Origin of the sequence: Pseudanabaena sp. SR411, assembly GCF_002251945.1 — a bacterium.
In the GTDB taxonomy this organism is placed as follows: domain Bacteria; phylum Cyanobacteriota; class Cyanobacteriia; order Pseudanabaenales; family Pseudanabaenaceae; genus Pseudanabaena.
In genome coordinates this window covers 1-57,671 of the sequence record NZ_NDHW01000189.1, presented here as the reverse complement: position 1 = coordinate 57,671, position 57,671 = coordinate 1, and the positions used below count along the sequence as shown (strand labels likewise).

Sequence of the window (57,671 nt, the reverse complement as noted above, 5' to 3'; positions counted from 1 at the left end):
TCCTAGCTATCTCTTGCGTTGCTATAACTCTGCAATGCATCTCGTCTTTTGACTTCATGTTCAATAGTTAGCAAATACGAGGTAACTGCTCACCACTAAGCATACTCAAAATCCGATTAACTCCAATCTGACAACGCATAGATACAAGAGATTTACCGCGATCGCCAACCATCCCGATCGCTTGCATCTGCCCCCCAATTTCAGGAAATTTACAAGCAATCGCGATCGCTTTATCGACCTCTGATGCAGGGACAAACGCTACAAATCTACCTTCGTTTGCCACATAGAGCGGATCGAGTCCCAAAATTTCACAGACGGCTCGCACATCTTCGCGTACCCTGATCGCTGATTCTTCTAAGGTGATGTTTACATTGGCTGTACTTGCTAATTCATTCAGTGATGTTACTAAGCCGCCACGGGTTAAATCACGCATGGCATGAATTTCCACATCACCTTCTAGCCAAGCCATCACCAAATCAGCCAAAGCCATGCAATCACTCTGAATCTCTGACTCAAATTCCAACCCTTCTCTCGCTGCCATAATTGCAATCCCATGCCGACCAATATCACCATTTAAAAGAATTACATCTCCCTCTCGAATTGATTGCGGTGCAATCTCCAAATCTGTCGCGATCGCACCAATGCCTGATGTATTAATAAAAATGCCATCACCTTTACCGCGATCAACTACCTTGGTATCCCCTGTAATAATTTGGACACCTGCAACTTCCGCTGCTTGACGCATCGACTGCACCACACGCCACAGCATATCCATTGGCAGCCCTTCTTCCAAAATGAAACCTGCACTCAGATACATGGGTTTTGCCCCCATCATCGCCAAATCATTCACGGTTCCATTCACCGCCAAAGCGCCAATATCCCCCCCTGCAAAAAATAGTGGTTTCACCACGTAGGAATCAGTTGTGAAAGCTAATTTTTGGGATGATGTTTGCTGGGGGAGTAAAAAAGTAGCTGCATCCTGCTGAGCGCGATCGCCCATAGCAAAGGCTGGTGCAAATATCTCAGATATTAATTGGTGGGTTAATCTACCGCCGCCACCATGGGCTAACAAAATCTGTGGATATTGTTGGAGTGCGATCGGGCAGGATATTCTTTCTAGGGACATATTTTTTGCCAAGACAATTAGTAATACAAAAACACAAAATGGCTACGCCATTTTGTGTTTTTAAAACCCTTGCTGGGCTTGGGTTTCAATTCCCAAAAGAGAATGGCGGCGCAAAGCGCCGCCATTCTCTTTTGGGTTTTACAGCGCTTTGCGCTGTAGATATTATATTTAAAGCGTTTTCAATTGAAAGGGAATGTATTTGCCACCTAAACCTTCAACAATCGTGCGCGTATTGGCAATCAACATACCTGCATAGGTTTCAGCATCACTGCCCTTTGCGCCTAGACCATCAGCATAGAGTTCCTGTTCTGCCACCTTGACATTCGCTTCCCTAGCAACGGTGGTAATCAATTTAGGATTGATCGAAACTTCAGCAAAAATAGTCGGCACTTGACTGGATTTGATCACATTCACCAGGTCTTTAACTCTAGTTGGGGTGGGCTGTTCGTCAGTACTAATTCCATTCAAAGCACCTTCAACAGGTATCCCATAGGCTTGAGCGTAGTAACCCAGAGCATCATGGGTAGTGATCAACTTCCGTGAGCCTTCAGGAATTGTAGCAATTTGAGCCTTAATCCAAATATCGATCTGTTCTAGTTCGCTGACAAGTTTGGCAGTGTTTTTAGTATAGATTTCCGCCTGATCGGGACGTAGTGCTATCAGGCTCTTACTGATTGACTGAGCAATCTTGATACCATTTTGAGCATTATTCCAAACATGAGGATCGGCTTCCTTAGCGGCGGCTTTATCTTCTTTCTCATGATCGTGATCATCTCCATGACTATGCCCTTCTGTTGACATGAGAGGGCTAGGTACGGCGACTTCATTGACGGCTATTTTGGGGGCAGTATTAGAACTTGCTTTGATGAGTTTGATCAAGCTTGGCTCAAAGTCATAACCACCATAGATAACTAACTTGGCGGAGTCGATCGCTTTACGATCTTCAGGCTTAGGTTGATAAATATGGGGATCGGTTCCTGCCTCAATTAAACATTTGAGATTAATCGTATCCCCTGCAATTTGCCTTGCCAAACCACAGGCTACGGAGTTAGTTGCTACAACTAGGGGCAGTTCTGCAGTTTTGGCGGCTGGGGATGTAGTGGTTTGAGTTGCAGTAGGGCTACTTACGGGCTTATTAGCATCAGTAGTCATCGAGCAGGAAACAAGACTAGCCGCGATCGATATCAAAGCCGCACTAAAAGCTGAAGAAAGGCTCAAGCTTTTTTTGGTGAATAGCTTTGAGGTCAATTTTGCAGAATTTGGCACAGACATTTTTATGTTTTGTTAAAGAAAATGATAATCATTATCATAACATCTTTTAGGGTAATCAAAAATGAAATAAGTGAAGGTGGCGCATTGCGCCGCTTTTTTTTATGAACTACTAGTTGTGAGATTTAAAGCGATCGCCTCTTTAATTCGCTGAATCACAAAATCTTTCTCTAAATAAGAAAGCAAGCTTCCTGCTTTTGGCCCCCGCTCCTTATTTAGGAAAATGTAATAAACTGCGGCAAATGCACTCTTTTGAGATACTTCAATTTGCTTAGAAGTACTGAATAAAAGCGTTTGTAATTCTTCGCCTTCCCAGTTAACATCACCAGCGAGATTAGTTGCTAATGATTCAAGATAAGTAACTTGTTCGGCGGTGAGTGCTTTTGCTTTTTCAGGCATCGAGTCAAGATAAAGAACTAGTTTCTCTTCTTCATCGGCATAGTCTTGCAGCCATTTTTTGCCAACGCGGATGCGATCGCGGACTACTTCCCAGTCGCGATCGCTGAGTGGGTTCGCGCTTCTGGCGGCAATTTCAACTTCGAGATCGAGATGAGGGATTTGCAGCAGTGAAATCAGAGTGCTGAAATCAAAGGCTTGATAACCTGCAACTTGCTCATCGGTATTCAATTGCGAATAGACTAAAGGAACTAAATCCTCTAAAGCTTTTTCGTCTTTGTCTGTATCAGCCTGATATTTATCAATCAAAGTGTCGTAGTCACGGAATAAACGGGTAATTGTCTCGTAGTTCGGCGAGAAATTGATTACACTACGAGGCTGTGTCCGCAACATCAAGAAGCGTAGTAATTCGGGTGGTAAGAGATCGGCGATTTCCTTAGCGCTGGAACCGACACCTTTAGAAGAACTCATCTTGGTTCCATTCACCAAAATGAATTCGTAGGGAGCATGGGTGGGTGGATTCTTTTTGAGAACCTTGCGACAAATAGAGTTAGCCACATCGCGAGAACCACCTTTTTGGGAATGGTCTTTGCCAGCGAGTTCAATCGATACGCCGACGACTTCCCATTTAGCAACCCATTCTACTTTCCAAGGCAATTTACCATTGCCATCAAAGGGCGATACCCAGCCTGTATGACCGCAACCTTTGACATATTCCATTGCTTTAGGCTGGCAGGTGTAGAACACTTTGCCATCTTGGTAATCAGTGACAACGGTAGTTGCAATTTTGCCGCAGTTTTCGCAGATGGTTTGGAAGGGATACCAATTGGATGGGCGATCGGCTTTGCTGACTTCTTTGTAGGCTTCGCGCACCAGATGAGCGTTGTTCAAAAATAAATCAATATATTGATTCATCTTGCCTGAACGGTAGAGATCGCGTAGGTAATAGATTTCGGGGCGCACACCTAAATGCTCGAATACTTCGAGAAATTCGCCCATGAAGTATTTGGCGTAATCGGTAGCTGCTGACTCGTCAGGTGAAGGAACATTGCAGAGTGGCTGTCCTAGATAGGGCGCAAATTTGGCTTGATCTAAATAGTGGGGTACGGTGTCGAGCGCGTCATAGTCGTCAACGCCGTAGGTAAAAGTCACAGGTTTACCTGCGTGTTTGAGGGCGCGATAAATGGCATCGTGAATCACAACCCCTCGTAATGAGCCGACATGAACGCGCCCAGAGGGGGTTTTGGAATCGTTGACTATAATGCGATCGCCGCTTGCATCTGCTGCAAATTTATCCGCCCAAAACATAGTGGTAATTATCCGAAAGTCTTTCAAGAGTTAAGTTTGGCGTATGAACTTGCTGATCTAGACAATTTCGCGCCTTGTCTAGTCTAACAGGATTAAAAATTTTCTGCCCCCCATTTTTGGTAGTCCTGCAAAGGAAAGGATTTGAATGGGTATGGATAGGCTGCGCTGCGCGAAGCATATCCTCAACTTTTTAGGACTACCAAACAACTTAACTGAGAAACGCACTCTCTAGAATTACGCTTTTTTTAATTATAGAGATTGCTCACTATAGTATGATCCTCTCAGCCCACAGCGAATGATCGCGCCCAATCATAACTATGCGGATAGCCATATTTACCGAGACATTTCTGCCAAAAGTTGATGGCATCGTTACTCGTCTTAAATATACCGTTGAATATCTAGTCAAACTCGGTAATCAAGTATTGGTGTTTTCGCCCGACGGTGGACTTAAAGAATATTGTGGTGCGGAGATTTATGGAGTATCCGCCTTTGACTTCCCACTATATCCAGAACTAAAACTAGCCTTGCCGCGCCCTTCAATTGGTCATGCTCTAGAACATTTCAAACCTGATATTGTGCATATCGTTAATCCTGCAATTTTGGGAATGGCAGGACTGTACTATGCCAAATCGATGAACTATCCACTTATGGCTTCCTATCATACGCATTTACCCCAATATTTACAGCATTACGGTTTGGGCTTTTTAGAGGGTGTGATGTGGGAACTAGTCAAAAATACTCACAATCAAGCAGCTCTTAATCTTTGTACTTCAACAGCGATGATTGAAGAACTGCGATCGCATGGTGTCGAACGCCTCGATCTGTGGCAGCGTGGTGTAGATACGGTGCAGTTTCACCCCAAGTTTAAAAGTGCGGAAATGCGATCGCGCCTTACCCAAGGACATCCTGAAGACACTCTATTTCTTTATGTGGGCAGGCTTTCAGCAGAAAAGGAAATTCTGCAAATTTTGCCAGTACTCAATGCCATCCCCAATAGTCGCCTTGCCTTAGTTGGCAATGGACCCTATCGCCAAGAGTTAGAGAAAATTTTTGCAGGGACAAATACCAATTTTGTGGGTTATTTACATGGTGATGATCTTGCCTCTGCATTTGCTTCTAGCGATGCTTTTTTATTCCCATCGCGGACGGAAACTCTTGGCTTAGTCTTGCTCGAAGCGATGGCAGCAGGTTGTCCTGTGGTTGCGGCAAATTCAGGCGGTATTCCTGATATTGTCACCAACGGGATCAATGGTTATTTGTTCGAGACGAATGACAGCAATGGTTTGACTCTGGCAGCCCAAAATCTTTTGCAAAATCGCAATGAGTATATGTGCATCGAAGCACGTCTAGAAGCTGAAAAATGGGGTTGGGATGCAGCGACGCGACAGTTACAAAACTACTATAAGCAAACGATCGCAGCTTGCAAACCCGTTTTAAGTAATTAATGGCATACTCCCTCAAAAATTATTAATGCGGGCATAGCCCGCATTAATAATTTTTGAGGTTTGTTTTTAAAGAAGTATTGCGATCGCGTCCTAAAGCGGTATTCCTTCGCAGTACAATGGCGATCGCCATCATTATGTCATAAGTATAAATACTCTCTTGATTTCCCTTGAACTCGCTACCGAAATTTACCATCGCCCTTTACTTTCTCTAGTTTTTGAGGCTCAGACGATCCATCGCCAGTACCACCAAACCGATGCCGTCCAGATGTGTACGCTCTCAAACATTAAGTCAGGTCGTTGTCCTGAAGATTGTAAATATTGTCCTCAAAGCGCTCGCTATCCCACAGGAGTAGAGACTTATCCTCTATTGCCATTAGCCGAAGTGATCAGTCAAGCAGAAGAGGCAAAACAGCATGGTGCGACCAGATTTTGTATGGGGGCGGCTTGGCGCAATGCTCCTGAAGGGGAAGAGTTTGAGCGTGTGTTACAAATGGTCGAAGCCGTCGCAGGAATGGGAATGGAAGCCTGTGTAACTATGGGGATGTTGCGCCCAGAACAGGCTCAACGTCTAGCCAAAGCTGGATTAACTGCCTATAACCATAATCTTGATACTTCCGAAAGCTTCTATCCCGAAATTATTACAACTCGAACCTACCGCGATCGCCTCGAAACGATCCAGCATGTTTCAGAAGCAGGAATTCAAGTTTGTTGTGGTGGCATTGTCGGCATGGGTGAGACTGACAGCGATCGCATTGATCTTTTGCATACTCTCGCTAATCTCTCACCTCAACCAGAGTCAGTACCAATTAATGCTCTATCGGCGGTAGAAGGAACTCCCTTTGGCGATCTACCAGCGATCGATCCGCTCGTGCTAGTGCGGATGGTAGCCACCGCCAGAATCCTGATGCCTAAAGCTGTGGTAAGACTTTCCGCAGGACGCGATCGGCTCAGTGTCTCCGATCAAGCGCTCTGTTTCCTTGCAGGAGCAAATTCGATCTTCTCTAGTGAGAAATTACTCACGACAGCAAATCCAGACTGGCAAGATGATGCAGCAATGTTTGAGAGACTAGGTATCATGCCAAAAGAGTTAGTATAATTCTTTAAAGCTTGAAATTTTCATGATGAGGTGATTGGTGATTGGCTTACAAGACCGATTACCAATCACCAATTATACTGACAATATCTAGCAGCAAAGGTAAAGCTATGATCCACACTTTAGCTAAAGCAGAAAATCAATATCTCATTAAACGGGCTGTCACTTGGAAGCAGTTTAAAACCTTGCAATCCGCCTTTGATGAAATTGGTGGTGTGCGGATGGTTTATTGTGAGAGAGAACTAGAAATAATGGGTATTGGGCGGCTACATGAAATGATCTGTGCTTTGCTTGGATTGCTGCTAGGTCGGTACTTTATGCTAAAACGCATAAGGTTTGTGGCGACAGGAGCCTATACCCAAGAGTTGCAAGATGCTACAGAGTTTCAAGCCGATCTTTCTTACAATTTTGATATCGAAAAAGATATTTCCGATCTATGTATCGAGATTGTCGTCACAAGCGGTAGCACGAAAAAGTTGAGAAAATATCAATTGCTAGGAGTACCAGAAGTTTGGTTCTGGCAGAATGGCAAGATTAGCATTTATCGCTCAGAGAATAGCGGATATGTGGAAGTTAAAACTAGTGTCTGGTTACCTGATTTAGATATTGAACATTTAGAACAATGTTTGTTGATGGATTCGCAATTAGATGCTATGACCGCTTTTGAAGAAAAATATACTTAATACCAAACCACAAAATGGCGTAGCCATTTTGTGGTTTTAAAACCCTGACTGGATTTATAGCAAAGCAAGTTTTGCTTAGGACATAAAACCCAAGAATTGAGTGGCGGCGCTTCGCGCCGCCACTCAATTCTTGGGTTTTGGTTTGTACTAGTGGTCTCCAAATCCTCTTTCAAGACAAATTTGCATAATAAAAAATACTCCCTTTGGGAGCATTTTTTATTATGCAAATTCTGGTCTCCCCTGTGACATGAAATGCTTTTGTGAACTCATTTCAGGTTCTCCGTCATTAGGGACTCGCTGGATATAAGTTCCATCTGCCTTGAGATCCCAAGCTTGGCGATTGTCAGCAAGGATGATTTCGAGAATCTGCTTGAGTTCTTTAACTAGAGAGCCTTCCACAATAGGGGTAATCACCTCAACACGCGCATCAAGATTTCGTGGCATCCAGTCAGCACTGCCGATGTAGACCTCTTCTTCTCCTCCATTACTGAAGTAGAAGATGCGTGAATGTTCGAGAAAGCGCCCAATGACACTAATTACCCTGATGCGATCGCTTAAGCCCTTGACCTTGGGACGAATACAACAGATTCCCCGAATGATTAGATCAATATTCACCCCAACTTGTGAAGCCTCATATAAAGCTGAGATAATCTCAGGATCTACTAGTGAGTTCATCTTGGCAATGATATAGGAAGGATAGCCTTGCTTTTGATGTTCAATTTCGCGTTGAATTAACTTCAAAAACTTCTCTCGCATATTTACAGGAGCAACTAGCAATTTTCGATAATCACGCTGACGGGAATAACCCGTGAGATAGTTAAACAAATCCGTCAAATCTGCTCCCAAATCATCATTACAGCTAAAAATACCTAGATCACTGTAAAATCTCGCTGTTTTCGGGTTGTAATTGCCAGTACCGATATGGACATAACGCACTAGGCGATCGCCTTCTTGCCGCACCACTAGAGCCGTCTTAGTATGGGTTTTGAGGTTCTTTAACCCATAGACCACATGCACACCAGAATTCTCTAACTTCTTTGCCCAGAGAATGTTATTTGCCTCATCAAATCTTGCCTTTAGCTCAACCAATACTGCTACCTGCTTGCCATTCTCCGACGCTCTTACTAGCGCATGGACAATTGGCGAATCTCCAGAGGTTCGATATAGAGTCTGCTTAATTGCTAGAACGTCAGGATCATTCGCCGCCTCTTCGATAAATCGCTGTACTGTGGTTGTAAAGGACTGATAGGGATGATGAACCAGAAAATCACCCTCTTGAATAATTTCAAAAAAACTTTTCCCCTGCTCATATCCATCTTTCAATCGTGGGTGGGTGACCGATTTCCAAGGCTTATCTTGATGTTCTGGCATGGGCAGAAAAGCGAGCGACATCAGACCACCCAAACCAATTAGTCCAGGGATATCATATACATCAGCTTCCCTAATCCCCAATTGCTCAATTAACTCTTTACGAATTTCTGGCGGGATATCACGAGCAATTTCCATTCGCACGACTGGACCAAACTTCTGCTTGCGTAACTCTTCTTGTAAAGCCGAAATCAAGTCATCAGCTTCTTCTTCTTCGATGTCCAGTTCGGCATCACGGGTAATCCGAAATGGATAATAACTGAGAATCTCCATTCCCGGAAATAACGCATCAAGGTTATGGGCAATTACCTGTTCCAAAGGTACAAAGGTATGATCATCGGTCTCAGGGATTTTGACAAACCTTGGCAATACATTGGGTACTTTCACCCGCGCAAAGTTCTTTTCCTTCGTTTCGCGATCGCTTACAATCACGACTAAATTTAAACTCAGGTTAGAGATGTAAGGGAATGGATGGGCAGGATCGACGGCTAAAGGTGTGAGTACGGGAAATAACTTCTCTTGAAAATAGGTTTTGAGATAGCGCTGATGTTTCTTATCGATATCTTTGTAGTCTAAGAGTTTTACTCCATGACTGTGTAACTCTGGACGCAGGGTATTCTCAAAAAACTCATGTTGCATCGTGATCAATGGCACAAGCGCTTCCCGAATTACTTGCAACTGCTGTTCTGGACTCAGCCCATCATCGGAAATAATGTCCATCTGCTCCGCAAACTTTTTCTTCACCCTTGCAACTCTAACCATGAAAAACTCATCAAGGTTGGTACTAAAGATTGCGAAAAATTTAGCTCGTTCTAGTAGGGGTGTCCGCGAGTCAATGCCTTCACTTAGAACCCTTTTATTAAAGGCAACCCAGCTTAGTTCACGATTAAAAAAATACATGGAGCGATCGACGGGCTTTGCATCTCGCTTACCAATTGTCTCTGGATTCTCTGGCAAAGATTCTGAGATTTCTACCGATGCCATAGTCGTTTCGATTATGTCAACTTCTTCTGGAGAACTATCTACATCTTTCTTAACTAAATCTTTTTTTGTTCTGGTCATAGGAGCAAATCTATCATCTTGCGTAAAATCAGTTATCTACTAGATTACCGAAGTATAGGTCATTGCTATGTGAGCTTAAACACTTCTCCAAAATAACCCCAAATAAATAATCAAGGGTGATGCAAAGCATCACCCTTGATTATTTACGGATTCTCCAAGATATAGCAACACAAGAGATAGCTAGTACAAATCAAAAACCAAAAGATGAGTGGCAACGCTACGCGCCGCCACTCATCTTTTGGTTTTTATGTCCTAAGCAAAACTTACATTAATCATCAAAAAAAGAAGGTTCGCTTAGCGAACCTTCTTTAGTCTATTTACTTAAACTTGGTGAAGTCTGAGATTGTAGACTTGCCAGACGTTTATTATCGTGTTTATTAGCTAGTGCTGGAACCGCCTCTCGTAGAGTCGTTGCCAGTTGCGTCGTGGTCGAATCATAGATTTGAGTCACGATTTTAGGATAGAAACCGATACCAATAATTGGAACCAATAGACAAGCAATGATGAACACCTCACGAGGTTCAGCATCAACGAGATCTTGATGAGAAGTGAGTGCTTTATTTTCTTGACCATAGAAAATTTCGCGCAACATTGAAAGCAGATATACAGGCGTTAAGATCACACCCACTGCCATCAACAAGAGGGCAATCACTTTAAATGTGCCGCTATAAGCATCACTGGTGGCAAAACCGACAAAAATCATCACCTCGGCAACAAAACCACTCATCCCCGGTAAAGCCAAAGACGCAAGGGAGCAAGTGGTAAACATCGCAAAGATTTTTGGCATCTGCTGACCGACTCCACCCATCTCATCAAGGATCAAGGTATGCGTGCGATCGTAGGTTGCACCAACGAGGAAGAATAAGCTCGCGCCAATCAGTCCGTGGGAGATCATTTGCAACATTGCGCCACTCGTACCGAGATCGGTAAATGAAGCTAAACCGATCAGCACAAACCCCATATGCGAGATTGATGAATAGGCAATTTTGCGTTTGAGGCTGCGCTGAGCAAAAGACGTAAGCGCTGCGTAAATAATATTCACGATCCCTAAAATTACTAAGATCGGCGCAAAGTAAGCATGGGCTTCAGGTAACATGCCTGCATTCATTCGCATTAGCGCATAGCCACCCATTTTTAGCAAAATACCTGCAAGGAGCATATGCACGGGTGCGGTAGCTTCACCGTGGGCATCGGGTAGCCATGTATGCAAAGGAAAAATCGGTAACTTGACTCCGTAGGAAATCAAGAATGCACCGTAGGCTAGCAATTGGAAGGTGAGAGGATAGTTCTTATTAGCAAGAGCCGCCATATCAAAGGTGACTGTATCGCCATAGAATGCCATGGCAAGCCCAGCGACAAGGATAAAGAGTGAGCCGATCGCTGTGTAAAGAATAAACTTGGTGGCAGCATATAGTCGCTTATAGCCTCCCCAGATTGACAGTAATAGGTACACAGGAATTAGCTCTAGTTCCCATGTTAGGAAAAACAGCAGCATATCCTGTACAGCGAATACGGCAATCTGTGCGCCATACATTGAGAGCAATAAAAAATAAAATAAGCGTGGCTTCAGAGTGACGGGCCAAGCTGCCAAGGTTGCTAATGTGGTGATAAATCCAGTCAGCAAGACCAAAGGCATCGAAAGTCCATCAACGCCCACTGACCAATTTAGCCCCAGTTGCGGAACCCACGAATAACTCTCAACGAGTTGGAGGTTGGGGTTGCTGTAGTCATACTTTGTGCAGAAAGCATAGGCGATCGCCGCAAAGTCAATCAGTCCGACTACGAGCGCAAACCAACGAATGGTTTTGCCGTCACCTTTGTCTGGGACAAAGGCAACCACGAGGGACATAACTATGGGAAAGGCAATGATAAACGTGAGCCAAGGGAAGTTTTCGAGACTTAACATATTCAAAAGTAACCGTTGTAATTACCCACCCATTTTCTAGACAGTCATTTTACCTATGGTCACTTACCGACTCTGTAGTTGTTTATAGTTACTTAAACCTAGGCGATCACCATAAATTTAAGATTTCAGGCTGGGATCGTTATAGTGTAAGACTTCAAGAAATTTTTGTTGGTTTAAAATCTAGGTAAGAATTTGTGAAGGAAAGTTAACAAATAGAAACAATTATTTACATATACTTTATTTGCAAGCCCTAAGGTTTTGGGTTTCCAATTTTCTGCTAATCTCGAAAGTGAATAAATTATTTTTTTAATAGAGAGATTTTAGGCATGAAAGCACTTATACGCTTTTCTGTTTTATTAGTGGCGATCGCGTCAATTTGGACAACTGGCTTTTTAGGTTCTTTTGGCAGTAACTCTGCATTTGCCGAAGAATTACCTGCTACCAATTTTTACACACAAGATCTTAGCAAAATCGACCTGAACAACGCTAATATCAACACTTTCCGTCAAGTACGTGGTATGTATCCAACCTTAGGTCGAATCATCATTGAAAATGCGCCTTACAAATCGCTAAATGAGGTGCTAGAAATTGATGGTTTAAATGAATCACAAAAAGAACTGATCAAAGCAAATGCTGACAAGTTCACCCTTAAAAAGCCTGATGAGTCTATGGGGCGTGAGCGGATTAACAACGCTAACTACAGATTGTAAGTAAAGAGGCGCTTTGCGCCACAAATCAAAAAAAAGCAGCACTTAGTGCTGCTTTTTTTATTGTTGAAAATGTTGAAAATCATCGCGATCGCTATTGCACGGTATGTTGCTAAAATGTTACACATCGCAATAAAAAAATAAATTCAACCCAATTTTAGAAAAGTAGGTATAAATACATGGCTCTTTTCGGCTTATTTGGCAAGAAAGATAAAAAAGAGGATTCTGAAAGCACAGAATCGGCTTATTTTCTTGATGAAGATTCCGCCAAAACCTTTGGTAACATTGATTACATGCGGACACCTAAGGCTGTCAGAAAGACATTCCCAACTGTTAACGGTGTCAAAGGCGCTGAAATCACAGAAATCATATCAGCAACTGATAAAACTGAAGGCTCTGAAATTAATGTTTCTAACAGCAATGTTTCTGAATCAACTCCGCAATCTACATTTGAGCCAAAGATCAACACTCGCGTAGATTCGAGTATGGATATCTTTCTCAATATGGCAAAAGATATCAAAAAGAAATAAATCCATAAAAAAGAAGCAACGCATTGCGTTGCTTCTTTTTTATGGATTTCGGAAAACCGTCTAGATCTGATTTAGTACTAATAACCTATACACCGTAAACTATCCTAGTAAGTTGACCACATATTCAATAATTTTTAGAAGATGACGAAGCTCTCTAAAAAATCATTGAATATAGATTCAATCATGGCGTAAGGGTATTAGTATGGTGTTTAACTGGTTTCGGCGTAAGTTTGATGATGACAAAGATGCGAATAACCAATCTGTAGAGTCACCCCAAACTGAAGAAAAAACACCTGAATCTACACCTGTTGAAGATACTAGCCCGATCGCATCGCCAGCATCACAAGATTTATTAAATTGGGCAAAGGCTGCCTATGCCAATGTGCAGCAACAAGCCGAATCCTCTGAGCCAGAAATTACTGAGCCAGAAATTACTGAGCCTGAAGCTAAGGTTAGTGATTCAGAAATTACTGAACCAGAAACTACAGAGCCTGAAGTTAGAGTTAATGAGTCAGAAATTACTGAGCTTGAAGCTAAGGTTACTGAACCAGAAATTGCCGAGCCTGAAGTTCAGGTTGTTGAACCTACATTAGAAATTGTTGAATCGCAGCCCGAAATTGCTGAACCTATCGAGCCGATCGCATCTGAATCATCATTAGAATTACTAAACGCATCAACTACATTTGTCGAAACAGCGATCGCTGAACCCGTTATCTTAGAGGAAATTACTTCTGAGACTGAACCTGAGACTGTCCCTTTTTGGATGCAGTCCGAAAGCGATCGCCAAGCCCGTATTGCCGCTCTCGAAGCCACGGCGATCGTTGAGCCAGAGCCAGAAGTTAAACCTGTTGTTACTTCTAGACGCAAAGCCACCATCAAGTTTGATGATGATTTCATCTGGTCAGCCGAAGTCCTCGCCTCCCAAGGTCGTCGCCCCGAAGAAATTTCTGTTGAAGAGATCACATGGCTGAATCGGTTACGACAAGGCTTAGATAAAACTCGATTATCGTTGGTTAATCAACTAAAGGCGATCGTCGGACAAGGTCCTCTCAGTGCCGATTCTGTTGATGATATTGAGGCTTTGCTCTTACAAGCCGATGTTGGCGTTAAGGCAACCGATCAAATTATTGCCAAGCTCCAAGACAAACTCCGCAAAGAAGTTTTGCCACCAGAAGAAGCGATCGCCTATCTCAAGCAAATTTTGCGCGAGATGCTTGATGTATCAGCACAGAAAGGCGGCGAACCGATCCCTATGTTGATTCCCGAAAAGAATCAACTAAATATTTGGTTGATCACTGGCGTAAATGGTGCTGGTAAGACGACGACGATCGGTAAACTGTCGCATCTCAGTGTGAAATCTGGTTATAAAACCCTGATTGCTGCTGCCGATACTTTCCGCGCTGCTGCGGTTGAGCAGGTCAAGAGTTGGGGACAAAGATCGAATGTAGATGTAATTTGCAACCCAGCCCAAAATGCCGATCCCGCTGCCGTTGTCTTTGATGCGATTAGCGCGGCTCAAGCCAGAGGCACTGAGTTATTGCTGGTCGATACTGCTGGCCGACTGCAAAACAAGAAAAATCTGATGGAAGAACTCAGCAAAATTCGCCGCATCGTCGATAAAAAATCCGCCAATGCCAAAATCGAATCTTTGCTAGTGCTAGATTCTACCCTTGGACAAAATGGACTTAAACAAGCCGAAGTTTTTGCTCAGTCCGCAGGGATCACAGGTGTGATCCTCACCAAGCTTGATGGCACGGCAAAGGGTGGTGTGGCGATCGCTGTAGTGCAACAACTTGGTTTACCGATTAGATTTATTGGTGCTGGTGAAGGAATTGAAGATTTACGCCCTTTTTCAAGCTATGAATTTGTCGAAGCATTATTGAGTAACTAGTTTTGGCGGTGCTTCGCGCCGCCAAAATACTTTTAGAAAATTCCTGAAATCGTTTGTTAATTTCTGTCCAACTAAGGCTACACTGTTTGACTAAATTAGCTTTCATTCAAACCACCTAGCGTTGCAGCATTGGTATGTCTCTATCATTGCCACCTAGAAACAGATCGCTCCCAGCACAGGACATAGACAATGCCTCTGTGATGGTGATGAAAGATCTCAAAGACCTGCTCAGACGGATGAGTCAGGATCAAAATAAAATCCATGAGCTGCTGAGCTTTTTGGGTTACGCTCTCCGCAGCTTTAGTAACCTCAACCAATTTTTAGAATTAATCCCTTTAATTGCCAGTCGTGTGACTGACTCCGATGGTGGTGCGCTAATTTTATTTAAGGCAAGTGGACAAATGCGCCTAGAGTCTTTGCATTGTCCTGAGCGCAATCAAGGCGGCATGAAAGCCCAACAAGTTAGAACAGCGATCGAACGAGCCATCCAACAGGTTTTAACAGGCAGTCCAACCGCTCTTGATGAGATGGTCAGCCGTTACCTAGGTGCAGATGTCCATTTGTACGGCACATCAGTTTTAGTCAAAAATGCGGTGCGGGGTCGTCTTTATATTTTTAGCCGCAAACCTGATTATATTTGGACAGATAACAAGCGTACTTTGATGCGCCTTGTTGCCGATCAAACCTCAGTAGGCTTAGAAAATCATGAACTCACTACCGAATTAATCAAAAAAGAGCGGCAAGATCGGGAGATGGAGATCGGCGCAGAAATCCAACGCCAACTCTTACCGCGCAACTGTCCCAAGATTCAAGGCATTGAGATCTCAGCGCGTTGCTCTACAGCTAGCCGAGTGGGTGGCGACTATTATGACTTTATCCCGATGCAAAAAGGCGATCGCTGGAGTTTTGTGGTTGGTGATGTCATGGGCAAAGGGGTTCCCGCAGGTTTGATTATGACCATGACAAGGGGGATGTTACGGGCTGAAGTTCTAAACAACCATTCTCCTAGCAAAATTTTGGAACATCTCAATGAAGTGATGTATGAGGATTTGGAGAAATCTCATCGCTTTGTGACTATGTTTTATTCGGAATATGATCCCGAAACTCAGATCCTTTCTTTCAGTAATGCCGCGCATACTCCCGCCTTGCATTGGCGAGCTAAGACCCGATCTGTTCATGCCCTCGACACCATGGGCGCTTTGATTGGCTTAGAGGCGGGGTCAAAGTATGAAGAGGGTAGCACTCGCCTAAATTCAGGCGATGTGGTCATCTATTACACCGATGGCTTTACAGAAGCAGCCAGTCCAGAAGGAGATCGCTTTGACGAAGAAAATCTCCGCAAAGCCCTAGACTGGGCTTGTCAAAATTGCTTTCCCTTATCTGATGATGTAACTCGCCCCCAGATGATTCTTGACTACATCTTCCAAGAAGTGCAAAACTTTATTGGAGAAGGGCATACTCATACTGATGACATGACCCTTGTGGTTCTGCACATAAAAGACAAAGCTCTAGTAAATTAACCCAAGACTAAAATATTATGTTTGACTTATCCCAAGCCCAGCATTTGCTGACTAGTGTGACTAGCGCTGACTTATCATTTCATCTTTCAGCGATCGATGTTCCTAGCAATTTACATTTCAATATTGCGGATCTGAACTCACATATCAATATGGATTTACTAGCCCAACAATTTAAGCAGGATGTAATGGGAGATTTAGGAAAAGGTTGGAATAATTTTGTAAAAACTGGTCAAATTTGGGCGCTGATTATTGGTGTAGTAGTTGGATATCTATTCAGAAGTATCACCAACGCTTAGAACAAAAAAAGCTGCACTTTGTGCAGCTTTTTTTGTTAATGGCGGGGGACGGATTTGAACCATCGACCTTCGGGTTATGAGCCCGACGAGCTACCAGGCTGCTCTACCCCGCGTTGTTTCGCTTATCTAATATAGCATGGTTTGATAGGAACGCAAGCACTTTTTCAAAGTTTTTTAAAAATGGCTCTGTGCATTGCACAGAGCCATTTTTAAAAAACTTTGGTTTTTCACCCCTCCGCAACGCCGTCTTACCTCAGTTGTTTGACCCGGTAAAACCAGGTGGAGGCTTGGCTCTCAGCCTAACTTAAGTTCCCAGATGCAAGTCTGGTTTACTGCGGCCGAGATTACGAAGACTCCTAGAAAACAATTATCGATCAAGACACATTATCGGTAGTCACGCACGCCACAGAGGAGCTTGACTCAATTATAGCAATCTAAACCAACAAAATAGGAAAAGTGCAAAGCACCTAGAAACTCTCATTATAAAAATCGGTTTTTTGAAAGTCAGCCAACGGCTGACTTTCAAAAAACTGATTTTGGTGTTTCCAGCACCGCAGGCGCTGGAATTATTGAAGACTATCTGCTAGCCAGTAAACTAATGGCGCGATCGCTAAAGCTGGTAAAAAAGATGCAACTCTGACTTTAGCGAGTTCTAACAAGTTTAAGCCTAGCCCCAAAAGCATTAAGCCACCAACTCCCGTAATGATTAGTACAGGCTGAGCATTAGCAGGATCTGGTAAACTTTGCGCTAAATTTCCTGCAAGCAAAGATAGACTGCCTTGATATAGAGCCACGGGCAAAGCCGAGAATCCAACACCGATTCCATAGGTGCTAGCAAATACAATCGAAATAAATCCATCTAGAGCCGACTTGAGAACCAAAAGATTATCTTCGCCTCTGAGTCCGTTATTGAGGCTGCCAATAATTGCCATTGGTCCAATACAGAACAAAAGACTTGCCGCAACAAACCCTTCTGTAAACTTACCTTTGCCCTTAAATTTCGCTTTTAACCAATCGCCAACCGCTTCTAAACGTTTCTCGATCTGCCCTAATTCACCAATTACGCCACCAATGATTAAGGCAATCAGCGATAGAATCACGCCATCTAAAGCGCCAGCTTTAATCTTAAGTAAGCTATTTGCCATGTTTATGCTGACAAATATGGTGATTAACCCGATCGCTTGTTTGAGAATGGGTAAAACTTGAGAGAGAAAACGACCGCGTAGAATAAGTCCTAGAAATGTGCCGCAGGCGATCGCCAAAACATTAATCCAAGTCCCACTGGTTTTAGTCCAAAAATCTAGCATTTAGTTACGGTTATTTTGTGCTGATGAGCAAGTCATAGAATTTCTGAGCAAAATTGCAATGTAAGTATATTTACTTAAGATTCCCATACTCCCTTCGTAGTCAATAATTGATGGCGTATGGCAAAGCCCCACTCCATCAATTATTGACTTTAAATAACGTCTGTTTTTTAGGTGGGAAGGGGGTAGAATTCGCATAATTTCGCATAATTTAAGGATTGTAGATCCTTATACTCCTGTAAACCTTTGCAACTTTTTAACCAGTCTCTTGGTTTTACTAAATATAGTAAAGAGAATTAACTCATTGATCGCGTTGCGATCGCGCATTTTTGACAGCAAACATCGGCTAGCCCTTTCAGAATTAGGGCTTAGCCTTTTAAGAAAAACTAGGGATTTAGCCCAAAAGGAGAGCAAAACATGGCTCTAGAGCCTTGCGTAGAATTACCTGTCAAAATTACTGCTGATATTCCCGTACTTAAGGAACGGGGACAAAGAGAGGTGTTTTGTGGCTTGACGGGGATCGTTTGGCTACATCGCAAAATGCAGGATGCTTTTTTTCTGGTAGTCGGTTCTCGTACCTGCGCCCATTTGATCCAATCAGCAGCAGGTGTGATGATTTTCGCCGAACCAAGATTTGGCACAGCAATTCTCGGCGAACGAGATCTGGCTGGGCTTGCCGATGCTAACGAAGAACTTGATCGTGTCGTCGATCAGTTATTAGAGCGTCGCCCTGATATTGGTACTTTGTTCTTAGTGGGATCATGTCCCTCTGAGGTTATTAAGCTTGATCTAGCCAAAGCTGCCGAACGCATGAATCAGAGATTCTTCCCAAAAGTTAGAATCCTGAATTATTCTGGCAGTGGCATTGAAACCACATTCACTCAGGGTGAAGATGCTTGTCTGGGATCAATGGTTCCCGTATTGCCACGTAGCCAAGATGAACCGAGCCTAATGGTGGTTGGTAGCCTTGCGGATGTGGTGGAAGACCAGTTTCAGAGACTATTTGACAAGATGGGCATTGGTCCTGTTTATTTCTTTCCGCCTCGTCGTGCGGCAAATTTACCGCCCATTGGTAAAGGTACGAAATTACTACTAGCACAGCCATTTTTAAGCGAAACTGTGCGATCGCTGATTGCTCGGGGCGCAACCCTATTACCATCGCCCTATCCTTTTGGGATCGAAGGGACGACTTCATGGTTAAAGACTGCGGCTGATGCTTGGAATATTGCTGATGACCAATTTGAACAGGCGATCGCCCCTTCTGTGAGCCGTGGCAAAATTGCCTTAGAGCGCTATCGTCAAGCCCTGACAGGTCGAAAAGCATTTCTATTCCCCGACTCACAGTTAGAAATTCCTCTAGCGCGATTTCTGTCTAGAGAATGTGGCATGGAGCTAGTCGAAGTTGGCACTCCCTATATTGATCGCCTTTTGATGGATAGTGAAATCAACCTTTTGCCTGCGGGTACGGCTCTCTCGGAAGGTCAAGATGTGGAAAAGCAGCTAGATCGCTGTCGTGAAGCTAGACCTGATATTACCGTCTGTGGTTTAGGACTTGCCAACCCTCTGGAAGCTGAAGGTATGGCAACTAAATGGTCAATCGAATTAGTGTTTTCACCGATTCACGGTTACGACCAAGCTGCCGACTTAGCAGAATTGTTTGCCCGTCCACTTGAGAGACGCAGAAGATTAACGGTGTAATTTGTAGAGCGCTTTGCGCTCTACAAATTACATTTATTTTTTAACTCATTGATATATAACTTATGGAATTAACCCTCTGGACTTACGAAGGTCCTCCCCATGTGGGAGCGATGCGAATTGCAACTAGTATGGAAGGAGTGCATTATGTACTTCACGCACCACAGGGCGACACTTACGCCGATCTGCTGTTTACGATGATCGAGCGACGCGATCGCCGCCCGCCTGTAACCTATACGACTTTTCAAGCTCGTGATCTAGGTGGTGATACTGCGGAGATGGTCAAGACTTCAGTACGTGATGCCTATGAGAGATTTAAGCCTCAAGTAATGTTAGTTGGGGAAAGTTGCACTGCTGAGTTGATTCAAGATCAACCAGGTTCTCTCGCCAAAGGCATGGGCATACCAATTCCGATCGTCAGCTTAGAATTGCCAGCTTATTCTAAAAAAGAAAATTGGGGCGCTAGCGAAACTCTATATCACCTAGTCCGTACTTTACTTTTGCCTATTGTCCCTGCACCAAATACACCAAGACCGAAGCGCGATTCGCATATTCGTCCAAAAGCAAATATCATTGGTCCAACAGCATTGGGCTTTAGGTGTCGCGATGATATTCGCGAAGTAATTAAGTTACTTGGAGAAATCGGTGTTGATGTGAATGTAGTTGCTCCGATGGGCGCGACACCTGCTGACTTAATGCGGATTCCCGATGCTGATTTTAATATTTGCCTCTATCCTGAGATTGCACTCACCACTTGTACTTGGCTGACCCGCAATTTTGCCCAACCAGTCGTGAAGACAGTGCCAATCGGTGTGGGTGCAACTCGTGACTTTATTGCCGAAATTGGTAGGGTCGCGGATATTGATGTGAGCCAAGCTCTAGAGCGATCGCAGTCCGATACTTTAGGAAACTGGGACGCTGCGCGAGTATCATCGGCTGCTGAAGCTAATGCTTCTCGTCTTCCTTGGTACTCGAGATCGGTTGACTCCACTTATCTAACGGGTAAGCGCGTGTTCATCTTTGGTGATGCAACTCACGCTCTTGCCGCAGCAAGAATTGCTACGGAAGAATTGGGATTTACCCTTGTTGGTATTGGAACCTATAGCCGTGAATTTGCGCGAGAAGTACGCGAAGTGGCGAAAAAGCACGGACTCGAAGCCGTAATTAGTGATGATTATCTTGCCGTAGAAGCTAAGGTTGCTGAAGCCGCTCCAGAACTAGTGCTTGGCACTCAGATGGAACGACATATTGCCAAACGCTTGGGTATCCCTTGCGCGGTAATTTCTGCACCAATCCACGTTCAAGATGTGCCTGCCCGTTACTCACCGCAAATGGGTTGGGAAGGAGCGAATGTGATTTTTGATGGCTGGGTGCATCCTTTGATGATGGGTCTAGAGGAGCATTTGATTGGGATGTTCCGTGAAGACTTCGAGTTTGCGGAAGGTCATATGAGCCATCTGCATACTGCGCCATCACAGGAGAATCGCCGCGAAACATTGACGACTGAGTCAGTGGGAGAAGCGATCGCTCTCGCATCGACAGGTGCTGCTAATCAAGCCGTTCTTACGACTGTGGAAGTAACTCAAGATTTGCAAGGAATTACTTGGAGCGCTGACGGTGAAGCTGAGTTAAAGAAGATTCCCTTCTTTGTACGCGGCAAAATCAAGCGCAATACTGAGAAATTTGCTAGCGATCGCGGTATCACTTCGATCACCGTAGAAACTCTCTACGAAGCAAAAGCAGCGATCGGTAAGTAATGGATTTGGGCGCTTTGCGCCCAATGGAAGTTTATTAATATAATTAGTTTTATAGGAGTTCATTTTGGCAGTTTTAACAGCGCATCCACCATCAATTACTAAATGTGAAGATGGAGAAGGTAGTGTTCAGGTACATCAAGACCCCGGTATGGTCATTGAAGGTGCTTTGGTAATTGCCGTCTATGGCAAAGGCGGTATTGGCAAATCAACCACTTCATCTAATCTATCGGCAGCATTCTCTCACCTTGGCAAGCGTGTTTTGCAAATCGGTTGCGATCCTAAGCATGACAGCACCTTTACTCTCACCAAGAGAATGGTTCCAACTGTGATCGATGTTCTCGAAACCGTTGATTTCCATTCTGAAGAATTGCAGACTGACGACTTCATGTTTGAAGGCTATAACGGAGTCATGTGTATTGAAGCTGGTGGTCCCCCCGCAGGTACTGGTTGCGGTGGCTATGTCACAGGTCAAACCGTTAAGCTTCTCAAAGAACATCATCTACTCGAAGATACTGATGTCGTAATTTTTGATGTATTGGGTGACGTGGTTTGTGGTGGCTTTGCTGCGCCATTGCAACATGCTCATTACTGCTTGATTGTTACGGCAAATGACTTTGATTCTATTTTTGCAATGAATCGCATCGTAGCTGCAATTCAATCGAAAGCAAAAAACTATCGCGTTCGTCTCGGTGGCATTATTGCTAATCGTAGTGAAGGAACCGATCAGATTGACAAGTTTAATGATCGCGTTGGTCTGAAAACCTTGGCGCATTTCCGCACCGTTGATGCCATCCGTCGCAGTCGGTTGAAAAAATGCACAGTGTTTGAAATGGAGCCAGATCCTGAAGTTCTCGAAGTACAGCAAGAGTATCTTAAGTTGGCTAAAGGAATGCTGGAAAATGCTGAGCCACTGTATGCTCAACCACTGAAGGATCGCGAAATTTTCGACCTCCTTGGTTTTGACTAATCATCAAAAAAGCCCTCGCTTAGCGAGGGCTTTTTTTAGAGATCTAGCGATCGCGTAATCGCATACATCTTCACATCCCATGATCGTTCTTTATAAAAAAGGTAGTTATGCAAAATCCCCTCAAATTGCATTTCTGCTTTTTCTAAAACCCTTGCGGAAGACACATTATTTACATCGCAAATAGCCTGAATCCTTTGCAACTGCATAACATGAAAGCCAAAAGCGATCGCCGATTTTGCTGCCTCAGTCATTAATCCATTGCCCCAATAATTTCTGGATAGCACATATCCCAGTTCAGCACGTCGATGGACAGGTGCAGTATGTAAACTGCAAGTTCCAATTAATTTGCCATTCTCTTTCATCACTATTCCCCAATTCATCCCCTTTCCAGAACGATACATCTGAAAGACGAAGTTATTCAAATATTCATAAGTCTCATTAATAGATCGATGTGTTTCCCATGCCGTGTAAGTTGTTACCTGCGGATCGCTAGCATAGGCAAAAATATCTTCAGCATCGGTAATCGCCAATTTTCGCAAGATGAGTCGTGGTGTTTGCAAAGTTAAAAATTGGTCTGGCAGATCTAGCATAGTTAATACCAAATCACAAAGTGGCTACGCCATTTTGTGATTTTAAAACCTTTTAAGATTTTTGATGGCGCGTGCCGCGCCATCAAAAATCTGGTTCCTTACCTTAGCAATGCTCCCAACTCTATAGATAGCTATAGGTTTGCGATCGCGATAAATTACTACACAATGCTTTACATTTCACCTAGGTATCACAGACTAAATGTACAGTATTTAATTAGTGATCAACGCTTATAAAAAATCCTAAGTCCAATCCCTGAAATATTAGTAAGTAGCAAGATAACGATTATGACTATCGCCCCTGTCGCCCCTAGCAAGGTTTTACTCAAAGTTCCTGTTGATTCTAAAACTCGTGTAAAACAGTTCATGCAATCCTTACAAGACAGCATTTGCCAAGGTTTAGAGGAACTAGACGGCAAAGCCAAGTTTAAACAGGATCAGTGGGAACGTCCTGAAGGTGGTGGCGGGCGATCGCGTGTAATTACAGATGGCGACTATTTTGATAAGGGTGGCGTAAATTTTTCTGAGGTCTATGGCTCCCAATTGCCCCCAGCTATTTTGCGCCATCACCCAGAAGTTGCAGGCGAAACTTTCTATGCAACGGGTACTTCGATGGTGCTGCATCCTAAAAATCCTTACGCACCAACAGTTCATCTGAACTATCGCTATTTTGAAGCAGGTCCAATCTGGTGGTTTGGTGGCGGACTTGACCTCACCCCTTACTATGGTTTTGCCGAAGATGCTAAGCATTTGCACACCACACTCAAAGAAGCTTGCGATCGCCACAATCCTCATTACTATCCTGTGTTCAAACAGTGGTGTGATGATTACTTCTTCCTCAAGCATCGCGGCGAGACTCGTGGAGTCGGTGGCATTTTCTTTGACTACCAAAACGGTGAAGATGGACTTTACAAAAATAGTAACGACTCAACAACTGCTCAAGTCATGAGTGATGAGATCGGTGATGTTCCTCGCACTTGGGAAGAGATTTTCTCCTTTGTCCAAAGCTGCGGTAACTCTTTCTTACCAGCCTATACCCCGATCGCCAATCGTCGCCGCAACATGGAATATGGCGATCGCGAAAAGCAATGGCAACTATACCGTCGCGGACGCTATGTAGAATTTAACCTCGTCTATGATCGCGGCACAATTTTTGGCTTGCAAACCAATGGACGTACTGAATCAATTCTGATGTCGCTGCCTCCGCTAGTACGGTGGGACTACGATTATCATCCTGAACCAAATACGCCTGAAGCAGAACTGCACACAACTTTCCTAAAACCTCAAGACTGGGTTAACTGGAAAGCCTAATAAAAAAGCACCCCTCGTAGGGTGCTTTTTTATGCATCAGGATCAATAAATACCCTGCGATCACAAAAATTGTTTCTAACCGATTAGCCTTTTGTATAGCCCCTTCCTTAGCCAGATGCTCCTGTTTCTCTGGTAGTAGCCTAATCTCTCCATTGGATGTAAACCTGCGTAATTGTCTTTGGGAAATACCTAGATATAGATCCCAATTGATCGCTTCAGAGTAAACCTTGGGGCTTAGGGGCGATCGCCCATCTATTCAAATATTTATTCAAAAATTTCCGCAGGATCGGCAGTTTGTACTTTGCGAAGCGATAATGTCCCTGAAATCACACACATCGTGATCGTTAGAAATAGTAACTGCAAAATGCGATCGCTATTTAGCTCCATCAGCAAACCCGTAGCACTTTCGGTCAGCTTGTAAAGAATTGCACAAGTTAATAGAGCTGGCACAAATCCACAGAGCGATAACAGCAAAGATTCTTGCAAAATTAGACTAAACAAATAAAAGTTGCTGTATCCCATCGCCTTAAGGGTGGCATATTCAGCTAGATGATCGGACACATCTTTATATAAAACTTGGTAGACAATAACGACACCAACAATAAAGCCCATAGTCACGCCTAAGCCAAAGATAAAACCAATCGGGGTTGCTTCAGACCAGTAATTTAGCTCCAAATCAATAAATTCTTGTCTAGTCAATATTTTTACATCGTGATCTAACTGCGATCGCATAGCCTCACGAACGGCGATCGCATTGGCTCCATTTTCTAGCTGGATTAAGCCTAAGCTAATATTTCCAACTGGGCGATCGGGGAAAATTCTTAAGAAGTTTTGTTCGCTTGTAATCAATGTACCGTTAGCCGCAAAAGATACTCCCATCGTAAATATTCCGCCGATCCTAATGGTGCGGTTAGCTACCTCTTTGGTGAGGATTTTGCCTTGAGCGATCGCGGCTTCATATTCAGCAGCCACTGAGCCATAAAAATCTTCCCTTGAGCCGCGATCAAACAGCACAACATCAGGCAATAAAGTTTTATCTAAATCTGGTTTGATATTGGGAAATAGAAATGGGTTGGCTTGGGGGGAAACACCAATCGCTAAAATATCTTCCTTTACGCCAAGCTCAGTTGCATTCCACACAGCTAGACCAACATATACTGGGTACACCGATTTGACCCCTGTAAATCCAGCAGCTTGATGTAAGCGGCGGCGTGAGAATTGTCTCAGATTCAGTAAATTATTCGAGCTAGGATGAATCAGGACTAGATCACTACGCAAGTTCAGGTGTAACAGCACAGCACTTTTAAATAGGGCTTCTTGAAAACCTAACTGCATGGCGATCAAAATTACTGCAAACATGATCCCTGCGATCGCGATCGCTAGTCGCCCCTTTTGATAAGTAAGTTGTAACCAAGCTAAGGGAATGGCAAACATTAGGAGGGAGGAGTAGATTTGAGATATTTATACAACCAGCCACAGCCACCTAAACAGGTACGCTTATCCTCTTCAGAAACGTTAATATTCGTTCTTAAATACTCTTGTAACCATTGACATCCGCGCATTAGCAGATTTTCGAGATCGAGATTCCACATGATGATCTTCCGATCTTCACCTGATGACACCAAAATTTTGCCATTGGGACTAAAGCAGACACTTCGCACGGGACCTTGATGTCCATTAAAGGTGCGTAAAAGCGTACCATCACCACTCCAAAACTGAATGGTGGAGTCTTCACTTGCCGAAACAATTGATTTGCCATCGGGACTAAAACAGACACTAGTGACTTCCGCACTGTGACCATTTAAGGTTTTAATTAATTGCCCTTCAATACTCCAAAGTTTTACACTTTGATCCATACTGCCGCTAGCAATCATCTTGCCATTAGGGTTAAAACAAACTGTATAAACTTCAGCACTATGTCCGTCTAAAGTCCCTAGCAGAGTGCCATCCCAACTCCAGAGATTAATCAGTTTGTCTTTGCTAGCTGATGCGAGCATACTGCCGTCGGGAGCAAAATCGATACTATATACTTCGGCTGTGTGACCTGTTAGTGTTTGTAGCCATTTGCCATCAGCACTCCAAACTCGGACAGTACCATCCGCACTACAAGAAGCAAAAACCTGACCATCGCAACGATAAACAACCTTATAAATTTCGGCACGATGGGCGCTAATGGTATCAATTAAGGTTCCATCGGTTCTCCAGAGTTTGATGCTGGCATCAGCCGCCGCAGTCAAAATGGTTGAGCTATCTGGACTGAAGGTGACGCAGTTAACTTTATCATTATGCCCTTCTAAAACCGCCTCAAGCGTGCCATTAGCATTCCAGAGATTAACGGTTTTATCTTTGCAGGTGGAAGCTAAAAATTTAGAGTTAGGACTAACGGCAACCGAGAACACTTCATCTGTATGTCCCATCAAAGTTCTTAAAGGAGTACCACGAATTGCCCACAGCTTTACAGTGGTGTCTCTACTAGCTGAAGCAAGGGTTTTGCCATCGGGACTAAAGGCAATACTATGAACTACATCACCATGTCCTTGAAAGGTATATTGCAAACCCTGTTCTATGTCCCAAACGCGAATTGTGCGGTCAAATCCGCTTGAAGCGATTGTGTGATTGTCATGACTAAAGGCGACACTCCACACTTTGTCAGAATGTCCATAAAAAGTTTTCAGTAAAATTCCATCTGATCCCCACATTTTGACTGTGCGATCGCGGCTGCCAGAAACAATAGCCAGCCCATTGGGCGCATAGGCAACACTTTCGACAAAACTGTCATGCCCTCGTAAATGTCTGATGGGTACGCCCAGAGTATTCCAGATGATCAGGTTGCGATCGGCACTACCTGAAACTAGAGATTTACTATTAGGATGAAAAGCTACACAGGTGACCCAACGATCATGACCGCCGCGTAAAGTCCGAATTACAGTACCATCATTTTTCCAAAGTTTAACGGTTGTATCTTCGCTTGCTGAGGCAATCATCTCACCGTCATGACTGAAACATACGTCTAAAACAGGACCTTCATGACCTCTGAGGGTAGCGATGGGTTGAGCGGCAAATTTACCTGTAGATTCATCACGTTTCCAGATCTTGACCATATTGTCGCGGCTACCTGACACCAATAGGTTGCCGTTGGGGCTAAAAGCAACGCTAGTTACCCAATTTGTATGACTGGTTAAGGTTTGGAGTAAAACTCCTGATGCGTCCCAAATTTTGATGGTGCGATCGCTACTAGCAGAAGCAATAAATTGACCATCGCGAGAATAGCAAACCTTATTAACCCAAAATCCATGTCCTTCTAGGCGATTATATTCATGCGTACCATAGACAACTTGCTCTAGGGCAGTAATTGCCCGAATTTGGGTATTGGCGCGTAGATTCTCAAGGGTGCTTTCGTCAACTTGAGTCGTTAGGCGTTTTAACTGGACACCACCAATTACACCCGCAATCATCGCTTCAATATGATTATTAGAAAGAAATAGTGCTTCTGAAGAAATGGTGTAAGCAACTATTTTTTCGTTGATTTCGCCCATCTCGGCGATTACGCGCTGACGACGTTCGGAATCTAGGCTTTTTTCGAGTTCTTGGCTCAGTTTTTCGAGGCGATCGGCATCGGCGGCTCGCGCGGCCATCATTTGTTCGCGCTCATTAACTCTTTGTGAAGCCTCCAAAAAGTTGAGATCAATTCTTGGTAATTCTGGTTGACCATCAGCCCAAGCTAGGGATTCAGCAAGACGTGTTCCTCGCAATAGGCAAGATTCATCGGTTTCTTCAGAGCGTTGCCATGCTTGTAAAGCTTCAAGATATGGACAGTTACGCAGTTCAGAAAATTTAACCTTGTTTTTAAGTTTAATCACAACGATCGAAACATCGTCGTCAGGAACATCTAGTTCTGAAAATTGATCAAGGGCTGTCTTTAAGCCTTGCAAAATGTCTGTAGCCGAATATTGAGCTAGTTCAATTACAGTTTTGCGTAGTGGGGAAATATCAGCACCGTTAGATCTGCCAAATTCTTCTCCCGCTGGACTAGTTGCCTCAAATAGTCCATCACTAAAAAAGATGGCTATATCTCCTTCATTTAGCGATCGCGAAGTAGCTCTGTAGGTGGCACTATCAAAACGCCCCAGAGCGATCGCAGGATTGACAACCTCTTCACAGGTATTAGTCTCAGCCCGATAAATTAATGGTCCTGGAATACCAGCATTACCCAAATGCAGCTCATAGTTAACTAGATCAAGCGCACCATAACAAAAGGCGATCGCATCATCAGTGCCGCTTTTGCAAAGTAATTGGTTTAAAGAATTCAACATGGAAGAAGGATTTTGGAGTCGGCCCTGCTGTCCATAGGCATCCAATTGTCCTTTAAATAAAGCGGCATGAATCGCTCCAGCAACCGATTTGCCTGAAGAGTCGGCGATCGCTACAGCTAATGTCCCTGATTGCTCTAAAAACTGATAATAATCGCCACCAAGATCTACGGCTGTCCATACTTCCGCAGCAATATCTAGCCCAGGGTAAGCAGGCAAGCTTTGTGGCAATAAGCTTCTTTGTAGTAATCTGCCACTTGATAGGTCATTGGAAGTTTCATTTAACTGCATACACTGATAGGCAGAGCGATCCTCAGGACAAGTATTGTTAGCACAGATATCAAGTATTTGTATCAGTCAAACTATTTGTTCAAAATAGTTCCCAAAAATCCTGTGCTATGCACACAGAGAATCATACTCCCTAAAATAGGGCAACTTAATACAAATATGGCAATTCCCTGTAAAGTTAAGACATAAAGCCCATAACAGTTGGATTTAGTCGCACTCAAGAGTTTCGCGGGTCATTCTCCCAGTTACAGGGTTTTGTCCCTTCGCTGAGAGACACAGCTTTTTACGAATTGGTGGACGTAAATCTACATCCGTAAAGTCTGCACCATCAATGATTACATTATTAAAAGAAGTACCGTAAGCAAATGAACCTTGAATTACGGCATTGGTTAAGTTTGCCTTGTCAAGACGTGCATTATCAAGCGTGCTATAGCTGAGATTTGCTCCTGTTAGGTTAGCCTCTTTCATATTGGCAGCAAAAAAACTGACTCCTTGCGCGTCAGCATTAACAAAAGATGTGTTCCGCAGATCGGACTCGTTAAACTGATAGCCTTGCAGTGATCGCCCCGAAAAGTCGGCTCCTTCGAGAAAAGCTTTCACATATACATCTGCTAAAGCAGGCTGAGCGCTCGTCAAAGTTAGAGTTAAGCACAGCAGGAGTATATTTATGGCTTTAAAGATCGCTTTAAAAGTAAAATTTCGTAACGTAAAAACTGTGATTTTCATAATCTTTATGATAACTGAGTCTTAAGATAAGGAACCGATTTTTTGTGGCGCTACTTCGCGCCACAAAAAATTGGTTAGTCTATATAAATCGCATAATCCTTATGGTAAAAAAAGTAGGCGATCGCGGGGAGATACTCGTAGCCCAACTCTTACAATCGAATGGGTGGGAAATTTTAGAAACTCAGTGGCGGTGTCGTTGGGGAGAGTTGGATTTAATTGCTCGCGATTGCCAATGGTTACTATTTATTGAAGTAAAAACCCGCAGCAATCGGAATTGGGATGATGATGGCAGTCTGGCGATTACCCCAAAAAAGCAAGCCAAACTCATTAGAGCTGCATCTATATTTTTAGGTGAACATCCACAGTTAGCGACACTTTCCTGTCGGTTTGATGTGGCTCTAGTCCGACGTACCGCCTCAGAAGACTTTTGCTTACAAAATTATATTGAACAAGCCTTTGTCGCATAGCGATTTTCCCAAGAGAAAGAGCAAAACCAAGCTTTTGACTGGAAAAGGAGTATTAAACTTAAATTTTATGAAAAATTGGTTGATTTTGATCGACAGCATCTAGACAGTGATCTCTTAGTTTTAAAGCATGTATATATTTGGGAATAGCTTGATCAATAGTGTAGTGGCGTTCTAGTAATTTTCGAGCATTCTTGCCAAGTTTATCTTTGAACTGAGGATTTGACGCAAGCCAGCAAATATAATCGGCTAATCCTTGGGCATCGCCATTCTCAAAACAAGCTCCACAATTGCCCTCATTCACAATTTCTCGCAAATAATTATCCGTAGGACAGATCACTGCCACAGGTTTTCCAGCCGCTAACATGCCATACATTTTTGATGGCGCGATCGTATCACCCACATTCGGCAAAATACTTACTAACGAGAGATCGCAGGCAGTTAATGAGTATGGTAAAACTTCGCGATCTTGGTAAGGCAATTGCAGCGCATTGGGTAATTGTCCAGCAGCGATCGCCTGTTTAATCATCTGTGAACCAACACCATTGCCAATAAATACAAATTTGATGTCAATGCGACCGATGAGTAATTGAGCGCACTTGAGCATTGTTTTACTATCATGGCAACGTCCTAAATTGCCTGAATAAAGTACAACAAAGCAATCAGTTAATCCATATTGTTTGGCAAACCAATTTTCTGACTTGGCAAGTGGGGTAATAAATTTAGGATCAGCCCAGCTATGAATAACGTGAATCTTATGCGCTAGATTTTTGTGTTTCTTAATCAATAGTTGCTTCATGGGTTCACTGAGAACGATCAATGATTCTGAGCGATCCCAAACCTTACGATTGACAAATTCCCAAAATTTGATAATCCAATGCTCAGAAGCAACTACCTTTAAACGAACGGCGACTTCAGGATAAATGTCATAAATAATGCAGCTGTAGGTATGACCAAAAACTTTATTGTAAAACCATCCAATTAATCCTAAAAATGGCGGTGCAGAAGTTAATACAAGATGTGAGCCACGGATGTCTTTGCTCAGAAATTTAACAACACATCGGGCTAAGAATAAGACACTGCCAAAAACTTTGTTGCGAATTCGCTTAGACATCAGATGAATAGAGCCAGTGCGTCGTACAAACACGCCATGATCAAGCTCTTCATGTTTGACATCTGTTTGTCTGAACGCATATCCCGGCATCCCAGTAAACACACTTACCTCAAATCCTTCTTCAGCCAAAGCCCCTGCTAAGTCATATACAAATTGTCCAGTTGCTGCATAGTCTGGCGGATAAAATTGAGTAATGATACTAATGCTGGTTTTTACCTGTTGCTTTTTTGCCATCATCTCACTCGTTAGTTGTGTTTATTCCTAACCTGCTAAAACTAGCCCCGTATCAGGTTTTGGGGTGGCTTTTTATTGGACAAGGCGATCGCCCGCTTCAATTAAAGCGCTACGAATGCCAACCTCAGTCATGGAGTGTCCTGCATCAGGCACAACAATAAACTCAGCTTCGGGAAAGGTTTGATGTAATTCCCAAGCTGTAAACATGGGGCAGACCACATCATAACGACCTTGGACAATAGTTGTGGGAATATGCCGAATGCGATCAATATTTTCTAGAAGTTGCCTTTCTGACTTGAAAAAGCCGTTGTTCATAAAATAGTGGCATTCTAGTCTCGCAAAGGCTTCAGCGAAATCCTCTGTGCCGAAGCGAGCTATTAGTTCTAGGTCAGGGATGAGCTTACTAGTACTGGCTTCCCAAACTGACCAAGCACGGGCTGCCTGCGATCGCACATGATGATCATTACTAGTGAGGCGGCGATAGTAAGCGGCGATCATATCGTGACGTTCATCCGTGGGAATTAGTTCAACGTATTGTTCCCAAGCTTCAGGAAAAAAATAACCTGCCCCCTCTTGATAAAACCACGCTAATTCTTTGCGCCGCAGCATAAAAATGCCCCTCAAAATTAAGGCTTGGCAATATTCAGGGTGTTTTTCACTATAGGCAAGAGCGAGGGTGCTGCCCCAACTACCACCAGATACAACCCAATCGTTAATGTTGAGATGGTTTCGCAAAGTTTCAATATCTTCGACTAAATGCCATGTGTTGTTTTCGGTGAGTTCAGCATGGGGAATACTGCGACCACAGCCACGTTGGTCAAATTGGACAATCCGCCACAAGTCGGGATGAAAATACTGGCGATACAGTGGTTGGCTACCTCCTCCAGGACCACCATGCAAAATTACTACTGGCTTACCTTGAGGATTGCCCGATTCTTCAAAATAAATGGTGTGTAAGTTGGAAACTTCGAGCATTCCCTGTATATATGGCTCGATCGCTGGATATAGTTCACGCATAAAGTGCTTTTAAAAAGGATTTATTGCCTGATTAAGTTATTGAAGTGCCTAATATAGCAACTTAATGCCAGAAAAACAGAAAGAACGCTATGCGTTCTTTCTGTTTTTGCTTTATAGGTGACTTTCATTTTGCAACATGCGTTTATAGGTCAGCCAACCTGAGGCGATCGCCACGATAAAGAAGCCTATCAAAAATCTAAAATGTATGATCATGTCTGGGCTGGTGAGAGTTTTGCTATCAGTGGAGAGAGCCGTAAATGCTTCGCTCATGTGATAGACAGGATTGAATTGGGTAATCAAGAGTAAATCTTTTGATAAAAAAGTGGTTGGGAAAAATGCCCCACCTAAAATTAATAATGGTACGCCTACCCCTGCGACCAAAGAATTAACATCCTCGACCTTCCGCGCAAATTTTGTGGCAATTACAAATCCCATGCCCACATAGGAACCAATGCTTGCCAAAATCACGAAAATCCCCAAAGCGATCGAGCCACTAAAACGTACTTCCCAAAAAGCCGCCACTGTATAAATGATCAGAGTCTGCCCAATCCCGATCGCTGCATAGGCAAAGAAGATACCGAGAAAGTACGAAATTCCATTGATCGGCGAAATTAATAAACGCTTAATCGTCAGGCTCTCTCGCTCGGAGACAATCGTGGACATCGTGCCGCCCAGACAACTAAAAAACAGCGCTGAGCCGATTAAGCTTGCAGGAGCTGCTAGTTTAAAGGATTCAGCCGCCGTGATTTTTGAGCCTTCTGCCAAGACGAAGCCATTGAGTAACAGCATTGAGATGGGAAAGATCACCCATAAAAGCAAAGTCCGATATGTGCGAAATAGCTCTAATAAAATACGTCGCCCGATCGCGATCGCTTCATACCCATAGTTCATGTGAAATTTTTAGTAATTGAGTGGCTTGCTATGGTAATTATAGTTAGAGGCGACAAGAAGCTTTGATCGATCCCTAACAATACCAAAACACAAAGGGCTACACCATTTTGTGTTTTTAAAACCCTTGCTGGGTTTGGTTTTTAATTCATCAAAGTGTGACGACATTTTGGTGAATTGGTATAACTGCCAGTCAGAGATGAAAAACTGTGTTAAATGGCAAAAATTTTTTTAGCAAATATCTTAAACGCATTGCAATAATCGCTGTGGCAATTTATCTTGCCTTTCGGTTGCAGCAGACTGTGCAGTTATTGCTGACTAGTATGTTTTTAGCAGGGGCAATCACCCCGATAGTTGAGCAGATCACGAGTTTTCGCTTTAAATACGATCGCTGGAAAATCGGCTTAAATCGAGTATGGGCGGTGGTAGCACTCTATTTATTCTTATTAATAGTGATCGTTTTGGCGATCGCGCCAGCACCGCAGATTATTTTAGAACTTGGTCAATTTTTTATTAAGTTGCCAACTTTGTTAGAGCAGATTCAATTGCCTAAAGGTGGGCTATTGAATTTTAGCCAAGATGAACTCAGGCGCATTTTCCAAACGCAGCCATTGATTGATCAAGCCCAAAACCTTGGCAAGGATATTGTTAGTCAGACTTTTGTGTTTACCTTACAAGTAGTGAATGCGATCGGGATTGGCATTCTCAGTATGTTGATTGCTGCTTATATGGTGATTAATTCTGATAGTCTTGTGCGAAGGTGCTTACGTCCTTTTTCTAAGGAGATTCGCCAACAGGTTGAAATTCTTATCCCCCCAATTACGAGATGTCTAGGAGCCTATGTGGTGGGTCGAGTTGGCACATCTAGCTTGCTTGGTTTCTGCACATATTTAACGCTCTCTATTTGTGGAATCCCCTACGCAGGAGCCTTGGGGCTATTAGTGGCGATCTCCAATTTAATTCCTTATATCGGTGGGCTAGTGGCGCTAGTCGCAATTTTTATCGCGGCATGGGGTGTTGATTTTAATAGAGGTGCGATCGCCCTATTTATTTGCTTTGCCCTCCAACAAATTGAAGCCTTTATCCTTCAGCCTTGGCTAGTCGCTCCTTATTTGAATCTCGATCCCTTTGAGCTTTTGCTTTCGATTATTGTGGGAGCCGAGCTTTTTGGGGTAGTTGGTGCGATCGTTGCTCCACCGATCGCAGGTACTAGCAGAATTCTTTTCAATCATTTTGTGGCACGTACCAATGATGAAGATCCTGATACTAAAGAATAAAGGGACGCAAAGCGTCCCTTTATTCTTTAGTAAACCTGAATCCATTCATGGATTTCGTAATCTGTCCAAATACCATTTTGCCAATAGGGATCTGACTCTACTAAATTCCTTGCTGTGGCAATATCTGCCGTGACGTATATAGCAAAGACTTTGGTCACATCTTGAGTAGGACCAACTGTTAGCAATGTCCCTGCCTCATGCAATGCCTTAAGGTTATCAAGATGGGCTTGACGAAAGGGCGCACGTTTTTCGAGAACGTTATCGCAATAGCTGCCCCACATCACAAATTTTTTAAGTTCAGTACTCAATTTTTCAGCTATCCCTATAGATATAAATTCACTATTTCAAAATAATAGAGGCGTGCAAAACACGCCTCTATTATTTTATTCATGAGTATTGATTTTAGTTAAAAAACAAGCGATCAACAATTAAAGCAACTGTGGTAGCAAAAACAGTTACACCGATCGCGACAAGAACATTTTGTCCTTGGCTGACGCTAAAACAAGCAACTGCACCTGCACCTAAACCTGCTGTAACTGCGGCAACTACTGGATCTTTAGTTGATTTATTGTACATTTTGAAAATACCGACTGTTAAATTAAAAAATTTTGATACTTAATGATTGCTAGCCTACAGCAGCCACTCAAACCCGTTGATGGTTCTCAATAATTCTTCTTGCTAGCCAGTATTTTCGTAATATTCAGTTACAAACTATTTATATACATCTGCGGATTTTGAGAAATTTGAAAGTATCGCAGGGGCAGATTTTACCAATGTTCAAGGATTGAATGATGAAATGCGATCTCGTCTGCTTAGTCACCCTCAACAAGAGCTAAATACTCTCAATCAACTGACTCTCAAGACTATATTAGCTAGCCTAAGCAAATATTAAAGATGGCAAATTACTCTCTTTTATTTGCTTTAAAATATCAGCCAAATATGCCTTTGACATCCAAGGCTAAGAAGTTTAACCTATATGTTAGGTGTATCAAGAGGATGATCTTTAGGATGTTTAAGGTAAAAAGTTCTTCTGCTCGTACTGTAGCTTGTCTGTCTTTTTTAACAGCTTTGTCCATGTCGTCGAATCTGGCTCATGCAGAAACACCGACATTGTCTAACAATCCTGACACTTATAAAGCTATACAGCTAGACCCTTTAACCACTCAAGCACAAAATGTTACATCAGTATCTCAACTCAGTGATGTAAGACCAACTGACTGGGCTTTCACTGCCTTGCAGTCTCTCGTTGAACGCTATGGATGTATTGCAGGCTACCCAGATAGTACTTATCGTGGCAACCAATCTACTAGCCGCTATGAATTTGCCGCAGGTTTGAATGCTTGCCTCGACAAAATCAATGAAATCATCTCGGCAGGACTAGCTGACAAAGTTAGTAAAGAAGACTTAGCTACTCTACAAAAGTTACAGGAAGAGTTTGCGGCTGAACTTGCTACCTTACGCGGTCGTGTTGATGCCCTTGATGCCAAAACTGCCAAGCTAGAAGCACAACAATTTTCCACCACGACAAAACTCACTGGCGAAGTCATCTTCTCGGCAACCGCAGGTAGTGGTGGACCAAACGATGCTAGATCCAACGTCACCCTAGGTAATCGTACTCGCCTTGTTCTTAACACTAGTTTTACAGGTAAAGATGCTCTCAGAACTCGCTTGGAAACTGGTAACAACCTTGCTGCGGCTAGCAATAGTGTAGGTTCAAGTAGCCTTGCGACTTTGTTAGGAACGAACTCAGTCAGAATTGGACCTGGCGCAGTTGTAACAGACAACTCTTTTGCACTTAGTCTTCTTGATTATAAATTCCCTGTCTTTGACAATAAAGTAACTCTTTACGTTGCACCAATCAGCTTCCCCGATGAATTCTTCACCGTACTTTCACCTGTAGCTAGCAATGGTCAAGGTTCAATTTCTCGGTTCGGTCGCTTTGATCCCCTAATGCGGATTGCTGGTACATCTTCTCTATTTGCCTTTGATTGGAAGGTTTCCGATCAATTCAAAATTCAAGCAGGTTACGGTGCATCCAATGCAGCTTCGCCTTCACCTGGTGGACAAGGTGGTTTATTTGGTGGATCAACCATTGCTCTAGTTCAGCTTTTGTTCAAGCCTACTGAGAATCTTGATGCTTCTATTACCTATGCTAATACTTATCATCAAGGTAACTCTTTAAGTACGGGTTTAGTGAGCACCGAGTCTATAAGTGCGACTGGAGTCACCTCTTTGAGAGCTAATTCAATTGGTGGAAACTTGGCTTGGAAAATCACGCCGAAAATCTCTTTCCATACTTGGGGAACATGGATATTTGCAGATTCAGTCAATAATACAGCTTCCACAACCTTTACAAGTTGGATTGCAGGTTTGACCTTCAATGATTTATTTAGTGAAGGAAGTGCCGCAAGCGTTTTATTCGGTCAGCCAATTAAACGTAGTTCCGTAGGTGGACTTGCTTCCTTTGGCACATCTAATGGTAGAGCTATTGATTCGACTCCTTATCATTTAGAGCTTTTCTATCGCTATCGAGTCAGCAAGAATATCAGTATTACTCCTGGTGTTTTTTGGGTGTTTAATCCTGAAGGTGCTAGTGGTAATCCAACCGCAACTGTTGGTGTAATTCGCACAACGTTCACGTTCTAATAAAGATAAAGGCACGCTTAGCGTGCCTTTATCTTTATTATGATAATTTACATAAAACTTCAATGGAGTACTTTAGCTATGACCACGATCGCTAAACAAGACCGCGACCTTGCTACGGTAATGAAAGATGATGGTGTTGCCAAAGCGAATACCCATGACAGCATTAATCGTATTTTCAATCGTTTAGAAGACATCAAAAAAGAGATGGGTGAACCATCTTGGTCAGTACGTCTTATTTATACTGACATGATGAGTGCGGTCATGATTTGTCAGAAACCTGGTGAAAGTAATCGTACTCACTATCATGCCAACGAAGATGAGTGGTGGGTAGTAATGGAAGGCGAACTAGAGTGGGATGTGGAGGGACATGGAGCTTACCGTGCTACTAAGGACGACATCATTTTTGTACCGCGCAAGGTAATCCATAATATTCGTGTTGTTGGCGATAAACCTTCAATTCGTTTGGCGATCGGCAAACCTGATGTAAATCATATCTTTGTGGAAGATCACGTTTTTATTGAAAACTAAATAAGCAATGAAGTGCCGCGCATAGCGCGGCACTTCATTGCTCAAAAAACATTTAAATTAGTTGATTCAGCTTATGACTAAACCCCATGAATTTCCCCATGATTTTAAGGGAAAAGTTGCAGTTGTTACTGGGGCAAGTAGTGGTATCGGTCAGGCTGTGGCTGAGGCGATCGCTAATTACGGAGCGCATACTGTGTTTATCTCGCGTAGTGGTGCAGAGGCGATCGCTTCAGAACTAAATGCAACGGGTAAATCCGCATTGTCGCTCCCCTGTGATGTTTCTGACGAAGATCAAGTTAAACAGGCGATCGCCACAGTCTTCCAGACCTATGGACAGATTGATATCTTGATCAATAATGCTGCCATTAACCAAGTTGCCAAGATTGAGGATATTTCCCTTGAGGATTGGAACAAAGTTATGGCAACAAATCTCACGAGTCAGTTTCTCTGTTGCAAACATGTAGTGCCGATCATGAAGCAACAACAAAGCGGCAAAATCATCAATGTTTCCTCGATCGCAGGACATTTTCGCAGTAAATTGTCAGGCATTCATTACGTTACCTCAAAAGCAGGAGTAATTGGCTTTACGAGACAGCTTGCTTACGAGCTAGCTCCTTTTCAAATTAATGTTAATGTGGTTTGTCCGAGCCAAACTTACACACCGATGCTAGCAGCGACGTTACCACCTGAAGCAGAACAAAAGTTGATCGACTCCATTCCTCTGGGTAGAATTGCCTCAATGGAAGAACAGGTAAATGTAATTCTATTTCTAGCATCACAACTATCTAGCTATATGACAGGTGCGATTGTTGATGTAAATGGAGGACAATTGTAGTAACACGTAATCTGTATTGCTTTTGAAACAAACAAGTAATACCAATTCACAAAAGTGTAGTCACATTTTTATGAATTAAAAACCAAACCTAGTAAGGGTTTTAAAAACACAAAATGGCGTAGCCATTTTGTGTTTTGGTATAACAAATACTGTAATTTCTTTCTCAACTTTCATACTTAGTTCCTATGGTTGAAATTTTATGCTCACGTTAGAAAATCCTCTCGTTATACTTTACGTGAGGTTAATTGGATGGACTCTCTTGGGCTATGTCTTAGGAAAGCTCCTCCCCAAGATCTTCACTACTTATCTTGGTAAAGCTTTACTGTTTGTCGGTGTTCCCATCAGTATTGTTTCTTTTCTGCGTCAAGCGGATCTATCAGGATGGATTGTGATTGCGCCGACTACGGCTTGGGTTGCAATTCTAGTAGGTGCAGGGCTAGCTTGGATTTGGATTGATCTCGGTGTAAGTGACGAAAGATTTAGTAAGTTATCGAGAGGGATTACAGCTAGAGAAAAGAATCTGGAAGCAAATCCCAGTGTGGATGCAACTTTAGAGCATGAAACTTCTTGGTCAGGGGCAACTCAGGGAAGTTTCTTACTTGCCATGACTTTAGGAAATACCGCTTTTATGGGGTATCCCGTCAGTAGAGTTCTAGTTGGTCCAAAATATTTTGCTTGGGCGCTGTTTTATGATTTGATTGGCTCAACGATCGCCGCCTATTCTGTCGGAATTGCTTTAGCTAGTCGCTATGGCAGTATGTCTAGTGGGCAGAAGCAGCCGAATCCATTTGTATCGATGGCAAAGACTCCCGCATTATGGAGCTTACCGATTGGTGTGGGGATGAAATTTCTCCCCTTGCCTACGTTAGTTACCTCTAGCATGAGTATGATCGCAGAGACAACTATAACTTTGTCACTGGTGATGATTGGGATGCAGCTAAGTCAATTAAAGACGCTACGCAATGTCAAGAGAGCCTTAACTTGCCTATCGATTAAGATGCTGTTTACTCCATTAGTAGTTGGTACAGGGCTAATGTTTTTTGGAGTAACGGGGGAACCTCGGATGGCGATGGTTTTACAAATGGCAATGCCACCAGCTTTCTCGACCCTTGTGATTGCCCAAGCCTATAATCTGGATCGTGATTTAACAGTTACAACCTTAGCTTTTGGTGTAGTTCTTTTACTGTTCACCATACCTATTTGGTTATGGCTATTTTCATAGTCTCTATGTTTAGTCTCATCTATATACCAATAGCTTTAATTAGTTTTAAGCCTATTTTCATGCTAACTAAATAAACAAAAAACATCAATTTAATCTAATCTTTGCACGAAAAATAATTGAATATATCAGCCATAGTTATGTAGACTTACTGAGGAATTCTTGACAGAATTGATAAGGTCAATCTAGGAAGCGATAAAAACATGCCTAAACTACTGATCAGTACTTCTTCTTTTGATGTAAAAAATAATCAGGTATTGCAAAGTCTCCAAGCTCAAGGCTTTGAAATTATTTTAAATCCCTATGGTAGAAAGCTCAAAGAAACAGAAGTCCTAGAGCTACTCAGTGATGATGCTATTGTGGGCATGATCGCAGGTGTTGAACCTCTGACTCGTAATGTTTTAAGCTCAACTAAATCTCTAAAAGTAATTTCACGTTGTGGTATTGGAACCGATAGTGTCGATCTCGTGGTGGCTCAAGAATTGGGAATTCCAGTTCATATTACCCCTACAGCTCCTGTAATTGCTGTGGCTGAGTTAACAGTGAGCCTGATCCTCTCCCTTTTGAGACGCACGTCAGAAGCCGATCGCATTTTGCGTGAAGGTACATGGAAGCCTCTCATGGGCAAATTACTGGCTTCTCAAGTGGTGGGACTGTTGGGCTATGGGAGAGTTGGCAATCGCGTAGGGCAGTTGTTAAAAACTTTTGGGACAAAGAGAATCGCCTATGACATTTTCCGTGATGATTCGCTATTTGCTGATACCGTTTGCATCCCATCTTTAGATGAATTTATCGCCCGTTCAACTGTAATCACGATCCACGTTCCCTATAACCAAGACAATCATCATTTAGTTGATCGTAACTTTATTAATAAAATGCAAGCAGGTAGTATTTTAATTAATACTTCGAGAGGGGGGCTAGTTGATGAAGAAGCTTTGTATGAGGCGCTAGTTTCTGGGCATTTGTCAGGTGCAGCCCTTGATGTGTTTGAAGAAGAGCCATATTCTGGAAAACTCTGTGCCTTGCCTCAAGTTATTTTAACTCCCCATATGGGTTCCTATGCTAAAGAAGCCCGAACCCAGATGGAACAAGAAGCTTCTCAAAATCTATTTGATAGCCTCGTAAATCTAGGTTTAGCTAAGTGATTCAAAATACCATGACCGAAATCATGACTAAAAGCATCCCTAAAAAATATGATGCGATCGTGTTTGATTTTGATGGAGTCCTTGTAGAGTCAGTGGATGTCAAAACGCAGGCTTTTGGTGCTTTATACGCAGAATATGGCGATCGCATTGTCGAGCAGGTAAAAGCCTATCATCTACTTCATGGAGGCGTATCCAGATTTGATAAGTTTCGGTATTATCATGAGGTTTTACTTGGGAAAGTCTTAACCAATGAAGAGGAACTGAGACTGGGAAATCTGTTTTCGCAATATGTCGAAGATGCAGTGGTGGATGCTGTTTACGTGTTAGGAGCCTACGAGCTTTTAGAAAATAATTATCAATCCACTCCCCTATTTGTTGCTTCAGGAACTCCCGATCAAGAGTTAAAAAGGATTGTGTCACGTCGGAAGATGAGCCATTATTTTGTGTCTGTACATGGTTCTCCAGCCCAAAAAGGAGACATTATTCAGGATATTTTGTCGAAATATGATTTTGCGCCCGATCGCGTATTGATGGTTGGCGATGCGATCGCTGATTATGAAGGGGCGATCGCTGCGGGTGTAAAATTTATAGGCAGGGTGATGCAATATCCTAAAACTGATCCCTTTCCCGTAGGGACAATAGTTCTCCCAGACCTAGTTGAACTAGTCATATAAAATGCAATATAAGCGTTGCCAAGCAATGTTTATATTGCATTCTGAGATTTCCAGTTTTGCTTGCTTTTTATCTTAAAAACCTATGCTTCGTCGTCAGTTTAATCAATTATCTCTGTCTCTAGCAGGTTTGGGTTTGGCAGCCTGTAGTAATTCCACAGTCTTAAATTATCGAACTCCTGAAAAAAGTTCTAAGTTTCGTGTTTGGTGGATTCAAAGCTTCTATCCTGCTGAGACTGAGGCTCTTTCACAAATTGTAGCGGAGTGGGAAAAAAAGAATAATACCAAGGTGGAGATCACTTTTTATAATGATGGATCGATTAACCGTGATGCTGAAAATGCCCTCGACAACGGCAATCCACCCGATATCTTATTTAGTAATACCGCCGAGTTTGCCCTCTATCCAAAATTAGCATGGCAAAATAAATTAGTAGATGTTTCTGACGTTGTTGAACCTGTTAAAAATCTATTTAGCCCGATCGCTCTCAAAGCTGTCGCCTATAAAAATAGCGCCAATCCTAAGCCTGCTTACTATGCTGTCCCGATCGCCCAATTATCAGCAGGTTTACATTATTGGCGCGATCTCCTTGTTGATGTCGGAATGACTGACACTAGTATCCCTAAGGATTGGGATAGCTTTTGGAAATTTTGGGAAACAGCACAAGAACGCGCTAACAACAAAGGTAAAAAAGATCTCTATGGGATCGGACTACCCATGTCTGCCGAAGGTACGGATGTGATTTTCATGTTTGAGCAGTTCCTCACTGCCTATGGGGTCGAGTTACTGGATGACAATGGACAACTGAAAGTTGATAGCACTCAAAGTCGCCAAGGTGTTATTGCTGCATTGACAAAGTATGCAGGATTTTACAAGAGTAAACATGTACCGCCTACTGCTGTGCAATGGACAGATGCTGACAATAATCAAGTATTTCTGAGTCGCAATTCATTCATGACCACCAACCCAGGCTTGTCTATCCCTGCATCGCAACAGTTTGATCAGGAGGTGTACAACAAAAAATTAGTGACCACAGAATGGCCGCTTGCCCCCGATGGGAAACCTCTCAACTATTTAGTTGCGGTGAAACAGGCGGTTATATTTGCGACCACTAACCCTACGGACAACAAGGATGATGTTGCCAAGGAAAAAGCAAGGCAAGAACTTGCTAAAAATTTGCTATCCCACATTATCCAACCTGATAATTTGCTCACCTATTTGAAGGGTGCTGGAGGAAGATATTTCCCGACCATGCCAAAATTATTGGAAGACCCCTACTATAAAGATTCCAAAGACCCACACATCTTGGCAGCAACAAAGCAATTCCAGAATACGAAATCTTTTTATACAGCCCAAAATCCTGCCTATTCGGAAGTGGGCGCAAAGCAAATATGGGGGAAAACCATAAAATCAGTGGCGACAGGCAAGAGTACCCCTGAGCAAGCCGCCGATGAAGCGATCGCCCAAATTAAGTCTATTTTCACCCAGTGGAAATGATTTGGATGGTAGGTGGCGCGCCTATCATACCCTTCAGAATCGTTAGTAAAGTGAGTATAGAAGATGATCAACCAATTTAAGAAACGCTTGCTGCTACAACTTGTGGCATATTTTTCGGTTCTGTCGATTGTCACAGTTTTAGTCGTTGCTGTAAGTGCGAATACGCGCAGTCGTGACGCTCTGAGAAAATCCGTAATTGACCGACTCGCAGTAGCCACATCACTAAAGGAAGCTCAAGTAAATCAATGGGTTGATAATCAACGGCGTGATGTAATTTTGATGACGCAGTTACCAGATCTCCTCGTTAATTCTGAAATCACTTTTACGAAGGATCGCGAATCTCCAGAGTTTAAATCGGCTGTGGAATCTCTCCAAAAGTTTATGGCGGATGTATCCTCAGTCAAACCAAATATTCGTCAGATTTCGATCCTAACTAATAATGGGATTACAATTGTTTCCACCGACAAACAGAAAGAAGGAAAATATCAGCCTCTCGGCAATACCACTACTTACTTTACTCGCGACCAATCCCGCGTTATTGTTCCTAATTTCTATATATCGCCAATTTCAGGCAAGGCGGCGATGACTTTTGCGGCTCCTTTAATTAATAAATCAGGCGATCGCATTGGTGTCGTTGCAGTTGATCTAGATTTGCAAGGGGTAGATGATATCATTCGCGAACGTACAGGATTAGGGGCTAGTGGCGAAACCTACTTAGTCGGTAGATTGACCGCTAAAAACGTTCTAATTTCAGGAGCAGGAGCAGATAATCAGCAACTTGCCAAAGATATCACAAGTGAAGGTATTGCCGCCGCCGCCTTAGGAAAAGATGGGGAAGGGCTGTATAAAAACTATAAAACTGTTCCTGTGCTAGGCAGTTATATTTGGATTGACAACCTCAATCTAGCTTTACTTGCAGAAATATCACAGTCCGAAGCCTTTGAGCCAGCCGATCGCCTTGCTCGCGATATTTTACTGATCGGATTAAGTTCGGCTGGTATCTTATTGACAGCTGTGTACTTGATTGCACGAAGAATTTCTCAGCCAATTTTAGCGATCGCCGATGCTGCGAATCAAGTTTCTGGAGGTAATCTGGATTCACAAGCACCTGTGCTAACGGAAGATGAAATTGGGATTTTGGCGATCGCGTTTAATCAAATGACCTCACAACTTAAAGCTTCTGGTGAACAATTAGCTGATTACAGTCGGACATTGGAGCAGAAAGTCGAGCAGCGTACTAGTGAGATCAAAGCAATTATCGACAATATGGTGGATGGATTGGTGGTAGTTAATAGCGAAGATCAAATTACCCAATTTAACCCAGCGCTTGCAGGCATGATCGGTATCAGCAGTAAAGCTATTTCTAAGGCTGCAAGTTATAAAGAAATATTTAAAGCGGAAGAAATCACTAATCTAGTGACAAATACGAGAGAAAATCCCAAACAAGTCTTTAGTGAAGAGTTTTCTCTACCTGATCGTCGTATTGGCAAAGCAGTTGCTACTTCGATCTTTGGCGAAGAACATATCTCAGAACAAACTCCTTTGGGAACAAATTATTTAGGTACGGTAATTCTCATTCGCGATATTACTGCCGAGAAAGAAGTGGATCGGATGAAGACAGACTTCATTTCCACAGTATCCCATGAGTTACGAACACCACTTACTTCGGTACTGGGATTTGCTAAATTAATTCAGAAAAAGCTGGAAGAGTCCATATTTCCTCTAATCCAGACCGATGACAAGAAAGTGAACCGAAGTGTGCGCCAAGTTACGGAAAACATTGAAATTATTGTATCTGAGGGAACACGCCTCACCAAGCTAATTAATGAAGTTCTAGATGTTGCCAAAATCGAAGCGGGTAAAATGCAATGGAATATGCAACCAATGGCAATTACCGAAGTAATTGATCGAGCTTTCTCCGCAACTTCAGCACTCTTTGAGCAGAAGGGATTAGCGCCAGTGCGAGAAATTGAAGCTGATTTGCCAGACATCTATGGAGATAAGGATCGTCTGATCCAAGTTGTAATTAATCTCATTTCTAATGCTGTGAAGTTTACTGAACAAGGCTGTATCACCTGCCGAGTTAGACGAGACAATCAATTTATTGTGGTCAGTGTCGTCGATCAAGGTGTGGGTATCTCGGAATCCGATCAGCCGAAGGTATTTGAGAAGTTTAAGCAGGTTGGCGATACGCTGACGGATAAGCCCCAAGGCACAGGGCTAGGACTACCAATTTCCAAGGAAATCGTCGCTCATCATGGCGGCAAAATTTGGGTAGAAAGTGAAGTTGGTAAAGGTAGTACATTCTCTTTCACATTGCCAATTAGTACAGGAGCCGAACAACTTCCTTCCATTAATTTCGATATTCTCATCGAGCAACTTAAGAAAAGAGTTGTTTCTGATGGTCAAACTCAAAATGATGGTCAAAGCGCGATTGATCATCCCAAGAACATTCTTGTCATTGATGATGATCCCAGCATCCGCAACCTACTCAGGCAGGAATTGGAAGCTAAAGGATATGCTGTGCGCGAAGCAGGAAGCGGACAAGAAGCGATCGCCAAAGTGCGAGAAAGTCGTCCCGACCTAATTACCCTTGATATTGTGATGGAGGGTATTAGTGGCTATGATGTAGCCGCAATTCTCAAATCCGATCCTGCGACCTTAGATATTCCGATTATCATTGTTTCTGTATTAGATGATAAAAACAAAGGTCGTCATCTAGGTATTGATAGTTATATTACTAAGCCTTTAGACATGGTTCTATTGATGCGCGAGGTGGAGATTCTACTGACTAGTAAGGCTTCTACGGGCAAAAAGATTCTTGTGGTTGAAGATAACTTCGGCTCGATCGAGCTATTGATGGAAATGTTGCAAAATCAAGGTTTCTTACCATCTAAAATCTCTCCTCAAGATGATTTACGCGCCAGTGCGATCGCCTCTCAACCTGATGTCATCATTGCTAGCACCAAGTTAGCAGAGCAAGTACAATCTCTTCGTGCTGAGCAGAGTATGGAACATATTCGCTTTTTACTAATTGCTGACCAATAGAAATACCCCAATAAACAACGGCGGCGCTTCGCGCCGCCGTTGTTTATTGCACTAATATTTAGCAAACGACCGACTGGGTGGAGCCGTGAATTGTGGCGGGCGATCGCTATTTGAGTTGTTTAAATTTTGAGAATTAGGACGCAAAGGCGATCGCATTAACGCTTCAGGATTAAAGCGATAGCCAATATTGCGTACTGTTTGGATTAAATTGGGTTGTTGCGGATCAACCTCAAGTTTTTTGCGTAACGATAAAACATGCGTATCTACAGTACGCGGATTATTAATCTCATCTGGCCAAGCACGCTGCAAAAGCTCCGCACGACTGAGAGCTAAGCCTTCTGATTGCGCGAGAACATAGAGCAAACTAAATTCTTGAGGCGTTAAATCGATCGCATTTCCCTTTAAACGCACTTGTCGTTGCACTAAATCGATCTTCAGTACACCATAGTCCAAACAAGCAGGGGGCGCAGATGTGCGTAATCTACGGGTCAACGCCTCCACCCTTGCCAAAAATTCTTGCATTCCAAAAGGCTTAGTCAAATAGTCATCCGCACCCGCCTTTAAACCTTCCACAATGTCAGATTCATTGGTGCGCGATGAAATCACGAATATTAAGGAACTTCTTTGCTTATGGAGCCAACGACATAACTCAATACCATCCCCATCAGGCAGATCGGTACTTAAGATCACCAAGCTCGGCTGCTGTTTTTGAAATACCAGCTTTGCTTGCTGACAACTCACCGCCTGAAATACCGAATAGCCAATCTGCTGCAAATGCCAACCCAAGAGAGAGGCAAGATTCGGATTACCTTCTACAATTTCTATGCTGATTGGGATCAAAGAAATACTCTCCTGCCGAGTAATGCCTATAGCTCTCGGATTATGAAATTGCATCATAACTCAGTGTCAAGCTGTTTTTTGTAGCTGTAATTACCCTCTAGATGGCGAAAAGCGCTGTCAGAAACCTTATAGTTCACAATAATGTTGAGCTTGCTGATTCATTAAGGCTTCGCCGTAAAATAGGGAACTGATTATTGATGATGTGGCTTCGCCGCATCATCAATAATCGGGGTTTTCATTACTTACAACAACATTACTAATCCAGTGACCTATCGAAATCCTGTTCCCACGGTTGATATCATCATTGCCCTGCGCGATCGCCCCCATCAACCGATTGTCCTAATTGAGCGGCTAAATCCACCTCATGGCTGGGCGATCGTGGGTGGATTTGTCGATTATGGCGAACATCTCGAAGATGCCGCAAGGCGAGAGGCTCAGGAAGAAACAGGGCTACAGGTGGAGTTAATCGACCTGCTAGGCATTTATTCAGATCCTAGTCGAGATGAGCGTCTACATACGATTAGTGCTGTGTATATGGCTGAAGCTGTGGGCGAACCAAAGGCTGATGATGATGCTAAGTCTGTTGGTTGCTTTGCAGCTTGGGAAATACCTAGCCAGTTATGTTTCGACCATGCCCAAATTCTGCAAGATTATTGGCGCTATCGCAACTATGGTATTCGCCCCAAAATATAGGGAAAATCCAGCACGAAGTGCTGGATTTTCCCTATATACAAAAAAGTTTGCTTTAAGTGTTGACAAAGATTCAGTCATGTATGTATCTTAATAAAGGTCAAGAACACGCCCCCATCGTCTAGAGGCCTAGGACACATCCCTTTCACGGATGCGACGGGGATTCGAATTCCCCTGGGGGTATTTTTGAACAATAAAAAAGCACTTGCATTGCAAGTGCTTTTTTATTGTTCAATTGCGCGAGATGCAGTGGAACTTTATAGTAATTTTTCTAAACCGTAAATAAGGGACTTGAGCGCAAGGACTTTGCGGACACAAAGCAACACACCTGCCATGTAACAGGTGCGATCGCTAGCATTATGCTCAATTTTGAGAGTTTCACCCATCGCCCCAAAAATCACTTCTTGACGCGCAACTACCCCCGGTACACGCACACTATGAATGCGAATATTCTCACCGTAGGTTGCGCCCCTTGCACCCGTGAGATGTTCTTTTTCATCGACAAGAGCAGGATTAAAGGATTGACCTAGTTCTGAGAGCATCTGTGCGGTTTTAATTGCCGTGCCGCTCGGAGCATCGGCTTTTTGATTGTGGTGCAGTTCGATAATTTCCACATGCTGGAAATATTTAGCAGCAGCGATCGCCGCCTGTTGCATCAAAATCACCCCGACAGAAAAGTTTGGGGCAATGATACAGCCTGTACTTGCCTTGTCTGCGAAAATGGCGAGATCGGCAATTTGTTGTTCGCTTAAGCCCGTAGTGCCAACTACAGGACGCACACCATAGGCGATCGCTGAGCGAATATTGTCGTAAATAATGCTGGGATGTGTGACATCAACCATTACTGGTAATTGCGACTCTTGAGAGGCTTGGGCAAGCACGACTTCGAGGTTGTCAGTCACAGGTATCTCTAATTCACCAATACCAACCACTTCACCGATATCTTCACCGATGTGTTTGCGACCGATCGCTCCTACAAGATACATATCTGGCGCTTGGGCGATCGCTTTGATTATTTCGCGCCCCATTTTACCTGTCGCCCCTGAGACAACAACAGGGATTTGTGCATTATTAGTCATGGATTAAAACTGGAAAGCAATATGTTGTACGAGCTTAGCTCACAAGTTAACTAATTTCTGGGTTAATTGCTCTATTAGCTAATTTAATTATCCAAACAACTAACAGGAAAACAACACAGCTTAATATCGCCCACATTGTTTCTTGAGGATTGGGGGATATGAATATAATAAATCCTTGATCTTTAATTAATGCTGAAAAACTAGACACACAAAATGGTGTGAGATAGAGCCTAAATATTTGCCAATAATCTAATTTACGATTACCAGTATCGTTGGAAGAAACGCCTAAGAATAATGCTGTGCCAATTACTGCACTGATACCAAGTGAGTTGATCCATATCTTCGGTGTAGGGTCAAAATAAAAATTGACTATCACTAAATACCAAATTAGATAGCACCAAAGAATCAATTTATGGAGCTTAATATTGCCAAAGTATTGAAGCAACCAATTCACGATTTCTAGGCTCCCAGCAATACAGGTTGATATCCTGCACTAGCAGGTGAAACGGTGGAGATAAAAACTAATGATTCGTCTCCATCGTTTAATACTCCGTGAACAAAGCCTTTGGGTGCGATAACAATATCTCCTGCGGCGATCGGTTCAGTTGTACCTTGTTGATCTACATAATATTTGCCTTTGCCCTGCAAAATAGTCCAAGTATCTTGCCCATGAGGATGCATATGTGGGGCGATTTCCTGATTTGGCTTAAGATACCAAGCTACAACGACGGTATCTGGAGACTCTGTAACGACTGAACGAATAGGCTCTCCGTCTGTTTCTTGAAAAAACTTGGCACTGTTGAAAATTCTGCTATTACTCATTTGTATCTATACTTTCCTACCAAGAAATTAGTCGATCTATTCGCGACTTTAATTTTCTGACTAAATATCCTTGCTGTTTGTCTAACTAATCACCTTGCCGAAATTTTTTTAGGATTGCCTAAGTATGCTTTGAGGTTGTACTATGGTTAGCTGGACTGAAAAAATAGGAGACTAGTACTATGAGTCGCGTATGCCAACTAACAGGCAAAAAAGCCAATAATGCCGTATCGATTTCTTTCTCACACAAGCGTCATAAGCACTTACAACACGTAAACTTACAAGACAAAAGAATTTGGTGGGAAGAAGGAAAGCGTTTTGTAAAATTACAAATTTCCACCAAAGCCATCAAAACTTTGCAAAAGAAAGGATTATCAGCATTTGCTAAGGAAGCAGGTATTGACCTCCGCAAGTTCTAACTCAAATAGGGTAGCAAGTGCTTTGCACTTGCTACCCTAAATATATTTTATGAACATTGGTATTGTTGGATTAGGACTAATCGGTGGTTCGCTAGGCTTAGATCTGCTCGCCTCAACGCAAGATCATAACCAAGCTCAAAATTATGTGTGGGGTATTAGCCGCAATCCTGAAACCTGTAAACAAGCAGAAGCGATTTCCGCCGTAAATATCGCTGATATAGATATTGAAAATATTCCCGATCGCATTCTTGCTCAAACAGATATCGTCGTCATCTGCACACCGATCGCTTCGATCCTGTCCACAATTACATTAATTGCGCCAAAGTTGCCCGCTAATATCATCTTTACGGATGTTGGCTCGGTCAAAGATGCGATCGTGCAACCTGCATCAAAAATCTGTCAGCAATTTAATCAGCGATTTGTCGGTAGTCATCCGATGGCTGGCACTGCCTTTCAAGGTATCTCAGCCGCCGAACGTAATCTATTTCAAAATCGTCCTTGTGTAGTTACGCCTAGCGATGATCTTGATGCAGTGGCGAAAGTGCGATCGCTATGGCAAGCAGTGGGCATGAACATCCATGAATGTAGTCCTGAAGAACATGATCGCGCTGTGGCGATGATTAGCCATGCACCTGTAATGATTAGTGCAAGTTTAATTGCCTCCTGTCAGCAAGAAGGTGATGATCGCGTTTTAAAATTAGCGCAAAATCTAGCAAGTTCTGGATTTCGTGATACTAGTCGCGTTGGCGGCGGCAATCCTGAACTAGGGAGACTAATGGCAGAATACAATCAATCAGCAGTATTGCGATCGCTCCATACTTATCAGCAATCTTTGCAAGCAGTGATCAATTTAATTGAGAACAAACAATGGGAAGAACTAGAAGCTTTTTTAGCTAACACTCAACGCGATCGCCCATTTTATGTAGACTGAATCTATTTGTTTTAGGATTTTCGCTAAGAAACCATTTAAGAATTAAAGCTCTATGTGTCTAGCCCCCTAAATCCCCCAATTCTGGGGGACTTAAATCTGGTTCCCCCCAGAATTGGGGGGCTAGGGGGGCTAAAACTACAATTCTTAAATGGTTTCTAAAAGGACAAGCTTTGAAATAGATCCGCGACGGGAAAAGTAAACCCATTAATAACATCCTCGCCATCTAGAAAATCGCCTCGTTTCAGAAGGTGATCGGGTTCTTGTGCGGATCGATAGACTAGAACGTAATGTTGGATCGGATTGACAACCCAAACTAACCGAGTTCCATTTTCAAAATATTCTAAGATTTTGGTGTTAATTTCTTCAACCGTATTACCAGGGGATAGGATTTCGATCGCCAAATCTGGCGCACCTTCTAGAAAGCTCGTGGGAAGTTCTGAAATTCCTTGCAAGCGTTCTTTGGCAAAGAACGAAATATCGGGAGAGCGTTTATTGCCATTTTTCATTTTAAAAGCTGTACTCGAATCAAATAGTACCCCTAGCTTTTGAGAGGAGACAACCGCAAACAAAGCCGAACTCAAGACAATGGAAATATATCCATGCAATGCTCCTGAATTACCCATTACAACTAGTTCTCCGTCCACAATTTCATAATGACATGCATCATCAGGAAGAGACATAAAAGCCGCATCTGTCCAGACTTTTTTGTTTGATGTGCTTGCTGCCTCTATAACTGAAATAGACATATATTTTGCTCCTTTTCGTTGTTGATTTTGGGTTAGTAGAGCATTGCAAGATTTTAATGACTTTTTAAAGATTTGAGTAGACCACCACAGGCATCAAATAAGAGATCGATCACATAATTAAATCCATCTGCGCCGCCATAGTAAGGATCAGGAACTTCTTTATCCGTGTGAGTTTCGCAGTAGTCACACATCATTTTTACCTTGTCAGTAAATTTTCGCTGCGGATCGAGAGCGAGAATATTGCGATAGTTATCTTTATCCATCGCCAGAATCAAATCAAATTCTCGCAAATCCATCGCCTCAAACTGTCTAGCTGAACCAACAAAATCTAAGCCACGTTCTTTGGCTGCTGCTCGCATACGACGATCAGGTAGTGCGCCCACATGCCAGCCGCCAGTCCCTGCCGAATCACAGATAAAGTGATCGCCTAGTCCTTCCTGCTCAATCAAATGATTCATAATATTTTCCGCCGCAGGCGATCGGCAAATATTTCCGAGGCAAACAAATAGAAGTTTTTTAGTCATATTTATATTCCATAATCCTGCATTTGTGTGTGGGCGGCTTTGCCGCCCACACACAAATGCGTTTCAGGTTTCTACAAAGGTAAGGCTTTACAGCACCTTTGTATAGTTGTCACTTGTATTAGTACATAAAACCCAAGAAGAGAATGGCGGCGCGAAGCGCCGCCATTCTCTTCTTGGGTTTTGCTTTTGTCCTAAAGCAATTACCGATCAAACGAATCACAAGAAAAATTTTGAAAGCGTTGCTTCGCAACGCTTTCAAAATTTTTCTTGGTTTGGGTTTGAGCGCAAAGCGCTGTAACACAATCGACGGCAGCTATAGAAAGAAGTTAAGCACAAAGCACTAAAATTTTCTCGACAACTTTCGGCGTAACATCTTGATTTTCGCCTAAAGCGACAAAACCACGTTTCTCAAAGCGATCGATGATTTTGGGAATCACATCTAGCCCTACGCCATAGTCTGATAGATAGGTGAGAACACCGACAGCTTCAAAAAATTCGCGAGTTTTGCCGATCGCCTGATCAATGCGTGATTCTTCTGTACCCTCGACTAGACCCCAAACGCGATCGGCATATTGCAAGAGCTTCTGACGCTTGCGATCGCGTCTAACTGTCAGCATGTTCGGCAGCACAATCGCCAAAGTTTGAGCATGATCGATACCATGTAGAGCCGTTAGCTCATGTCCGATCATGTGTGTTGCCCAGTCTTGAGGCACACCCACACCGATCAGTCCATTTAGAGCCATCGTCGCACACCACATCACATTGGCGCGAGCTTCGTAGTTATGGAGATCGGCTAAGATTTTGGGACCTTCTTCTATCAAGGTTTTGAGGATAGACTCCGCCATCCGATCCTGTAATGGCGCATTAGCAGGGTATGTCAAATACTGTTCCATAACATGAACATAGGCATCAACAATTCCATTACTGACCTGACGAAGAGGCAAAGAGTAAGTCGTTTCAGGATCTAGTACTGAAAATTTAGGGAATACCAATGGGCTAGAAAAGAAGAGTTTCTCTTGAGTTTCCCACTTAGTTACCACAGAAGCAGTATTCATCTCAGAACCTGTGGCAGGTAGGGTCAATACTGCCCCAAAGGGAATCGCCGCTTTTACGGGTGCTTGTTTGGCACAAATATCCCAAGGATCGCCTTCAAAGGGAACGGCGGCAGCAATAAATTTTGTACCATCCACGACGGAGCCACCGCCTACCGCTAGCAAGAAATCAATCCCTTCGGTGCGAATTAGTTGCACCGCTTTGAGCAGAGTTTCTAGATGTGGATTAGCTTCAATCCCACCGAATTCCAGAAAGTTACGACCTGCTAGGGCTGCTTTTACCTGCTCATAAACTCCATTGCTTTTGATGCTACCACCACCATAAGTGATGAGGATTTTTGCATCAGAGGGGATTTCTCCACCAATATTCGCAATTTGACCTTTGCCAAATAAAATCTTGACTGGATTGTAAAAAGCAAAATTTTCCATGACTAACTCAAAAACATTAAAGTTGATGCAAAGCATCAACTTTAATATAGCTAAAACGCTAGATCTTCTGATCGTGAGCCAGAGTAGATCATACCTTTGCTAAAGTTAACGCTTAGCGGTTCACCGTCACGAATGAAGCCTGTAGCATTTTGTACGCCAATTAAAATTGGGATACCCAACCTGCGACCAATCACCACGGCATGGGAATCAAGGCTGGATTCTTCAGTAATTACTGCCGAGGCTTTGCGAATTACTTCGATATAGTCGGCATCGGTGCGATCGATCACCAGAATTTCGCCTTCGTTAAAGTCGCGGACATCAAGGTGATGGAAAGCAACTCTAGCCCGACCATGAACTATGCCAGAGCCAATGCTTAAACCTTTACCAACGACTGAAGAGACAAATTCGACTTTGATCAAATCGGTAGAACCCGCCACATCTTGCAGAGTACCTGCGGACATAACCACTAAGTCGCCAGCAGAGAGCAATTTCATCTCTTGAGCAAGATTAAGCGCCGCTTCAAAGTTTTGTCTGGCTGATGGCAAGGAGATTAAGACCATCGGCTGTACACCCCAGACCATTTGTAAGCGTCTTGCCACTTGGACATTGGGCGTAACTGCCAAAATCGGAATTGGTGGACGGAATTTGCTGACATTACGAGCGGTAGAGCCTGTTTTGGTGAGGGTAACGATCGCTGCCGCATTTAGTTGAATTGCAATTCTACCCACTGCTTGGCTGATCGCATTGGGTACAGCGCGTCCCATACTTTCAAGGGGTTGCATTTTCAGATCTTGTTCTCTTTCGATGCGAACCGCGATTCTTGCCATAGTTTCCACAGCCAAGATCGGATATTTACCCACCGCAGTTTCGTTAGAGAGCATCACCGCATCGGTTCCATCGATGATCGCGTTGGCTACGTCAGAAATTTCCGCACGAGTTGCACGCGGATTATTCACCATGCTATCGAGCATTTGCGTCGCTGTAATTACGGGAATGCCGAGGCGATTGGCGGTTTTAATTAATTGTTTTTGGGCGATCGGTACATCTTCTGCGGGAATTTCTACGCCAAGATCACCACGCGCTACCATTACGCCATCGCAAACCGAGAGAATCGCTTCCATGTTGGCGATCGCTTCGTGCTTCTCGATTTTGGCTACAACACTAGCCTTGCGACCTGAAGCGGCAATTAGGTCTTTAACTTCCAGCACATCTTCAGGAGTACAGACAAAGCTGAGTGCTACCCAATCCACCCCTTCGGACAATCCAAAGCGTAAATCCTCGCGATCTTTATCGGTCATCGCACTGACTAATAAATGCACGTTCGGAAAATTTACCCCTTTATTGTTAGAGAGCGTGCCACCAATGACCACGCGACAATAAAGATCACCTAATTCCACATTTACAGCTTCGACGACCATCTCCACTTTGCCGTCATCTAGCATGATTACTGCACCGATTGGTACTTCCTCAGCAAGGGTGTCATAGGTAATGCAACTAATTTCCGAGTTACCGTCAACTTGACGGCTGGTGAGCGTAAACTTGTCACCTTTATTTAAGGTAATTGGACCTTCTTTAAATACTCCAAGGCGAATTTTGGGCCCTTGTAAATCCTGCAAAATGCCCACAGGTTGATTGAGTTCGCTTGACACTTGGCGAATATTACAAATGCTGCGATGGTGGTCAGCATGAGTGCCGTGGGAAAAGTTGAGGCGAAAGGTACTTGCGCCTGCTTCAATAAGCTGGCGAATCATATCGGGGCTACTAGTCGCGGGTCCAATAGTAGCAACAATTTTTGTGCGACGAAAAGTTTCTCTAACGGTCATGGATTGTCAGCTAACGGCGAACCTCAAACATACCAGAATCTCATGACAATTCTTCATAGTTGTGTCACTCTCTGGGGCATGAGCGACATAACTGTACCCATTACCAAAAAATAGAAGACGTGCTTCGCACGTCTTCTATTTTTTGGTTTCTATTGTGTCAAAATGTTAAGCGTGAGAGTAATTTTTGACCCAACCCAAATTTCTCGTCCCACTGCGATCGCCCTCGGTAACTTTGATGGCGTACATGTGGGACATCGGCATGTGATTGTGCCTATTTTGCCGACATCTTTGCGCGATCGCTACTCGAATTTAACCAGTACCGTCGTTTCTTTTTCGCCGCATCCCCAAGAATTTTTTAGCCAAAGACAGCGATCGCTACTTGCCCCCTTTGATGAGAAAGTAGCTTTGCTCAAGTCCCTTGGTGTGGAGCAATTAGTTTTGCTGCCCTTCGATGCCGATCTTGCTAAACTCACGGCTGCCGAATTTATCCAGAAAATTTTAATTGACTCTCTCCAAGTCGAATTAATCAGTGTCGGTTTTGATTTTCACTTCGGACAAAAACGACAAGGTAATATCACTGATTTACAAAACATTTGGGGCGATCGCCTCACGGTTATTCCAGAGCAAACGATGAGTTTCGGAGATGGAGAACAGCCTCCCGTGCGAATCAGTAGCTCAAATATTCGTACAGCCCTAGCCCAAGGCGAAATTGATTTAGCTAATTCACTACTCGGTCGCCCTTATAACCTTGTTGGCAGAGTCGTGCAAGGCAAGCATTTAGGTCGGACGATAGGCTTCCCCACGGCAAATTTAGAACTGCCTACACAAAAGTGTTTGCCGCGTGATGGGGTGTACGCAGTGCAAGCAACGATCAATCATCCTGATGCAGCTACACAATCACCAATATTAGGGGTGATGAATGTTGGATTGCGTCCAACTGTAGATGGTGATCGACGATCGGTTGAAGTGCATTTATTTAATTGGCAAGGTGATCTTTATGATCAGTATCTCAGTGTAAACCTGATCAAATTTATTCGACCTGAAAAGAAGTTTGATTCCCTTGATGCCCTCAAAGCTCAGATTCAGGCTGATTGCCAGACAGCGTTAAACTATCTTGGCTCAAGCCGACAGAAACTAGCCCATATTATTACAGCTCATTCGTAAGTTATAGCCAATATAAAACCCAAAAGAGAGTTGCGGCGCGGAACGCCGCAACTCTCTTTTGGGTTTTATATCCAACTGGGGAAATGGTGTTCCATGTCACCACGTTACAATAAAAAAGCATCTTAACTAATTCAGCTAAGCGCTCAAATTTATGATTGAACTCTATTACTGGCCCACACCCAACGGTCATAAGATTACGATCTTTTTAGAAGAATCGGAAATGGAGTATGAAATTCATCCCATTGATATTCGTGTAGGTGAGCAGTTTCAGCCAGACTTTCTCAAGATTGCGCCAAATAATCGAATGCCTGCCATTATTGATCGCCATCCATTAGATTCTGGGTCAGCCATATCTGTATTTGAGTCTGGAGCGATTTTGCAATATCTCGCTGAGAAAACTGGCAAGTTTTTACCATCGAATTTGCGCGATCGCACAGTTGTTATGGAATGGCTATTCTGGCAAATGAGTGGCTTAGGTCCAATGGCGGGACAAAATCATCACTTCTCTCAATATGCACCTGAAAAGATTTCCTATGCGATCGATCGCTATGTCAAAGAGACTAATCGTCTTTATGGAGTTCTAGATCGTCAACTAGAAGGAAAAGAATATATTGCTGGAGAGTACTCGATCGCCGATATGGCTTGCTATCCTTGGATACTTCTGCACAAGCATCAACAACAAAACCTCGAAGACTTTCCCAATCTGCAAGCATGGCTAGAAAGAATCCGTGAGCGTCCTGCCGTGATTCGTGCTTATGAGCAAGCAAAACCCTTTGCTAGTCAACCAACAATTACAGAAGAAAGCAAGAAAATTCTCTTCGGTCAAACCGCAGCAAATTTAAAATCTGGGATATGATGGAAGGCGCGAAGCGCCGCCCATCATATCTATCTATAGAACCCATTTGGTATCTTAGGAAGAGTAGAAAAAGGAGTCAAACATGGGATATAGCAGCAGCCTAAGCGATCAAGAGTGGGAGATTATAGAACCTCTGTTACCTAAAAAAAAGAAGACGAAACCACCAACATGGA

At 43.2% G+C, this 57,671-nt stretch carries 50 protein-coding genes, 2 tRNA genes and 1 other RNA gene; 28 read left to right on the top strand and 25 right to left on the bottom strand.

What is annotated here, in order from left to right; genetic code table 11:
* Positions 1-67: 67 nt before the first annotated feature.
* The 3 genes from hypE to lysS form a co-directional block, all read right to left on the bottom strand.
* Positions 68-1,126 carry a hydrogenase expression/formation protein HypE gene (hypE, locus tag B9G53_RS20315; RefSeq protein WP_094535289.1) on the bottom strand — a complete coding sequence of 353 codons (1,059 nt, stop codon included), beginning with the start codon at positions 1,124-1,126 and terminating at the stop codon, positions 68-70.
* A 168-nt stretch (positions 1,127-1,294) separates the two neighbouring features.
* Positions 1,295-2,392, bottom strand: a complete 1,098-nt coding sequence (locus tag B9G53_RS20310; RefSeq protein WP_369683010.1) for a metal ABC transporter solute-binding protein, Zn/Mn family — start codon at positions 2,390-2,392, stop codon at positions 1,295-1,297.
* A gap of 105 nt (positions 2,393-2,497) precedes the next feature.
* The gene (lysS, locus tag B9G53_RS20305) at positions 2,498-4,099 is read right to left on the bottom strand and encodes a lysine--tRNA ligase (protein ID WP_094535287.1); all 1,602 of its coding nucleotides are present in this window, start codon (positions 4,097-4,099) and stop codon (positions 2,498-2,500) included.
* 317 nt (positions 4,100-4,416) lie between these two features.
* Between lysS and B9G53_RS20300 the strand changes: the two genes are divergently transcribed.
* The 3 genes from B9G53_RS20300 to B9G53_RS20290 all read left to right on the top strand — a co-directional run bounded on the left by B9G53_RS20300 (position 4,417) and on the right by B9G53_RS20290 (position 7,320).
* Complete coding sequence (locus B9G53_RS20300; RefSeq protein WP_094535286.1) at positions 4,417-5,544, top strand: glycosyltransferase family 1 protein; 1,128 nt, start codon at positions 4,417-4,419, stop codon at positions 5,542-5,544.
* A gap of 157 nt (positions 5,545-5,701) precedes the next feature.
* Positions 5,702-6,640, top strand: a complete 939-nt coding sequence (gene bioB, locus B9G53_RS20295; RefSeq protein WP_094535285.1) for a biotin synthase BioB — start codon at positions 5,702-5,704, stop codon at positions 6,638-6,640.
* Between the two features lie 107 nt (positions 6,641-6,747).
* Positions 6,748-7,320 (top strand): Uma2 family endonuclease, encoded by a 573-nt coding sequence (locus tag B9G53_RS20290; protein ID WP_094535284.1) that lies wholly within the window; start codon positions 6,748-6,750, stop codon positions 7,318-7,320.
* A 219-nt stretch (positions 7,321-7,539) separates the two neighbouring features.
* On the opposite strand, the gene ppk1 is transcribed toward B9G53_RS20290, so the two are convergent.
* Together ppk1 and B9G53_RS20280 are read right to left on the bottom strand one after the other, a co-directional pair.
* Positions 7,540-9,750: a polyphosphate kinase 1 gene (gene ppk1 / locus B9G53_RS20285; RefSeq protein WP_094535283.1), complete on the bottom strand. Its 2,211-nt coding sequence runs from the start codon at positions 9,748-9,750 to the stop codon at positions 7,540-7,542.
* 313 nt (positions 9,751-10,063) lie between these two features.
* The gene (locus B9G53_RS20280; protein WP_094535282.1) at positions 10,064-11,656 is read right to left on the bottom strand and encodes an NAD(P)H-quinone oxidoreductase subunit 4; all 1,593 of its coding nucleotides are present in this window, start codon (positions 11,654-11,656) and stop codon (positions 10,064-10,066) included.
* 326 nt (positions 11,657-11,982) lie between these two features.
* On the opposite strand from B9G53_RS20280, the gene psbU reads away from it, so the two are divergent.
* From psbU to B9G53_RS20255, 5 genes are all read left to right on the top strand, one after another.
* Positions 11,983-12,366, top strand: a complete 384-nt coding sequence (psbU, locus tag B9G53_RS20275) for a photosystem II complex extrinsic protein PsbU (RefSeq protein ID WP_094535281.1) — start codon at positions 11,983-11,985, stop codon at positions 12,364-12,366.
* A 176-nt stretch (positions 12,367-12,542) separates the two neighbouring features.
* Entirely contained in the window at positions 12,543-12,893 is a 351-nt protein-coding gene (locus B9G53_RS20270; protein WP_094535280.1) for a hypothetical protein, read from the top strand.
* A gap of 202 nt (positions 12,894-13,095) precedes the next feature.
* The gene (gene ftsY, locus B9G53_RS20265; protein WP_094535279.1) at positions 13,096-14,784 is read left to right on the top strand and encodes a signal recognition particle-docking protein FtsY; all 1,689 of its coding nucleotides are present in this window, start codon (positions 13,096-13,098) and stop codon (positions 14,782-14,784) included.
* Positions 14,785-14,918: 134 nt separating this feature from the next.
* A complete protein-coding gene (locus B9G53_RS20260) occupies positions 14,919-16,304 on the top strand; it encodes a PP2C family protein-serine/threonine phosphatase (RefSeq protein WP_094535278.1) in 1,386 nt (461 codons plus the stop codon).
* Positions 16,305-16,321: 17 nt separating this feature from the next.
* Positions 16,322-16,600, top strand: a complete 279-nt coding sequence (locus tag B9G53_RS20255) for a hypothetical protein (protein WP_094535277.1) — start codon at positions 16,322-16,324, stop codon at positions 16,598-16,600.
* Between the two features lie 39 nt (positions 16,601-16,639).
* On the opposite strand, the gene B9G53_RS20250 is transcribed toward B9G53_RS20255, so the two are convergent.
* From B9G53_RS20250 to B9G53_RS20240, 3 genes are all read right to left on the bottom strand, one after another.
* Positions 16,640-16,713, bottom strand: a tRNA-Met gene (locus B9G53_RS20250).
* Positions 16,714-16,828: 115 nt separating this feature from the next.
* Positions 16,829-17,015, bottom strand: a non-coding RNA gene (gene ssrS / locus B9G53_RS20245) — 6S RNA.
* A 151-nt stretch (positions 17,016-17,166) separates the two neighbouring features.
* The gene (locus B9G53_RS20240) at positions 17,167-17,907 is read right to left on the bottom strand and encodes a DUF554 domain-containing protein (protein ID WP_094535276.1); all 741 of its coding nucleotides are present in this window, start codon (positions 17,905-17,907) and stop codon (positions 17,167-17,169) included.
* 414 nt (positions 17,908-18,321) lie between these two features.
* Here B9G53_RS20240 and B9G53_RS20235 point away from each other — a divergent pair, with 414 nt between their 5' ends.
* The 3 genes from B9G53_RS20235 to bchL all read left to right on the top strand — a co-directional run bounded on the left by B9G53_RS20235 (position 18,322) and on the right by bchL (position 22,323).
* Positions 18,322-19,602 carry a ferredoxin:protochlorophyllide reductase (ATP-dependent) subunit N gene (locus B9G53_RS20235; protein ID WP_094535275.1) on the top strand — a complete coding sequence of 427 codons (1,281 nt, stop codon included), beginning with the start codon at positions 18,322-18,324 and terminating at the stop codon, positions 19,600-19,602.
* A gap of 62 nt (positions 19,603-19,664) precedes the next feature.
* The gene (gene bchB, locus B9G53_RS20230; RefSeq protein WP_094535274.1) at positions 19,665-21,356 is read left to right on the top strand and encodes a ferredoxin:protochlorophyllide reductase (ATP-dependent) subunit B; all 1,692 of its coding nucleotides are present in this window, start codon (positions 19,665-19,667) and stop codon (positions 21,354-21,356) included.
* 94 nt (positions 21,357-21,450) lie between these two features.
* Positions 21,451-22,323 carry a ferredoxin:protochlorophyllide reductase (ATP-dependent) iron-sulfur ATP-binding protein gene (gene bchL / locus B9G53_RS20225; protein ID WP_176453290.1) on the top strand — a complete coding sequence of 291 codons (873 nt, stop codon included), beginning with the start codon at positions 21,451-21,453 and terminating at the stop codon, positions 22,321-22,323.
* Positions 22,324-22,358: 35 nt separating this feature from the next.
* Here the strand turns inward: bchL and B9G53_RS20220 are convergent, their stop codons facing one another.
* Complete coding sequence (locus tag B9G53_RS20220; protein WP_094535272.1) at positions 22,359-22,913, bottom strand: GNAT family N-acetyltransferase; 555 nt, start codon at positions 22,911-22,913, stop codon at positions 22,359-22,361.
* Positions 22,914-23,198: 285 nt separating this feature from the next.
* Here B9G53_RS20220 and hemF point away from each other — a divergent pair, with 285 nt between their 5' ends.
* Positions 23,199-24,221, top strand: a complete 1,023-nt coding sequence (gene hemF, locus B9G53_RS20215; RefSeq protein WP_094535271.1) for an oxygen-dependent coproporphyrinogen oxidase — start codon at positions 23,199-23,201, stop codon at positions 24,219-24,221.
* A 264-nt stretch (positions 24,222-24,485) separates the two neighbouring features.
* Here hemF and devC read toward each other — a convergent pair whose 3' ends face one another.
* The 3 genes from devC to B9G53_RS20200 form a co-directional block, all read right to left on the bottom strand.
* A complete protein-coding gene (gene devC / locus B9G53_RS20210) occupies positions 24,486-25,655 on the bottom strand; it encodes an ABC transporter permease DevC (protein WP_094535270.1) in 1,170 nt (389 codons plus the stop codon).
* Positions 25,655-28,822 carry a SpoIIE family protein phosphatase gene (locus B9G53_RS20205; protein ID WP_094535269.1) on the bottom strand — a complete coding sequence of 1,056 codons (3,168 nt, stop codon included), beginning with the start codon at positions 28,820-28,822 and terminating at the stop codon, positions 25,655-25,657. The genes devC and B9G53_RS20205 overlap by 1 nt, the downstream gene beginning before the upstream one ends.
* Positions 28,823-29,026: 204 nt before the next feature.
* Positions 29,027-29,545, bottom strand: a complete 519-nt coding sequence (locus B9G53_RS20200) for a pentapeptide repeat-containing protein (RefSeq protein ID WP_094535268.1) — start codon at positions 29,543-29,545, stop codon at positions 29,027-29,029.
* Between the two features lie 101 nt (positions 29,546-29,646).
* Between B9G53_RS20200 and B9G53_RS20195 the strand changes: the two genes are divergently transcribed.
* Positions 29,647-30,012: a YraN family protein gene (locus B9G53_RS20195; RefSeq protein ID WP_094535267.1), complete on the top strand. Its 366-nt coding sequence runs from the start codon at positions 29,647-29,649 to the stop codon at positions 30,010-30,012.
* Between the two features lie 58 nt (positions 30,013-30,070).
* Here B9G53_RS20195 and B9G53_RS20190 read toward each other — a convergent pair whose 3' ends face one another.
* The 3 genes from B9G53_RS20190 to B9G53_RS20180 all read right to left on the bottom strand — a co-directional run bounded on the left by B9G53_RS20190 (position 30,071) and on the right by B9G53_RS20180 (position 33,265).
* Entirely contained in the window at positions 30,071-31,357 is a 1,287-nt protein-coding gene (locus B9G53_RS20190) for a glycosyltransferase family 4 protein (RefSeq protein ID WP_094535266.1), read from the bottom strand.
* A gap of 72 nt (positions 31,358-31,429) precedes the next feature.
* Positions 31,430-32,374, bottom strand: coding sequence for a prolyl aminopeptidase (pip, locus tag B9G53_RS20185; RefSeq protein WP_094535265.1), 945 nt, complete (start codon positions 32,372-32,374; stop codon positions 31,430-31,432).
* Positions 32,375-32,485: 111 nt separating this feature from the next.
* Positions 32,486-33,265 carry an ABC transporter permease gene (locus B9G53_RS20180; RefSeq protein ID WP_094535264.1) on the bottom strand — a complete coding sequence of 260 codons (780 nt, stop codon included), beginning with the start codon at positions 33,263-33,265 and terminating at the stop codon, positions 32,486-32,488.
* A gap of 263 nt (positions 33,266-33,528) precedes the next feature.
* Between B9G53_RS20180 and B9G53_RS20175 the strand changes: the two genes are divergently transcribed.
* On the top strand, positions 33,529-34,539 hold the full coding sequence (locus B9G53_RS20175) for an AI-2E family transporter (protein WP_254923750.1): 1,011 nt from the start codon (positions 33,529-33,531) through the stop codon (positions 34,537-34,539).
* Between the two features lie 26 nt (positions 34,540-34,565).
* Here B9G53_RS20175 and B9G53_RS20170 read toward each other — a convergent pair whose 3' ends face one another.
* Together B9G53_RS20170 and B9G53_RS27560 are read right to left on the bottom strand one after the other, a co-directional pair.
* Positions 34,566-34,820 (bottom strand): YciI family protein, encoded by a 255-nt coding sequence (locus tag B9G53_RS20170; protein WP_094535262.1) that lies wholly within the window; start codon positions 34,818-34,820, stop codon positions 34,566-34,568.
* Positions 34,821-34,941: 121 nt separating this feature from the next.
* On the bottom strand, positions 34,942-35,115 hold the full coding sequence (locus B9G53_RS27560; RefSeq protein ID WP_176453288.1) for a hypothetical protein: 174 nt from the start codon (positions 35,113-35,115) through the stop codon (positions 34,942-34,944).
* A 498-nt stretch (positions 35,116-35,613) separates the two neighbouring features.
* On the opposite strand from B9G53_RS27560, the gene B9G53_RS20165 reads away from it, so the two are divergent.
* The 8 genes from B9G53_RS20165 to B9G53_RS20130 all read left to right on the top strand — a co-directional run bounded on the left by B9G53_RS20165 (position 35,614) and on the right by B9G53_RS20130 (position 46,126).
* Positions 35,614-37,185 (top strand): iron uptake porin, encoded by a 1,572-nt coding sequence (locus B9G53_RS20165; protein WP_254923749.1) that lies wholly within the window; start codon positions 35,614-35,616, stop codon positions 37,183-37,185.
* Positions 37,186-37,263: 78 nt separating this feature from the next.
* The gene (locus B9G53_RS20160; RefSeq protein WP_176453287.1) at positions 37,264-37,713 is read left to right on the top strand and encodes a cupin domain-containing protein; all 450 of its coding nucleotides are present in this window, start codon (positions 37,264-37,266) and stop codon (positions 37,711-37,713) included.
* A 73-nt stretch (positions 37,714-37,786) separates the two neighbouring features.
* Positions 37,787-38,548 carry an SDR family NAD(P)-dependent oxidoreductase gene (locus B9G53_RS20155; RefSeq protein ID WP_094535259.1) on the top strand — a complete coding sequence of 254 codons (762 nt, stop codon included), beginning with the start codon at positions 37,787-37,789 and terminating at the stop codon, positions 38,546-38,548.
* Between the two features lie 199 nt (positions 38,549-38,747).
* The gene (locus B9G53_RS20150) at positions 38,748-39,770 is read left to right on the top strand and encodes an AEC family transporter (protein ID WP_094535258.1); all 1,023 of its coding nucleotides are present in this window, start codon (positions 38,748-38,750) and stop codon (positions 39,768-39,770) included.
* Positions 39,771-39,970: 200 nt separating this feature from the next.
* A complete protein-coding gene (locus tag B9G53_RS20145) occupies positions 39,971-40,912 on the top strand; it encodes a phosphoglycerate dehydrogenase (RefSeq protein ID WP_094535257.1) in 942 nt (313 codons plus the stop codon).
* The gene (locus B9G53_RS20140; RefSeq protein ID WP_217901636.1) at positions 40,909-41,586 is read left to right on the top strand and encodes an HAD family hydrolase; all 678 of its coding nucleotides are present in this window, start codon (positions 40,909-40,911) and stop codon (positions 41,584-41,586) included. Before B9G53_RS20145 ends, B9G53_RS20140 begins: the two co-directional genes overlap by 4 nt.
* 82 nt (positions 41,587-41,668) lie before the next feature.
* A complete protein-coding gene (locus B9G53_RS20135; RefSeq protein ID WP_094535256.1) occupies positions 41,669-43,078 on the top strand; it encodes an ABC transporter substrate-binding protein in 1,410 nt (469 codons plus the stop codon).
* A gap of 63 nt (positions 43,079-43,141) precedes the next feature.
* Positions 43,142-46,126 (top strand): ATP-binding protein, encoded by a 2,985-nt coding sequence (locus tag B9G53_RS20130; RefSeq protein ID WP_094535255.1) that lies wholly within the window; start codon positions 43,142-43,144, stop codon positions 46,124-46,126.
* A 51-nt stretch (positions 46,127-46,177) separates the two neighbouring features.
* Here the strand turns inward: B9G53_RS20130 and B9G53_RS20125 are convergent, their stop codons facing one another.
* Entirely contained in the window at positions 46,178-46,966 is a 789-nt protein-coding gene (locus B9G53_RS20125) for a response regulator transcription factor (protein WP_369683009.1), read from the bottom strand.
* Between the two features lie 264 nt (positions 46,967-47,230).
* Here B9G53_RS20125 and B9G53_RS20120 point away from each other — a divergent pair, with 264 nt between their 5' ends.
* The gene (locus B9G53_RS20120) at positions 47,231-47,659 is read left to right on the top strand and encodes an NUDIX hydrolase (RefSeq protein ID WP_094535254.1); all 429 of its coding nucleotides are present in this window, start codon (positions 47,231-47,233) and stop codon (positions 47,657-47,659) included.
* Positions 47,660-47,766: 107 nt separating this feature from the next.
* Positions 47,767-47,839 (top strand) — tRNA-Glu (locus tag B9G53_RS20115).
* A gap of 74 nt (positions 47,840-47,913) precedes the next feature.
* Here the strand turns inward: B9G53_RS20115 and dapB are convergent.
* Genes dapB through B9G53_RS20100 form a run of 3 tightly spaced genes read right to left on the bottom strand, consistent with a single transcriptional unit; the run spans position 47,914 to position 49,557 of the window.
* A complete protein-coding gene (dapB, locus tag B9G53_RS20110; RefSeq protein ID WP_094535253.1) occupies positions 47,914-48,735 on the bottom strand; it encodes a 4-hydroxy-tetrahydrodipicolinate reductase in 822 nt (273 codons plus the stop codon).
* A gap of 46 nt (positions 48,736-48,781) precedes the next feature.
* Positions 48,782-49,189, bottom strand: coding sequence for a hypothetical protein (locus B9G53_RS20105; protein WP_094535252.1), 408 nt, complete (start codon positions 49,187-49,189; stop codon positions 48,782-48,784).
* A 5-nt stretch (positions 49,190-49,194) separates the two neighbouring features.
* A complete protein-coding gene (locus B9G53_RS20100) occupies positions 49,195-49,557 on the bottom strand; it encodes a cupin domain-containing protein (protein WP_094535251.1) in 363 nt (120 codons plus the stop codon).
* Positions 49,558-49,736: 179 nt separating this feature from the next.
* Between B9G53_RS20100 and rpmB the strand changes: the two genes are divergently transcribed.
* Together rpmB and B9G53_RS20090 are read left to right on the top strand one after the other, a co-directional pair.
* The gene (rpmB, locus tag B9G53_RS20095; RefSeq protein WP_094535250.1) at positions 49,737-49,973 is read left to right on the top strand and encodes a 50S ribosomal protein L28; all 237 of its coding nucleotides are present in this window, start codon (positions 49,737-49,739) and stop codon (positions 49,971-49,973) included.
* A gap of 49 nt (positions 49,974-50,022) precedes the next feature.
* A complete protein-coding gene (locus B9G53_RS20090; protein ID WP_094535249.1) occupies positions 50,023-50,904 on the top strand; it encodes a prephenate/arogenate dehydrogenase in 882 nt (293 codons plus the stop codon).
* 155 nt (positions 50,905-51,059) lie between these two features.
* Here the strand turns inward: B9G53_RS20090 and B9G53_RS20085 are convergent, their stop codons facing one another.
* The 4 genes from B9G53_RS20085 to pyk form a co-directional block, all read right to left on the bottom strand.
* Positions 51,060-51,650, bottom strand: coding sequence for a Uma2 family endonuclease (locus B9G53_RS20085; RefSeq protein WP_094535248.1), 591 nt, complete (start codon positions 51,648-51,650; stop codon positions 51,060-51,062).
* 53 nt (positions 51,651-51,703) lie between these two features.
* Positions 51,704-52,174 (bottom strand): low molecular weight protein-tyrosine-phosphatase, encoded by a 471-nt coding sequence (locus B9G53_RS20080; RefSeq protein ID WP_094535247.1) that lies wholly within the window; start codon positions 52,172-52,174, stop codon positions 51,704-51,706.
* Between the two features lie 326 nt (positions 52,175-52,500).
* Entirely contained in the window at positions 52,501-53,655 is a 1,155-nt protein-coding gene (locus B9G53_RS20070) for an iron-containing alcohol dehydrogenase (RefSeq protein WP_094535293.1), read from the bottom strand.
* 50 nt (positions 53,656-53,705) lie between these two features.
* Entirely contained in the window at positions 53,706-55,478 is a 1,773-nt protein-coding gene (pyk, locus tag B9G53_RS20065) for a pyruvate kinase (RefSeq protein WP_094535245.1), read from the bottom strand.
* 162 nt (positions 55,479-55,640) lie between these two features.
* Here pyk and B9G53_RS20060 point away from each other — a divergent pair, with 162 nt between their 5' ends.
* Both B9G53_RS20060 and B9G53_RS20055 read left to right on the top strand, forming a co-directional pair.
* Positions 55,641-56,642, top strand: coding sequence for a bifunctional riboflavin kinase/FAD synthetase (locus tag B9G53_RS20060; RefSeq protein ID WP_176453286.1), 1,002 nt, complete (start codon positions 55,641-55,643; stop codon positions 56,640-56,642).
* Between the two features lie 151 nt (positions 56,643-56,793).
* Positions 56,794-57,498, top strand: a complete 705-nt coding sequence (locus B9G53_RS20055; protein WP_094535244.1) for a glutathione binding-like protein — start codon at positions 56,794-56,796, stop codon at positions 57,496-57,498.
* Positions 57,499-57,671 lie beyond the last annotated feature (173 nt).

Coding starts and splice junctions, on each gene's coding strand:
- ppk1 (WP_094535283.1), bottom strand. CDS start 9,750: ATGACCAGAACAAAAAAAGATTTAGTTAAGAAAGATGTAGATAGTTCT.
- B9G53_RS27560 (WP_176453288.1), bottom strand. CDS start 35,115: ATGTACAATAAATCAACTAAAGATCCAGTAGTTGCCGCAGTTACAGCA.
- B9G53_RS20055 (WP_094535244.1), top strand. CDS start 56,794: ATGATTGAACTCTATTACTGGCCCACACCCAACGGTCATAAGATTACG.
- B9G53_RS20180 (WP_094535264.1), bottom strand. CDS start 33,265: ATGAACTATGGGTATGAAGCGATCGCGATCGGGCGACGTATTTTATTA.
- rpmB (WP_094535250.1), top strand. CDS start 49,737: ATGAGTCGCGTATGCCAACTAACAGGCAAAAAAGCCAATAATGCCGTA.
- B9G53_RS20205 (WP_094535269.1), bottom strand. CDS start 28,822: ATGCAGTTAAATGAAACTTCCAATGACCTATCAAGTGGCAGATTACTA.
- B9G53_RS20280 (WP_094535282.1), bottom strand. CDS start 11,656: ATGTTAAGTCTCGAAAACTTCCCTTGGCTCACGTTTATCATTGCCTTT.
- pip (WP_094535265.1), bottom strand. CDS start 32,374: ATGCGTGAACTATATCCAGCGATCGAGCCATATATACAGGGAATGCTC.
- B9G53_RS20235 (WP_094535275.1), top strand. CDS start 18,322: ATGGCTCTAGAGCCTTGCGTAGAATTACCTGTCAAAATTACTGCTGAT.
- B9G53_RS20135 (WP_094535256.1), top strand. CDS start 41,669: ATGCTTCGTCGTCAGTTTAATCAATTATCTCTGTCTCTAGCAGGTTTG.
- B9G53_RS20240 (WP_094535276.1), bottom strand. CDS start 17,907: ATGCTAGATTTTTGGACTAAAACCAGTGGGACTTGGATTAATGTTTTG.
- B9G53_RS20090 (WP_094535249.1), top strand. CDS start 50,023: ATGAACATTGGTATTGTTGGATTAGGACTAATCGGTGGTTCGCTAGGC.
- lysS (WP_094535287.1), bottom strand. CDS start 4,099: ATGTTTTGGGCGGATAAATTTGCAGCAGATGCAAGCGGCGATCGCATT.
- B9G53_RS20145 (WP_094535257.1), top strand. CDS start 39,971: ATGCCTAAACTACTGATCAGTACTTCTTCTTTTGATGTAAAAAATAAT.
- ftsY (WP_094535279.1), top strand. CDS start 13,096: ATGGTGTTTAACTGGTTTCGGCGTAAGTTTGATGATGACAAAGATGCG.
- B9G53_RS20290 (WP_094535284.1), top strand. CDS start 6,748: ATGATCCACACTTTAGCTAAAGCAGAAAATCAATATCTCATTAAACGG.
- hemF (WP_094535271.1), top strand. CDS start 23,199: ATGACTATCGCCCCTGTCGCCCCTAGCAAGGTTTTACTCAAAGTTCCT.
- bchB (WP_094535274.1), top strand. CDS start 19,665: ATGGAATTAACCCTCTGGACTTACGAAGGTCCTCCCCATGTGGGAGCG.
- B9G53_RS20195 (WP_094535267.1), top strand. CDS start 29,647: ATGGTAAAAAAAGTAGGCGATCGCGGGGAGATACTCGTAGCCCAACTC.
- B9G53_RS20190 (WP_094535266.1), bottom strand. CDS start 31,357: ATGGCAAAAAAGCAACAGGTAAAAACCAGCATTAGTATCATTACTCAA.
- B9G53_RS20270 (WP_094535280.1), top strand. CDS start 12,543: ATGGCTCTTTTCGGCTTATTTGGCAAGAAAGATAAAAAAGAGGATTCT.
- hypE (WP_094535289.1), bottom strand. CDS start 1,126: ATGTCCCTAGAAAGAATATCCTGCCCGATCGCACTCCAACAATATCCA.
- B9G53_RS20255 (WP_094535277.1), top strand. CDS start 16,322: ATGTTTGACTTATCCCAAGCCCAGCATTTGCTGACTAGTGTGACTAGC.
- B9G53_RS20060 (WP_176453286.1), top strand. CDS start 55,641: ATGTTAAGCGTGAGAGTAATTTTTGACCCAACCCAAATTTCTCGTCCC.
- pyk (WP_094535245.1), bottom strand. CDS start 55,478: ATGACCGTTAGAGAAACTTTTCGTCGCACAAAAATTGTTGCTACTATT.
- B9G53_RS20080 (WP_094535247.1), bottom strand. CDS start 52,174: ATGACTAAAAAACTTCTATTTGTTTGCCTCGGAAATATTTGCCGATCG.
- B9G53_RS20070 (WP_094535293.1), bottom strand. CDS start 53,655: ATGGAAAATTTTGCTTTTTACAATCCAGTCAAGATTTTATTTGGCAAA.
- B9G53_RS20155 (WP_094535259.1), top strand. CDS start 37,787: ATGACTAAACCCCATGAATTTCCCCATGATTTTAAGGGAAAAGTTGCA.
- devC (WP_094535270.1), bottom strand. CDS start 25,655: ATGTTTGCCATTCCCTTAGCTTGGTTACAACTTACTTATCAAAAGGGG.
- psbU (WP_094535281.1), top strand. CDS start 11,983: ATGAAAGCACTTATACGCTTTTCTGTTTTATTAGTGGCGATCGCGTCA.
- B9G53_RS20200 (WP_094535268.1), bottom strand. CDS start 29,545: ATGAAAATCACAGTTTTTACGTTACGAAATTTTACTTTTAAAGCGATC.
- B9G53_RS20170 (WP_094535262.1), bottom strand. CDS start 34,820: ATGTGGGGCAGCTATTGCGATAACGTTCTCGAAAAACGTGCGCCCTTT.
- B9G53_RS20130 (WP_094535255.1), top strand. CDS start 43,142: ATGATCAACCAATTTAAGAAACGCTTGCTGCTACAACTTGTGGCATAT.
- B9G53_RS20260 (WP_094535278.1), top strand. CDS start 14,919: ATGTCTCTATCATTGCCACCTAGAAACAGATCGCTCCCAGCACAGGAC.
- B9G53_RS20085 (WP_094535248.1), bottom strand. CDS start 51,650: ATGTCTATTTCAGTTATAGAGGCAGCAAGCACATCAAACAAAAAAGTC.
- B9G53_RS20160 (WP_176453287.1), top strand. CDS start 37,264: ATGACCACGATCGCTAAACAAGACCGCGACCTTGCTACGGTAATGAAA.
- B9G53_RS20100 (WP_094535251.1), bottom strand. CDS start 49,557: ATGAGTAATAGCAGAATTTTCAACAGTGCCAAGTTTTTTCAAGAAACA.
- B9G53_RS20300 (WP_094535286.1), top strand. CDS start 4,417: ATGCGGATAGCCATATTTACCGAGACATTTCTGCCAAAAGTTGATGGC.
- B9G53_RS20220 (WP_094535272.1), bottom strand. CDS start 22,913: ATGCTAGATCTGCCAGACCAATTTTTAACTTTGCAAACACCACGACTC.
- B9G53_RS20150 (WP_094535258.1), top strand. CDS start 38,748: ATGCTCACGTTAGAAAATCCTCTCGTTATACTTTACGTGAGGTTAATT.
- B9G53_RS20165 (WP_254923749.1), top strand. CDS start 35,614: ATGTCGTCGAATCTGGCTCATGCAGAAACACCGACATTGTCTAACAAT.
- dapB (WP_094535253.1), bottom strand. CDS start 48,735: ATGACTAATAATGCACAAATCCCTGTTGTTGTCTCAGGGGCGACAGGT.